We start from the raw sequence: 57,075 nt of genomic DNA, 5'->3' as shown, positions 1-57,075 counted from the left end.
GCTATCCTTTACCGAAATTGATCATTTCAACACTAAGTACAACGAAGTCTTAGGAAGAAGAATCTTAATAGAGCTAAACATAGCAGGCAGGTGGAAATTTATGAAAACGGTTTACGATGCGAAAAAACTGATATAACTACTTATAATCCAAGAGTTTTATGCCAACTATGCGTTTTTTATTACTCATAACAATATCGAGTTAAGTTTCATAAACACTAACAACCCCGCCAATGTGCGGGGTCTTTTTTTGGAAGATAGATATGCACCATTACCCAAAACCTACGGCGTGCATGACCTGCCGCCACGCCATTGCCGATTGTGGCCAGCTTCCCTTTTCCACCATGCCAACCATTAGCAAAAGCAAGCATCGCACCATCGTCAGCTGTACGGAGTACCAACATGCTCGACCAGCTCCCGAATGCCCAGCGAATCGCCGCGATAGTGCGCAAGCGGCGGCTTATTCCTGATACGCCGCAATAGCGATTATCGATACGACTTTTTAAAGACTACCGCCACCAATGAGTGGTTTTTTTGTGACTGAATGCAGGAGATTATCATGCAAGAGCAATACATAAGCACAAGCCAGCTATGTGAACGTTACAACAGAAGCCGTAACACCCTGCAGCGTTGGCAAAACACCAAGGGGTTTCCTAAACCCGTTATTCAGGGAGGCCATGGTGCTGAATCTCGCTGGCGAGAAAGCGATATCAAGGCGTGGGAAGATCGCCAGCTACAAGCCGCATAATGCGCTCATACCAAGCCTTGTAGGCTATCGCCTGCTCTTCCAAATAATCATGGCGGTCGTACACCTGCCAAACGCCTGGAAGAACGTGGCCGAGCATCAGTTCGCAAATATGAGGCTCGGCCAACGTTGACCAATTCGTCCTAGCTGTTTTCCGCAGGTCGTACATAGACCAATGCGCCATCGGGTAGTTAAGCTGCTTTTCGGCCACCTTCATGATGTTGCGGGGGTAGCTCAATGTTGAGCTTTGGTGCATAGGCTTATCAGACAGTTCAGCACTAAAGAGCAAATCGCGGCTGTGTGATAGGCTCATGGCTTCATGTATTAGTGGTGCCACTTCTTCAATAATTGGCCGCTTGAGCGCCCTTCCAGTCTTCCTTCCGGTTTTGTGCCGCTCTGGCGGTATAGCCCAAATCCCTTCCTTAAAATCAAACTCCTCTTTTGCAGCATGCATTAATTCTCCTGGGCGACACCCAAAAAAGAGAACCAGCTTAACGAAAATCTGTGATCGTCTAGGCATACGAGACCTAGCCATGGCGTGCCACACCACCTTCAACTCTTCGTCACTTAGCGCCCTTCCCGACTCCCTCATGCGATTAACGTAGAGATCTGTCTTTGCACTGATAGCGGCAAGGGGCTGGCTTTCAGTCAGTCCGCGTCTTGCGCCCCACTTGTGAACTTGCTTCATATTTGCCAGTAGGCGCTCGGCGATCCTGGGTTTATGTTCCGCTAAGCGCTCCAATAGATCCATCCATTGCCGTAAGCCGGTGTCATCCACAGGCAATGCACCGAGTGTGGGGAAAACGTGAAGCTCGAACGACCGCAAAATTTCGCGCGCTCCAACCTTATTAGGCTCGCAATAGCGAACATACCAATCACGTACCAGCGTTTCATTTGTGTGTGCATCTGCTATCGCACTCAGCTCCACACGCTTTTGCACGCGGGGATCGAAGCCTTGCTCTAATTGTCCACGTCGCTTCAGGGCTTCGTCGCGAGCTTCTTTAAGCGACATAGCAGGATAGCTGCCTAGATCCATGCGCGCAGCTTTTCCCTGGTAACGAAACCGCAATTGAAAAACCACCTTACCTGCAGGCGTCACCCTAGCGCCCATGCCATCCCTGTCAGCTTTCTCTAAAGATCGTTCTCTTGGCTTTCGATGGACGGACTTAAGCCAAGCGTCGGTTAGCGCCATGTGTACATGCTCCCCAGCAAAGATTGAACAAGGGTCATAGTATGTACACGGACAAGTACATATTTCTAGCGGTTCGTAGTGTTTTTTAGCAATGCGCTGTGGTGCACAGAGTGTCGAAAATGCTAATAAAGGCGGGGCTATAGAGGGGTGCAGTGAGGGGCAGTGTTAGCTTGTGGTGCGTGGTTAATCGTCGATGTGGGCGATAATAGAGAAATTGCGTATGTGCTTAAGCTTTCCGTTGGGAACGTCTTGGGACATCGAGTCTGTTCTGCCTTAGTGGTACGCAAGCGGCCGCATAAACAGGCCGCTTCGAGAGTTCAAAGCTCGAAAACAGCTGCCGTTTAAAAATAAGGGCCATTTCCGACAAAAAGATATCCGCTATTGTAGCGATATGCGCAGGCTAGGAACAGCGGTCCGGCGAGAACCGCCGGACCAGGAGTGAAAATAGGCGGGTTATTCCAGACGCAGCGCTACAAACAGGGAACGTCCGTCGCGGAACAGACGAACTGGAATAGCGCGATCAGTCGGCAACGCCTCGACAATCTCTACCAGCTCAGCTGAGGAGGAAACGCTGCGGTGATCAATACTCACTAACACATCGCCTGGGCGAATGCCGGCCTCAGCAGCCACGCTGCCAGACTCAACCTGACGAACGATCACACCGCCGGGAACATTCAGTTGCTCGCGCATGGTGTCATCAATTTCAGCGACCATTACGCCAAGACGCGCTTGGTTATTGCTGCCTGCCTGTGCCGACTGCTGCTCAGTGTCTGGCCAACTACCTAACTCGACAGACTCGGTCAGTTCTTCACCGTCACGCATCAAGGTGAGCTCCACCTCGGTGCCTGGCGCGCCTTTACCGATCAGTCGCGGCAGCGAGCTTGAGCGCTCAACCTCTTCACCATTGACCTCAAGAATGACATCGCCCGCCTGGAGTCCACCCTGGGCCGCTGGGCCTTCTGGATCAAGATCGGCAATCAAGGCGCCAATCGCATTCTCCATACCGAACGACTCGGCCAGATCATCAGACACAGGCTGAATCATGACGCCCAACCAACCACGGTCTACCCGACCGCCTTCACGCAGTTGCTCGGCCACATCCATGGCAACGTTAATGGGAATGGCAAACGAGACGCCCATAAAGCCGCCGCTACGGGTAAATATTTGCGAGTTGATTCCCACAACTTCGCCGTCTAAGTTGAACAGCGGGCCACCGGAGTTGCCGGGATTGATTGCCACATCGGTTTGAATAAAGGGAACATATGCATCCCGCGGCAAGGTGCGATTAATCGCACTGACGATACCCGCAGTGACCGAGTGGTCGAAACCGAAAGGAGAGCCAATCGCGGCAACCCACTCACCTACTTTTAGCTCGTCAGAGTCACCTAGATTGAGCGTAGGCAGATCATTGGCATCAATTTTGAGTACTGCCACGTCGGTTTGTGGGTCGCTACCAACCACTTCTGCTCTCAATTCGCGGCGATCATTGAGCCGCACAAGGATCTCATCGGCATCTTGCACCACGTGCGCGTTGGTCATTACATAACCATCTTCACTGATGACGAACCCCGAGCCTAGAGACTGTCGCTCTTCTGTACGTCCCTGACCATTACTGGGGGGCGCTGGAAAGCTATCCCCAAAGAAATGGCGGAAAATCTCGGGGATTTCCTGACCACCGAACCCGCCAAAATCGGGCGCGCTGCTGCGCTGAACCGTTCGACTGGTTGAGATGTTCACCACCCCTGGGGCAGCGTCTTCAACTAATGCGGTGAAATCAGGCAAATTCTGAGCGCTGGCGGCTTGGCCAAACGTCAGCAATGCCACCACACAAACCCAAAGCGTGGAAGGGAGAATCAAGCGCTTCATGCAAGAGCTCCTACTTAATGTGATAGTAAGCGAAGGTATATCAACAACTCACGGCGAGATACCGGAGAACTCATTAACAAACTAATTGACCAAGCGTGGGCGAAAGCGTTCCCCACGCCCGCGCATTAGACATTTAATACTTAGCGCACCGGCCATCAAAGCAATAAAAAAGCCCAGGGGCGCCAGCCAAATCGTAGTACTAACGAGCGCGACCAGCCCGGATAGCAACAGCGCAAGCAGTAGCGGCAGCCCATAAACACAAAAAGCCAGCAACGTGACAGAGGCACGCGGCAGGCTGATAATGACTTGGCTTCCTAACGGATAGTTGCGCTCGGCGTTATCTGTTTTGGAGGGAACCGCTACGGCAATGCGTTGGCTGCGCTGGCGCGCCAGCAATCCGACCCCGCACCCTCTCCCTTGAGCACACTGCTCGCAGTTCTGCTGGGCGGCAATTTCAACGATTACTCCCTGGGAGGTGTAATCGACAACCGTGCCAGTACGAAGCAGAGAAGTGCCAAGTAAAGAGCCACAGGGCGCGGAGGTCGTCATTTTATCTACTCACCTCATCGACGCTTTCTTGAGATTGGTCTTCTAGCAGGTCGAAAGTGATTGAGCGAACAATACGCTGCAGCGTTGCTACGGGCAGCTCACCAATGGCCACCAACTGCCAGCGCCCTTCAGCGGTGATGGTGTGCTCAATGGCGACGGCCGAGACACCCAACTGCTGCACACCTTCCTGCAAGGCAATGGTTGCTTCAGATGCAAGAGGCTCTACAAAGATACTCACGGTGGCCAAACCATCACTGTAAACACGCTGATGCACATCGTCGCCGGCAAAAGTAACCGGTTGCGCAACAAAGCCGTCGGGTAACCAAGTGGTATGCCAAGGCGTGTTGAGGATAACGGTGGGCGAGCCCACTCGTACGCGGCCGGTATATTTTTGGGGCGATTGGAGCTGGGTAATTTGGAAGGTTTCAATGATCCTACCTTGCTGATCACTGAGTACATGCTTAAGGAGTAGGCCGGTATCTCGATCTAACCACCACTGATGGGAAAAACGCCATTGATCCCGAGGCTCGAAAATAAGTTTAACGGCATCGCGACCGGCTACCCGAGCATCATCCTCAAGCTCAATAGCGTAATATTTCTCAAGATGAGCCGCCCACCCTGCAGGAGTAGGCATCTCCCCATTACTATGCTCTTCAGTCCAAGCCAGTCGACCCACCGGCGAGCGCCGCTCAATACTCACGGAAGGACCGTCTAGGTACTGAACCACCTGCTGCCGAATGCCATTCTGGATGCGATGCGACAGCGCCAGCGTGCGAACATCAATAGCATCAATCGCCACCGCCCTGGCTTGGAAGGCATAACAGTGGCTAGCCCACAAACCACGTTCAAGCCACTGCGTGGCATTACTGGGCTGCTCTTCGGATTCCGCCGCGCACTCGTAGCCAGCATGACGAACCGGTTGGCTAACGTCGGACGAGCTATTGGCGTTTTCTGCATGCACTTGAAAAGAGAGCGTACCAACTACTGCTGCCAGTACCCAGGCACGCTTTAATCGCCAGGGCACGATCATGTTGCGCACTCCCATCCCGCGCACTCCCTACTCACTTAACAGGCTTCGTCAAAAAGAACGTCATTCAGCTTAGCGCTGACCTAATGGTTCAGTCACTGCAGATGAACGCATTAATGGCATCCAACTATCACCACTGCCGTAAGCAGCGCTCTGAGTATGCTGCTCTAAATAAGATTGCAGCAAGCCAATCTGATCTACATCAATATTGGTTCCCTGGGAAGCAGTCACTCCCTGAGGCGTCTGCGCTGAAAACCCAGTTTCACTAATATTCATCAGACCGCCCTGACCCGACTGACCGCTAAGCCGAAACGGCGTAGGCTCAAACATGGGCATATCAGCACGTGAGGCTACTGCCGACTGAGAGGCCAAATTGACGGGCTGTACCTGATTAGCGCCAGGTGCGGTCGTTGCCATGTCACCACTGCCCTGGCCAACGGGTGAGTCGTTGCCAAAGAACTGAACGCCGGTGATCACCATCAGTGACACTGCAGCAGCAACGCCAGCGCCGCGGGCGAACGAAATACCACCCGTACGGTGAGCTACAGGCTCGGCACCTTGTGTCATTGGAGCAGGCTCTTCGCGCAGTCTGGCCATAATGCCAGCGGAGAGATCAACGCTTACATCAACGCCCTGCTCCCGCTGCATCATGCTGCGGGCAAGGTGATATCGGCGCCATGTATCTGCGGCATCGTCATCATTAGGCAGTGCCTTCAACACTCGGCGAAGCTCAAGCTCATCACTCTCGCCATCCATTAACACCGAAAGTGATTCCCGTGTGTTTTGACTCATACTTCACACCCTCACACTGTTTAAAAGAAGTACTGGGGTGATGGCTTGCGTTATACGCACCACCGCTCCGACGACTTCCAAGGCCAAGACTCAGTTCAGGCTAATTAAATGAGCAAAACTCATTAGCCTGCGACGCTAAGCTCATGACACTTTGCACATTGATATATCAGCGATTGACACACCAGCGTGCTCATCAAGATAGTCAGGCTTTATGACGCCTTACATGCCAGACAGTTCACAAAAAATAAAACCTTTATTTTTAAGGCTGACATCCTATAACGCTCATATCGCCTCCCCCACTACGACCACTACCCTTCGCGACTGTTCCGCGCGGTCGATACTAATGGGCGGATATGTTCATCAACCGCCTCGCGGGCGCGGAAAATTCGTGAACGCACGGTTCCCACAGGGCACTGCATGACCTGAGCAATATCTTCATAAGCAAGACCATCCAGTTCACGCAGGGTGATCGCCGTGCGCAGATCATCCGGCAAATTTTCGATTGCCTGATAAACCGCGGCTTCGAGCTGATCTCTGGCAATCGCCGCTTCCGGCGACTCGGAATCTGCCAGTCGACCGCTTTGATCAATGATTTCAGCGTCGACAATATCCATATCACTTCCCGGCGGGCGCCTTCCCCGCGAGACCAGATAGTTTTTCGCCGTGTTAATCGCGATGCGATACATCCAGGTGTAAAACGCACTTTCTGAGCGAAATTTACCCAAGGCGCGATACGCCTTAATAAATGCCTCCTGGGCTACATCCTGAACTTCAGAGTGATCATGAACATAACGACCAATCAGGCCGATAATTTTGTGCTGGTACTTCTTCACCAGCAGATCGAAAGCGCGCGTATCACCTTTTTGGGCACGTTCAACAAGCTGTTGGTCTGTTTCCCGAGTGCCCATTCACACGCTCCTCCAGCTCGTACGGCATGCGCCGAGCCCAATTCCTATTAGCCCTGACAAATGGGCGTTCACAGCAAGCAGCATAGCGTCCCTTGGGCATTGATTAATAATAGAGTGAATAAAAGAGCGAATACGTCGCCCGAGTAAATTGCTGCATTATTATAACGGTACTAAATTTTAACGACAGGGCTCCCAGTGTTGCGCGTTCCGCGCAACGCATCAAGCGCTTACCGCCTTTCGCAAAAACCGTGCGGCTGACACTTTTAATGCCGCTATAGTTCCGCAGCAATTGATTTTTACCTGCTCGGCGAGCGATAGTATGTGCCACTTTTATCGCCCCCTTACTTTTTCAGTCATTACGCAAAGCACAGGTAGCAAGATGCCAGAACAGCAGGTTAATAACCTTAACGTCCTCGCTCAAGACGTTCTCACCACGCCAGAAGCGCTCAAGAATGCCGTGCCGTTAACGGAGGCGGCAGAGCGCACCGTGATCGAAGGTCGCCAAACCATTCAGAATATCCTGGATGGCAATGACCCGCGACTGTTGGTAGTGGTCGGTCCATGCTCAATCCACGATGTGGAAGCCGCCCTCGACTACGCCCGCCGCCTTCGTGAGCTGGCTGACCAGGTCAGCGATAGCCTGTATATCGTGATGCGTGTCTATTTTGAAAAACCGCGCACAACGGTCGGCTGGAAAGGCCTGATCAACGACCCGCACCTCAACGACTCCTTTGAGATCGATGAGGGTCTGCATATCGCCCGTAAATTGCTGGTCGATCTGGCCGAAATGGGCTTACCGCTAGCCACAGAAGCACTGGATCCCATTTCTCCCCAATACCTGCAGGACTGCATCAGCTGGTCAGCGATTGGCGCCCGTACCACCGAGTCCCAGACCCACCGGGAAATGGCTTCCGGCCTTTCCTGCCCGGTCGGCTTTAAAAACGGTACCGACGGCAGCCTGGACGTGGCGATTAACGCGCTTCAGTCCGTGGCCAGCCCGCACAATTTCCTGGGCATTAACCAAGCGGGCCAGGTAGCCATTATTCGCACCCGCGGCAACGCCTACGGCCACGTCGTTCTACGCGGTGGCAACGGCAAGCCCAACTACGACAGTGTAAGCGTTGCCCTGGCGGAGAAAGAGCTCGAAAAAGCCAAGCTCTCACCCAACATAATGATCGACTGCTCCCACGCCAACTCCAACAAAGACGCTGCGCTACAGCCATTGGTGCTGGAGAACGTCACCAACCAGATTTTGGAAGGCAACACTTCCATTATCGGCCTGATGGTTGAATCCAACATTGGCTGGGGTAATCAAAAACTTACCCAAGACCTTAGCCAACTGCAGTATGGTGTCTCCATTACCGATGCCTGCATCGACTGGGATACCACGGTGGAGACCTTCAGCCGCATGAACGATAAACTTGCCGCCACACTGGCCAAGCGCATCGTCAAGTAAGTCAACAACCCCGCTACGGCGGGGTTGTTCATGACGTTCTAGCGACTAATCTCACGCCGAAATGGCGGCAGTGCATCCAGCAGTGCTTGTCCGTAGCGGCGGGTAATCACCCGCTTATCCAGCAAGGTGATCGTCCCACGATCGCTCTCTTTGCGAATCAAGCGCCCACAGGCTTGCACCAGCTTAATAGACGCATCGGGCACGCTAATGCGCATAAACGCATTACCGCCCTGGCTTTCTATCCACTCCGCTAACGTAGCACCCACTGGGTCGTCGGGTACCGCAAAGGGTAACCGCGTAATCACCACGTGCGTCAAATAGTCGCCGGGAAGATCGATACCCTCAGCAAAGCTCGCCAAGCCAAAGATGATACTGCCCTCGCCCCTATCCACCGCTGCCCGATGGCGCTCGATAAGCTCTCGCTTAGGCAGCGCATCCTGAGCGAGCACGCGCTCCTTCACACTCGCTGGCAACGCTTTATCCACCGCACGCAGCTGGGCGCGGGAAGAGAACAGCACCAGCGCCGCCTCTTGGTCGGCCAACTGCGAGACAAACGTCACAATCGCCCGTTCATGGGCCTCCCTATCGCCAGGGTCAGTGGCCTCTTTAGGCACTCGCAGCACGGCATTGGCGTAATCAAAGGGGCTCGGCAGCGCCTGATAGCGGTAGCGATTCGCCAAGCCTGCACGCTCTTGCAGGCGTTCAAAGCGCCCCAGCGCAGTCAACGTTGCCGAGGTGACCACCGCCCCATGGCAACGCCCCCATAAATGCTTGGCCAGGGTATGTGCGGCTGAAACGGGGCTAGCCGAAAACTCAACTTCCGGCTCCCCCGCTACACGGCTTAGGGTAATCCAGCGAGCGCTGGGCGCCTCATTAGCAACATCCTGCTCACTGAATGCCTGCCACAATGCATGCGCCTCTAACGCCCGCCCATGAAGCAACGCAACGAGCGGCAGCCAGGTTTCTGCCTGCTCACGATCAAGGCCGGTCTGTTTATCGGGATCAAGGCTTTCGCGCAGAATATCGCTGATACTCTCGAGGCAGCGCGACAGTGAAGCAAACATCACCAATAGCTGCTGCGCCTGTTCCCGCAGGGCATCGGGCACTTGGCCCTTCTCAAAACGCGATTGATGAGTGGCCTCTTCGTCAGCCAAACCGTTTGGCCGCTCCGCCAACTGATGCCCCATACTAAACACGTCGCCCAGTGCGGGCTCCAGGTTATGAATCAGCTCCGGCAAGCTAACTAAAAGCCGCGACACCGTTGGCTGAATAGCCAACGCCTGGTGAAGGTCGGTCAAACTGCTTCTCAGCGTTTTCAGCCAGCGCAAGCAGCCATGCACCGCAAAGCGGTGGGCAAAGTGGGAAAGCGCTTTCTCGGGCAGGTGGTGGCCTTCGTCGAAGACAAAGATGCAGTCCGCTGGGTCGGGCAGAATAGCGCCGCCGCCCAAGGCCAAGTCAGCCAGCACGAGGTCGTGGTTGGCGACAATAACGTCAGCGTTCTCAAGCTCTCGACGGGAACGAAAAAACGCGCAGGCACCGAAGTGCCCACAGCGCCTACCCGTGCACTGGCGATGGTCAACCGTCAGCCGCCGCCAGTGGGCATCCTCAATCGCCTCAGGCCAATTATCACGATCCCCTTCCCATTCGCCCTGACCGTAAGCTTGCGCCATATCACTGGCAATCACGGTGAAGTCGCTACTTTGTGTTTGCAGCGACTGCTCAAACAGCGATAGCGTCGGGTTGGGTTCAGTACCTTCGAGCGCCTGATCCAGACGTGCCACGCACACATAGCGGCCACGCCCTTTGGCTAATGCGTAGCGAAACGCAATGCCGCTATGACTGGCCAACGAGGGTAGATCCTGATTCAGCACCTGCTCCTGAAGAGCAACCGTGGCCGTGGAAATAATCAGCCGCTTGCCCCGCGCTTTCGCGATCGGTAAGGCGGCGATCAGATAGGCCAGTGTTTTACCGGTACCGGTACCCGCTTCAAGCACACAGACATGGGTATCGCTGGTGCGCTTACCCTCGTCGTCGCTCTCTATATTGCCCAGCGTCCGGGCGATTTCGGCGATCATCATGCGCTGACCGTAGCGTGGGGTCAGCTCAAGGGTGTCCACCACGCGACGGTAAGCGTCTTGAATCTCGCTTTTGAGGGCTGTATCGAGCATGCGGCTTAGAGCATACCTTCCGGCGGATGCACGCAGGGCAGCTTGTCGTTGATATAGCGTTCGATCTCCGGCAGCGAGAAGGCATCCTCTTCGCCGACGAAGCTAATCGACACACCCTTAGCACCAGCGCGACCGGTACGACCGATACGGTGTACGTAGTCTTCCGGATCTTCCGGCAGGGTGTAGTTGATGACGTGACTAACGTCTTCAATATGGATCCCACGGCCTGCAACGTCAGTGGCGACCAACACCTGAATCTCGCCTTCGCGGAAGCTTTCCAGGGTTTTGATACGCTGATTCTGAAGCACATCGCCCGACAGCATCGCCGCACTGACACCGGCTTTTTTGAGCAGGTCGTCAAGTTTGCGAACTAAATCGCGACGGTTACCAAAGACCATCACACGCTCGAAGCTCTCTTGCTGAAGCAAATTAACCAGCAAGCGCTGCTTGTCGTCATCAGACACCAAATACACACGCTGATCTATATCCGCCTGATTCTCAACGGTGACTTCGATCTCAACGTGGGCAGGATCAAGCGTCCATTGACTGGCGAGATTCAAGATGTCGTCGGTAAAGGTGGCCGAGAAGAGGAAGGTCTGGCGCTCCTCTTTTTTCGGCGTGTAGCGAATAATCCGCTTCACATCGGGGATAAAGCCCATCGACAACATGCGGTCGGCTTCATCTAACACCAAAACTTCGACTTCATTGAGGTCGATATCGCGCTTCTGATGGAAATCCAACAGACGCCCAGGTGTTGCCACCAGGATATCGATCTTGCTGCCCAGGCTGTCACGCTGTTTTTGGTAGTCCATACCGCCGACCACACTCGCCACATTGAGCTGCGTGAAACGCGCTAACGCTTTAGCATCCTTTTCGATCTGCAGCGCCAGCTCGCGGGTGGGCGCAATAATCAAGGCACGCGGTGCACCTGGCTTTTGACCGTTGGGTGTTGGCTCTTCCAGGAAGTAGGCCATCACAGAGATCAAAAAGGCTGCGGTTTTACCGGTTCCCGTTTGCGCTTTGCCGACAATGTCGCCACCTAATAGCGTCTGGCGCAGGGCCTCCGCTTGAATAGGTGTGCAGTACTCAAACCCTTGAGCATGAATAGCGCGCATTAAGGGCAGCGGCAGATCAAAGTCATGAAAGCGCCACTTACCGGCCACGGCGGGCACCTGAAACTGACGAAGATCCCAGTTCGACTGGCGACGACGCGGTTTACGGCGGCGACGTTTTGGCTTGCGATTCTGGGCCGGGGCTGTGGTCTGTTCCGACTCGCTCATAGGCTGTCTATCTGTCCATTGCTGTGGAAGTTGGCATCACGAAGTGCGCATTGTACCAGGGCTTGGCGATAAGAGCGCGTCCTGCTGTCGAAGGAGTCCCCAGGCCTGTTAGAATAGCCGTCAAATCGACGTAAGGAGCGCGACATGACGCGTAAGAAAAAAACTCGTTCACTGGCCGATAAGGTGACAATTCGTACCGGCCGGCGGAAAGATTATAAAAAATGGCGCCACGACAATCCCGACCAAGTGGCCCCTTCGCGCCGTTTTGTAGCGAAAAAGCAGCAGCAGCGCAAACTGCAGGCGGTGAGAAAACTCGCTCGCCAGCAGAGCGGGCAGGATATTGCTATACACCCTGACAAATCGAGCAGCGACGCTAACAAACCTAAGGGGGACGACTCGTAATGCGCTTGGTCTCGTTCAACATTAATGGCATTCGAGCACGGCTTCACCAGTTACAGGCGTTGATCGACACTCAGCAGCCGGACGTAATTGGGCTGCAGGAAACCAAGGTGCAGGACAGCGAGTTCCCGCTTGCCGACGTGGAAGCCATGGGCTACCACGTTTTTTATCACGGCCAAAAAGGCCATTACGGCGTCGCTTTAATGTGCCGCCAGGCACCCGAAGAGATTTTTTACGGTTTCCCCGATGATGAGGAAGACGCTCAGCGCCGCATGATCGGCGTTCGTCTGATCGCAGAGGATGGAGAAGCCGTGACGGTATGGAACGGCTATTTTCCTCAGGGCGAAAACGTTACTCACCCGACCAAATTCCCCCATAAAGAGCGCTTTTATGGCCAGCTAGCGCGATTGCTCAACGAACAGCACCGTCCCGACGAGCGGCTGGCGATCATGGGCGACTTTAATATCTCGCCGGAAGATCAGGACATTGGCATTGGCGACGCTAACCGCAAGCGCTGGCTGCGCGAAGGCAAAACCAGCTTTCAACCCATTGAGCGCGAATGGCTCGAAGGCATTAAAGCCTGGGGACTTACCGACAGCTATCGCCTCTGCTATCCACAAAGCGATGATCGTTTTAGCTGGTTTGATTACCGCTCAAAAGGGTTTAACCAGGAGCCCAAGCGCGGCCTGCGTATCGACTATATTCTAGTCACCAAGGCGCTAGCCGATCAGGTTACTGCCGCTGGCATCGACTATGACCTGCGTGGTATGGAACGCCCCTCTGATCACGCGCCTACCTGGAGTGACTTCGCTCTCACGCTTAAGGCGTAGTTTTCTACGCAGTCTTTTCTAGTCAAAGCTGGCCAGCCATTGCTCCGCCTCATCGTCACCTAGCGACGAGGCGCGGGCAAAAGCTTGTTTCGCTTGCCCATCCTCACCCCAGGCGTAAGCGAGTTGACCATAGGCTCGCCAGTCGGCGGCAGCTTGCGTATGCAGCGCTAAGGTGTGCCAGGCATTCAGGGCCTTCTCAACGTCTTTAGCCTGCCGCCAAGCGTTGGCAAGCAAACGCAGATGGGACTCATCGCGAACTATATCGCCCTCATTCAACGCCCGCTCTAGGTGCTCTGCCGCTCTAGCGGGGGTTCCGCCGGCGAGATGAAGTTGAATCAACAGCCAGAAATCTTCCTGCTCGGTCAACTTACCTAATTGCCATGCCGTCTCCCACAGGGCAGCGGCTACCCCTGACTGACCAGCCTGTTGAGCAAGCCCGGCGGCTTGGCGCCAATCGGCGGCGTCGCTTTGCGCATTCAAGCCATCCAGCAGCCAGCCCAATGCCTGATCGCCTTGCCCTGCATTGCGATACACAGCAAGCGCCAGAGTCTGCTGTGCTCCGCTTAACTCTGGCGTCTCATTAAGCGCCTGCTCTAGCCAGTCGGCGGCGTCTTGCCAACGCTCCTGTTGCGCCAGCAGGCGGATTAACTGCCAGGTAGTATCAATATCCTGCTGATTGGCTAGCCACTCACTGAGTAACTCAATGGCCTGATCACGCTGACCGGCAGCACGGCGCAGTGAGGCCTCCTCACGTAGCCAACGGGCTGCTTGGACACTATCCACACCGTTTAAGCCACGGGCAATCGCCAGCCGATCCGCTGCCGCAGCGTGCTGATCCTGACGCGCCAAGGCACCTGCCGCCAACTGCTGATAGAGCGCACTGGCCCACTGATCCGATTGGTTGCCGGATGCCAACCGCTCAGCCTGGGCCGTTGCCCGCTCAACGACCTGAGGCAACGCGCCCTCTTTTAACTGGCTTTGCAGCGCATTGAGGTCAGCAATCACATCACCTTGTAGCGCAGGGCTGGCCTGTGATGAGAGAGGCCAAACGCTGAGTAATAGAATGCATAAAAGACGCTTCATACGGCTACCTCAACTCAAACTCGATCCGCTGGGTGGCATTGCGTAACCGATCACTGGGTTCAAATTGCCACTTGGCAATCGCCTCCCGCGCGGCATCATCAAACACCCGACGCGGCTGCGCGCTGGTAACCCGTATAGAAGAGCTGTCGACACTGCCATCACGCCGAATCGTAAAAGCCACCTCTACAAAGCCTTCCATACCTCGGCGCTGGGCACGGGGTGGGTAATTTGGACCAACTTGGTTCGTCGGTGTCACTTGGCCCACATTCACCGGCTCATTAGAGGGCGCTGGTTGAGCTTCCGGGGCAGCTTCGCGCACGGCGGGTGCAGAATCCACTGACGCAGGGGCTGCTCTAGGAGCTGCCTCGACAGGTTGCTGTTGCGGGGTCGGCTCTGGTCTCGGCTCAGGAGTAGGTTCGGGCCGGGGTTCCGGTTTAACTTCCGTTAGCTCCGGGAGTTCGCTGTCCATTTCAACCGGCTCGACGGGCTCATCTGGCAGCTCCACTTCAGGCAGACTAATAGTGCTTTCCGTTACCGGGGGCGGCTCGGGTGCAGGCATGGGCGGCGGCGTTTGCTGGGGTGCCGCTTCAACAGGCTGAGGCGTGGGCGCCTCCTGCTCAGGGGCCACCTCCGGCGCTTCAATCATGGTCATCGCCATGCTCATGGTCAGCTCTTCGGGCTCCCGCTCAGGGGGAGCCACTAGCTGGGCAAGTAGCCAGAACAAGCCCACCGCCAGCACGACGCCTCCCAATAACGACAGCAAGTGGCGCATCATGGCCCACTCCGACTCGCCGCCACCGCCACTTGGTCAACGCCCGCCTCACGTAGGCGATCCATCACCTCGATCAGCAAGCCCGTGGTGGATTCGCGATCCGCCTGAATAACCACCGAGCCATCATCACTTAGCATATCGGCTACCTGCTGGCCGACCCGGTGGGCATCCACGGGACTGCCATCTACCCACACTGCACCCTCGGGTGAAATCGCCACGAGCACTTGGGCATCCGGGCGCGGGGTGGCGGCGCTGGATTCCGGCCGCTCAATCTCGACACCGCTCTCTTTGACAAAGCTGGTAGTCACAATAAAGAAAATCAGCATGATAAATACCACGTCAAGCATCGGGGTAAGATTCACCTCGTTGCTCTCAGCAGTCGCATCTATGGAACGACGTCTACGCATCACTCTCCTCCAGTGCCCGCGCCAGGCGATCATGCAGCCGCTGGTCTTCGCGACGGATGACGTGCTCTAAACGACTAATAAATAGCAGCCCTACTACGGCAATGGCCATGCCGGTCAAGGTCGGCAGCGTCGCCCGGGCGACCCCGTCTGCCATAGCGCGGGCTTGATGGGTCTCGCTCAACGAAAGGCTATCGAAGACGCTAATCATGCCCGTCACGGTGCCTAGCAACCCCAGTAACGGACATAGCGCGACTAACAGCTTTAACCACGGCAAGGGTTTGCGCAGTCTGGCGACCAGCGCCTCGGCCCACACATGACGCAGTGTCCGGGCACTCCAACTGGAGTGGTCGCTACGTGCTGCCCAGCGGCGTAACAGTTGACGCCGTGCTATACGCCAAGTAATCCGGTAGTACCACCAGCGCTCCATAGCCATGGCAAACACCAGTACGGCCACGACGGCCAAAACTACCAGTACCGCGCCACCCGCCTCTACTAAGCGCTCAACGGGTTCGAGCCAGAGAGGAAGAGTGGACATGTTAATTCACCACGGGCGTGTGAGATTCCAGATGATCTGCCAGTGTCGCGCTCGCCTGCCCTTCAATCACGTGGGTCAAGTAACGGCTGCGGCCTGCCAGAGCGGTCTGTACAAACAACAGCGGCACGGCGGTAATCAGACCTAGTACGGTGGTCACTAGTGCCTGACTGATGCCGCCCGCCATAAGTTGCGGGTCGCCGGTGCCAAACACGGTAATCGCTTGGAAAGTTACGATCATGCCGGTTACCGTGCCCAGCAGGCCGAGCAACGGTGCTATCGCGGCAAGCAGCTTCACCATCGGCTGGCTGCGTTCCAACCTGGGCAACTCGGCCAACACCGCTTCATCCAACCGCGCTTCCAGCGCCTCCGGAGTTTGATGTTTATCCATGCCTTCAAAGCGCAGTAGCACCCGCCCCAACGGGTTATTGTCCCGCAACTGATCGAGGGATTGCCGCTGACGCTTTACGCGCAGGCTAACCAGCACTAGATAGAGATACTGCCCCAGACCGATGATCATACCCAGAATACCCAGCGCCACGACAACGTAGCCGACATAGCCGCCCTGCTGGAAACGCTCCCATAGACTGGGTTGCTGGGCCAAGGCCTCCAGCACGCTGCCCTGGGTAGGATCAATGGCAAAGACGCTGCTCTCGCCTTGGTAGTAATCCGCCAGTACCCCGCCAATGGCATCGGGGGTACGCGGCAGAACCACTAGGTTGCCGTCATTTTCACCGCGCTCTAAAAGCTCGTTCTCGGTAAAGGCCGCAAAATCGCCCAACCGCACCAACTCGCGGGCGGCCACCTCGCCGTTAGCATCGGCTACTGGCATTGAAAGCCGTTCGGCACGGCCGGTGCGCGCGGTTAGCGTTGCCAAGCGATCCACCACGTTTTCCAACTGATGGCGCTCAAGCACTTCCACTTCATCCAACCGCGGCGGCAGCGAGCCCTCCTCAAGGGTTAGCAGACTCTGTTCGCCAAGCGTGTTGCGAATCTCTGAGCTATGTCGGGCAAGATTGGCCAGCAGACCCGAGAGCGCTTCGCCCTGCTCTGCCTGGCGCTCGCTCAGCTCGCTGGCTTGATCTGTTTGCTCTGCCTGCTGCGCCTGTAGTGCTTCATGCTGCTGCTGGACATCTTCGTGCTCCGCGCGCGCCTGCTCCAGCGCGGACTCTAGCGCCTGCTGGTCATCCAGAAAGCTCATTAGCCGCTGCTGGTCTCGCGCTTCAGCAGCCTCACGGGCTTCACGCAGAGAAGTAGCGCTTTCGGTTTGCGCCATTGATATACCACTTACCGCTACCAGTCCCAATACAACACAGACATAGCCAAGTTGACGGAGTGTTAGTCGACTCATGGTTGCTCTCCCTGCAGGTCATTGGCACTGATCGAGAGCGGCAAGGTTAATAGATCAGGGGCGCGCTGATCTTCCGCCATACGCAGCCCACTGCGCACTTCACGCAGGTACTCGTCATCCAGCGGCTGCCATGCGCCGTTCTCAGCACTCCAAACACCCCCCTCACGGCCATCGGGGGTTAGGTAATAAAAGCCGATACGCCCGATGCGCAAGAAATCCACTTCGCGTTCGCGACCATCCTGACTTAAACGCCCCCGCCAGCTGTCCATCTCCTGACCATAATCGAGCTCAACGCGCCAGGCCTCTAACAGTCCATTAATACGCTCGATAGTGTTTTGACCTTGCTCGTCTGGCTGACGCTCAACCCGCGCCAACCGCTCTTCACGTAGAAACGGCAGGTCACGCTCAATCCAGCCGCTCAGTTGCTCGGCCATATTCTGTTCGATCACGGGCAGCGCTGCGCGGGTCTCTTCCAGCGTATCCAGCGCCTTCGCCAAACGCTGCTGACGCTCGGCCTCTTCCGCCAAGCGCCCGGACAGAGAGGCGTTATCAGCCTTCAACTGGCGGGTTTCGCGCTCCAAACGGCGCAACTCCTCCAACTGCTCCCGGGTCTGTTCATCGGCAGCATCAATCTGCTCCTGAAGCGCTGCCTGGGTTTGCTGGGCTTCGACACTTTCGGCCGCTTGAGCCACTGCTTGTTCACTTGCCATCAGCGTGCCACTGGCCAGCACTCCCGCTAGCCACCATCCACGCAAGGCAAAGAAAGGCCTGTTCAGCACGTCGACTCTCCGTCACTGAGTAGCGGGCGGCGAGCACCGCCCAACTAGAAACTAATTAGGTATTAGAACGATTTGCGTTTATCTTTTACGGGTCATAGCCTACCACTAATAGAATAAATGACAATATTTATCATTAACAATCAGTCGATTTCGTTGCCGCTGGAAGCACTCTCCTCCATCATGACCGGCGTCCTACTGACCACCTTGCGAGGGTCTCTGAATGGGGATAGCACCATTAGATAGTTACTCGGAAATGCCCTATGACTGCCGAAACACTAGGGTCTGTTGACGCTTCACTCACGGCCGCGCTGGTGCCCGTTTTTATTCACGGCAAGGCAGAACGTTAACAGACCCTAAATCAGCTACGCTCCCAGATTTCGCCACTTTCAGGATCGGAGCGAGCAGCACTGGCTCATGAGCTTATTATGAGCCTGAACGACCCACGCGATAATTCCGTTGAACAAGCCTGGAACGAAGAAATCAGTCAGCGCGCCTTCAAAGCCAGAAGCGGCAATGCCACCTTGCTGAGCCGTGAAGAGTCCCGAAAGCAGATTCGCGAGAGGCTAGGTTAGTAACAGTGCGGGCAGTGAGAATACTGGAAGAAGCATCACAGGAAGCGATAGAAGCCGCAGCGTGGTCATCACGTTATTACCACCTAGATGAATAGTCGTATCACGACGTCGTACATTAATATCGGCGCGCTCTCGCTCGCAGTAGGTCACTTAGCGGTCGATGATCCGCCTCTGCCGTTCCTCATCCATTACGTTTCGTAAAGTATCCCTGGCCAAATCTTCATTATTCATAATCATTGGATCTCACTAGCCTTTCCTTGGTAACAAACCCACTAAGGAGAGATTCCAATGACATCAAATACAACCACAATCCCTCGTTTTCGCCCAGGCGTGACCGCCCTAGGGCTGCCTTTGCTTTTCATCGTTATGTGGAGCTCTGGCTACGTGGCTGGCAAAGCAGCCCTGCCCTTTGTCGGCCCGTACACCATGATCTTTCTGCGCTTCGCTAGTGCCGCCCTGGTTCTACTTATGGTCGCCGTTGCAACACGCGCACCGTGGCCAAAAACGTGGAAGGAGGTTGGCCACATTGCGGTTGTCGGGCTGCTGATTCAAGCAATGCAATTTTCGGGGCTCTATACCGGCATCAATCTCGGTGTGAGCGCGGGAGTTTCGGCACTCATTGTCGGCACAATGCCCATCTTCGTTGCACTTGGCGCCAGTGTTTTTCTTTCTGAACGCATCAAGCAACATCAATGGGTGGGCCTTCTGATTGGTCTAGCAGGTGTTGTGTTGGTCGTTTCGGAAAAGTTCTCTTTTGGGGAGGCAACGGTCGGGGGCTATATCGCAATTCTCTTCGCCCTACTTGGTATCACGCTGGGCACGCTTTACCAGAAGAAATTTTGTACAAGCATGGATCTACGTACGGGTGGATTCATTCAACTGAGTGTCGCAGCAACCTTTGCATTTGTTGCAGCCCATATACTTGAAGACCTGTACTTCCAAGTCACGCCTACTTTCTTATTCGCGACAAGCTGGATGAGCCTTGTGAACTCGATTGGAGCCATCAGCGTGCTATACGTCATGATTCGTCGCGGCGAGGCAAGCAAAGTGGCCAGCCTCTTCTACCTAATACCCGGCATGACCGCCCTTATGGCCTTTGTGATTCTTGGCGAAACACTTCACCCGTTAGCCATGATTGGCTTTGCAGTCACCGCTTGCGGGGTTTATCTGAATAACCGCTAGCCGTTTCGCCTTGCCCCAATCACATAGCGCATGGCACTTGGAGAGGCGCAGCTCCTGCTTTCTGTTGTTCAGGAGAGTCCCAGCAGCGACGAATAAGCTGAATCAGCCACTCTACTTGGTGGGACTCGACGTTGGCAGCGATTTTAATGCTGATTCGAATATCCGGCAGCAAAGGGAGTTGTTGCTCATTTATCGGGGAGGCGAGCCCATACAGTGACGGGATAAAAGGGAGAGCGCTCACACCCAGGCCCGCTTTGACCGCTGCTAGTAAATCGCCTAAATCACGCGCCTCATAAGCTATGCGCCATTGCAGCTGACTGTGCTTGAGCCTGTTGATTTGCAGGTCTCGTAGTATGCACGGGGGAGAAAAAGCAACAAGTGGAATCTCATTACAGGATGCTAGTAAAGAGTGTTGGGCTCCTACCCAGGAAAGGCGCCGGTCTGCCACATGTATGCTTTCTAGCACACTCGGACGCGATGTTTCGGGAATGTCGACAGCGATGACCATATCAAGCTGTCCATCATTGAGCTTATGTTGCAGTACCGTTGAGCGCCCTAGCTGAGGAATAATGCGAATTCCCTTTTGCTCAAGAGGCAAGGAGGCCAGCATGATCGGCAGGTAGTCTTGAGCAAAGTATTCCGACACTCCCAAGCGAATCTCTTTTGCAACTCCACGATACTGCCCGAGCTTATCGAAAGCTTCGTCGTTGAGGGCAAGAATTTGCCGCGCGTACCATAGAAAGAGTTCACCTGACTCTGTAAGGCGCCTTCGCCGCCCATGGGTCGCGAACAAAGTATTACCAAGCTGTTCCTCAAGACGACGCACATGGTGAGAAACAGCCGATTGAGTTAGATGCAAGACCTGCGCCGCTTCGGAAAACCCACCGCAATCGCTTATGGATACCAGCGTACGCAATAGTGTTGTATCTAAGTTGGCCTTACGTGCAGTCTTTATTATGTCTGCCATGCCCCCACTCTCCACAAATGCATGTTCTTTTATACGCTTGCGGGAGAATTAAACGCAACCAGACAATTGGTTTTCCAGAAGAGATCGCCAAGCGATGCTAATGGAATCGAAGCATTACTCAATACGTTTAAAGTTATCGGACATCAATGACGCTTAGCGCATACCTAGCCTGGATTAAACGCTGTTGCCTTACTGAGAAATCAACACTAATTTACCACTACGTACTCTTTCGTCAGCGGCGCTAGAGGAAGCAGCCAAGCCTCTTCACGGGTCACCCATCTTGCCTCGGCAATTTCAGCTGCCGCCTCGACAGGCTCATCAATAACAAGGCTAAACAGGTGCGCTTCGAGCATCATGCCCGGCTCATTGGCAGCGGGAGCGGAGTGTATGCCTAACGGCGAAAGCTGATCGCTATTCACGTTCAAGCCTAACTCCTCTTTCAGCTCACGGCACAGTGCCTCTAGCTCGGTTTCACCCGCATCGATCTTGCCGCCGGGCTGCATAAAGAAGGACGTATTGTGCTTACGCACGAGTAGCAAACGACCATCTGGATCGCTCACCATTGCTGCGGCAATTTTCAATACGTTAGCGGGGTTGTCTGGCATACCTCCTCCTTTATGCGCCTTTATCTATACCACCAGCTTATCTACTACCCACTCATACGGCCATTAAAACGCCCAGTCGTCGTCTTCGGTGGCGACGGCTTTGCCGATCACATAGGAGGAGCCGGAGCCGGAGAAGAAATCGTGGTTCTCGTCGGCGTTGGGTGACAGCGCCGCCATGATGGTTGGATCTACATCGGTGACGCTGCTGGGGAATAGGGGCTCAAAGCCAAGATTCATCAGCGCTTTATTGGCGTTGTAGTGAAGGAATTTTTTCACATCTTCGCTTAGACCTACCTCGTCATACAGTGACTCGGTGTAGCGCACTTCGTTGTCGTAGAGCTCCAGCAGCAGCTCGTAGGCGTAATCTTTGACTTCCTGCTGACGCGCTGGCGTCGCTTCCGCCATTGCCTGCTGGAATTTATAGCCGATGTAGTAGCCGTGTACCGCTTCGTCGCGAATGATTAGACGAATAAGGTCGGCGGTGTTGGTCAACTTGGCATGGCTTGACCAGTACATCGGCAGGTAGAAGCCGGAGTAGAACAGAAATGACTCCAGGAACACGCTGGCGACTTTGCGCATCAGCGGATCATCCGAGCGGTAGCGCTCTAAAATCAGCTCAGATTTCGCCTGCAGCGTGGGATTCTCTTCACTCCAGCGAAAGGCATCGTCCACATCACGAGTGGTGCAGAGCGTCGAGAAAATCGAGCTGTAGGAGCGCGCATGCACTGATTCCATGAAGGCGATATTGGTATAAACCGCCTCTTCATGGGGAGTGCGAGCATCTTCCATTAATACCGGCGCACCCACGCTGCTTTGGATGGTGTCCAGCAGTGTCAGGCCCGTGAAAACGCGGATCGTCAGCTGCTTTTCTTTCTCGGTCAGCGTATTCCACGACTGAATATCGTTCGACAGTGGCACCTTCTCGGGCAGCCAAAAATTACTGGTCAAGCGGTTCCACACTTCCAGGTCTTTATCGTCTTGAAGCCGGTTCCAGTTAATCGCATCAACCCGCGATAAACGTTGCATGGTATTCATATCACTCTCTCGAAGCCCGGCTGTGACAGCCGGGCTAGCAAAGCTTATTTATAAAAATTGGTTATAAAAAGCTTGTTTTAAAAACGAATGCTCAATAACAGATACAAGGCGTATCGACAGAAATCAGTACCATTACAGCGTGCAGGAAACGCAGCCTTCTACCTCGGTACCTTCTAACGCACTCTGGCGCAGGCGAATGTAGTAAAGCGTTTTGATGCCTTTGCGCCAGGCGTAAATCTGCGCCTTATTGATATCGCGCGTGCTTGCGGTGTCCGGGAAGAACAGCGTTAGCGATAAGCCCTGATCGACGTGCTGCGAGGCTTCCGCGTAGGTATCGATGATCTTTTCCGGGCCGATTTCGTAGGCGTCCTGGAAGTAGTCAAAATTAGCTTCATCCAGGAAAGGCGCCGGGTAATAAACGCGTCCCAACTTGCCCTCTTTACGAATCTCGATTCTCGCCGCCACCGGGTGAATACTGGAGGTGGAGTTATTGATATAGGAGATCGACCCCGTGGGCGGTACTGCCTGCAGGTTACGGTTATACAAACCGTGGGCCATGACCGAGGCTTTCAGCTCCTGCCAATCGTCTTGGGTCGGCAGCGCGATACCGCTGCGCTCAAATAGCCCACGTACTTTATCGGTGCGCGGCAGCCACGCCTGGTCGGTGTACTTATCGAAGAAAGTACCCGAGGCGTAGGTAGAGTCTGCAAAGCCCGCAAACGACTCTTTGTGCTCAATCGCCAAACGGTTCGACGCCCGGATCGCATGGAAGGCAACGCAGTAGAAGTAGAGGTTGGTAAAATCCAAACCTTCGTCAGAGCCGTAGTAAATGTGCTCCCGCGCCAGATAGCCGTGCAGGTTCATCTGGCCCAAGCCAATCGCCCGCGACTTGGCATTACCTTCGGCAATAGAGGGCACGCTGCGCAGGTTACTCATCTCTGATACGGCGGTGAGGCCACGAATGGCGATTTCCACACTGGTACCGATATCGCCTGCGTCCATCACCTTGGCAATGTTCATGGAGCCCAGGTTACAGGAGATGTCCTGACCGATTTGGCGATAACCCAGGTCATCGTCATACTCGGTAGGCGTATTGACCTGAAGAATTTCCGAGCAAAGGTTGCTCATGTTGATACGGCCAGCAATCGGGTTGGCGCGATTAACCGTGTCTTCGAACATGATGTACGGGTAGCCCGACTCGAACTGCAGCTCGGCTAGAGTTTGGAAGAAGGCCCGTGCATTGATCTTATGCTTACGAATGCGCGCATCCGCAACCATCTCTTGGTACTTCTCGGTAACGCTGATGTCGCCAAAGGGCACGCCGTAAACACGCTCTACATCGTAGGGCGAGAACAGGTACATGTCGTCGTTGCGCTTGGCAAGTTCAAAGGTAATATCCGGAATCGTCACGCCCAGGGAGAGCGTTTTGATACGAATTTTCTCGTCGGCATTTTCCCGCTTGGTATCCAAAAAGCGCAGGATATCCGGGTGGTGAGCGTTAAGATACACCGCCCCTGCCCCCTGACGAGCCCCCAGCTGGTTAGCATAGGAGAAGGCGTCTTCCAGCAGTTTCATAATCGGGATGATGCCCGATGACTGGTTTTCAATACGCTTGATGGGCGCACCCGACTCACGAATATTACTGAGCAGAAACGCCACGCCGCCGCCGCGTTTGGAGAGCTGAAGGGCCGAGTTAATCGAACGGCCAATCGACTCCATATTGTCTTCGATACGCAGTAGGAAGCATGACACCAGCTCGCCGCGCTGCTGCTTGCCACAGTTCAAAAAGGTGGGGGTCGCCGGCTGAAAGCGGCCGCTAATGATTTCATCCACCAGCGACTTCGCCAGCGTTTCGTCGCCCCGCGCCAGGGTTAGCGCGACCATGCAGACGCGGTCTTCGTAACGCTCTAGATAGCGCTTGCCGTCGAACGTCTTCAGCGTGTAGCTGGTGTAGTACTTAAAGGCGCCCAAAAAGCTAGGGAAGCGAAACTTATATGCATAGGCCTGCTCGAACAGCGCCTTGATAAAGGCGAAGCTGTACTGGGCCAGCATCTCGGCTTCGTAATACTGCTCTTCGACCAGGTAATCGAGTTTCTCCTCTAACGAGTGGAAAAACACCGTGTTCTGGTTAACGTGCTGCAAAAAGTACTGGCGTGCCGCTTCGCGATCTTTATCCAGCTGCAGCTCGCCATTGGCACCGTACAGGTTGAGCATGGCGTTAAGAGCGTGATAGTCCAGCGTGCGAGCTTCTGTCTTCGCCGCTGGCCGCTTGGCCTCACCGTTTTTAGTGGATACGTCGTTCGAGACTGAGTCTTTCGGCGCTGAGTCTTTCAGGGCTAGGTTTGTCGTTTCCAAAACTCTTCTACTCCTTGACGGACATTGGCCACGTCATCGTCGGTGCCAAATAATTCGAATCGATACAGCAGCGGCACTTGGCATTTTTTCGCAATAATGCGGCCAGCAAGGCCATACGCTTCGCCAAAATTTGTATTTCCCGCTGCAATCACCCCCCGCAGGAGGCTTCGATTATGTGTGTCGTTAAGAAAATGGATCACCTGCTTGGGCACCACACCCTGCTCGCTTCCCCCACCATAAGTGGGGGTAATTAAAATATACGGCTGGGTGACTCGTGGAACAGGCTCATCTCGATTCAACGGCAGTCGCTTTGCGGCAAAACCAAGTTTTTCTACAAATCGATGGGTATTGCCTGATTTTGTAGAGAAGTAAACCAAACTGCCGGCGATAGGTGAAGGTGAGCAACTTGCCAGCATTGGGATGACTTAAGCCAGCGCTTGAATGCGGTCTGGGCGGAAACCCGACCAGTGATCCTCGCCGACGACTACGACAGGAAGCTGGCGATAGCCGAGAGCTTCGACTTCTTCTTGGGCACCGGATTCGGCGGTAATATCGATAACAGTGTAATCAAGCCCCTGCTTGTCGAGCGCGCGGTAAGTCGCGGTGCATTGAACACAAGCGGGCTTGCTATAAATTTGGATTTCCATGGCTATTTTCCTTTTCATAGCGGCATTTTTCGGGTAGGGCACATCTAGTGCCTGCCCTCTCTAAAAGATACGACGCATACTATATATAGACCAATGAAAAATCAATTCAAGCATATGTGGTATTTTTCATCCACAGGATATTGACAGCTAATGCCCAACCCTGCCCCTAAAACACTGTCCCAGGCAATAAAAAACCGCCCACTAAAAAGTGGACGGTTTTTAACAGCGCCGTGAACCGGCGCAGTTAGCGGCTCATAGCAATATTAGCTAATCGCAGCTTGATAACGACGCTCAACGTCTTCCCAGTTAACTACGTTAAAGAACGCAGCAATGTAGTCAGGACGCTTGTTTTGATACTTCAGGTAGTAGGCATGCTCCCAAACATCCAGACCGAGCAGCGGCGTGTTGCCGTGCATCAACGGGCTGTCTTGGTTCAGGGTATTCTCTACCACCAATTTCTTTTCAGGAGTAATGGAGAGCCAGGCCCAACCACTACCGAAACGGCCAAGGGCGGCTTTTTTGAATTCTTCTTTAAAGGCTTCCAGGCCACCCAGCTCAGCGTCAATCGCTTTTGCGACATCACCCTGGGGATTACCACCACCGTTAGGCGACATCATTTGCCAAAACATGGAGTGGTTGGCATGACCGCCACCGTTATTGATAACGGCTTGACGCTTGGCTTCTGGAACGCGATCCAGATTAGCGACCAGCTCTTCGACAGGTACATCTTCAAGACCTGTGCCTTCCAGCGTGGCGTTCAGGTTGTTGATGTAGGTTTGATGGTGACGAGAATGGTGAATTTCCATCGTCATCGCATCGATGTTTGGTTCGAGAGCGTCATATGCGTACGGCAATTCGGGTAGTGTATGTGCCATATCATCATCTCCTTGAGTGGCTTTCGTTGCTTTCAATTACCTATGTGCGGTCAGCCCGCAGCTTTTTCAACCACCGGGGTGGTTTTTCTTACCTTTTGCCCCAGTACTTTAGTCAACTATTGCCAGTTTACCTAATACACCGGCCAAAAAAAAAGCCGACTTCTGGCGAAGTCGGCCCACCGCTATTGAATCACGGTACTGCTTACAGCTTGCTCTCAAGTTCCGGCAGGATCTCAAACAGATCCCCCACCAGGCCGTAATCCGCCACCTGGAAAATCGGTGCTTCGTCGTCTTTATTGATCGCGACGATCACCTTGGAGTCTTTCATGCCCGCCAGGTGCTGAATGGCACCGGAAATACCCACGGCGATATACAGATCTGGGGCAACGATCTTGCCGGTCTGGCCAACCTGCATATCGTTGGGCACAAAGCCTGCGTCGACGGCGGCGCGAGAAGCACCAATGGCAGCGCCCAGCTTGTCGGCAATGCCGTCGAGCAGCTTGAAGTTTTCGCCGTTGCCCATACCGCGGCCACCGGAGATCACTACCTTGGCACCGCCCAGTTCCGGGCGATCTGACTGCGCCAGTTCCTCTTTCACAAAGCTGGACTGGTTGTTGTCCACCACTACGTCGACGGCTTCCACCGTCGCGCTGCCGCTGGTGCCGACCGCATCAAAGCCGGTGGAACGCACGGTGATGACTTTGAGGGCATCGTCGCTTTTCACCGTCGCAATGGCGTTACCGGCGTAGATAGGACGCTTGAAGGTATCGGCACTGTCCACGGCGATAACGTCCGACAGCTGGCTGACGTCTTTAAGCGCCGCTAAACGCGGCAGTACGTTTTTGCCGGTGGTGGAGGCGCTGGCCAGCACGTGGGTGTAGCCATCGGCCAATTCGACCAGCAGCGCGCCCATGGGCTCGGCCAGTTGGTGGGCGTAAACGGCGTTATCCGCGACGCGGACTTTGCTTACGCCGTCGAGCTTGGCGGCGGCCTCGGCGGCGGCTTGAACGCCTTCACCGGCCACCAGAACGTCAATATCACCACCGATAGCTTGGGCGGCCGCCACGACGTGGGCGGTGGCGCCGGCCAGTTGGCCTTCGTGTAGATCCGCAAGTACCAGAATGCTCATGGCATCAACTCCTTTCAAAGCTCTTTTCTTAAAGTACGGTTTTCAAAGCACTTATCTTAAAGAGCTTATCTCAAAGAACTTTGGCTTCGTTTTTCAGTTTGTCGATCAGCTCGTCTACCGAGGCGACTTTGACGCCGCCTTTGCGCTCGGCGGGCGACTCTACTTTGAGCAGACTGACCTTGGAGGCGACCTCGATGCCGTAGTCGGCGGGGGTTTTCACATCCAGCGGTTTTTTCTTGGCCTTCATGATGTCGGGCAGCTTGGCGTAGCGCGGCTCGTTGAGGCGCAGGTCGGTGGTGACAATCGCTGGCAGCGTCAGCGCAATAGTCTGCAGGCCGCCGTCGATTTCACGGGTCACATGCACCTTGTCACCGTCCACTGCAACTTCCGAGGCAAAGGTGCCTTGCGGCAGGCCGGTCAGCGCGGCGAGCATTTGGCCGGTCTGGTTGTTGTCGGTGTCGATGGCCTGCTTGCCCAGCACCACCAACCCCGGCTGCTCCTCTTCGACCACTTTGGCCAACAGCTTGGCCACGGCCAGAGATTCGGCGCGCTCGTCGGTTTCGATATGGATGGCGCGGTCTGCCCCCAGCGCCAATGCCGTACGCAGTTGCTCTTGGGCGGCTTTGGGCCCTACCGTGACGGCGACGACTTCTGTCGCCACGCCCTTCTCTTTCAGGCGTACCGCCTCTTCCACGGCAATTTCGCAGAAGGGGTTCATGGCCATTTTGACGTTGGTAAGATCGACGTCCGAATGATCCGCCTTAACGCGGATTTTGACGTTATAGTCGATGACGCGTTTCACCGCGACGAGTACTTTCATAGGTTCCTCGCTTGGCTTGTCGTAAAGCCGTTACCCTGAGACGGCACCCGCCCAGCGGATACCCCTTTTTAAGATGTGTGGTGTATTGAAGACTTACCGGCAATCGCTCAACAGCGATTCGCCTGCCCCAATACAGGCGCTGCCAACAAAAAATGGCGGCGCTTTTAAATTCAATGCATAAAATTCAATCGAGCGTTTGATAGGTGCGCAATTGAAAAACCCTCCCAATTTGCCATAGCCTGCCACAAAGCGACAATACCTAATGCTTAATCATCCACTACGGCCTTAGTCGTAGCACTGAACGAGGGTTAACAAAGCATACCGTCAATAAATGCTCCTTTCACCATCGTAGGCGTGACCTGACACAGGTATTATGCCTATCATGGGGCATAACCAGAAGCAAACGACCGTTTTAAATTAAGGCCGACTTTTTATAAGCTAGTTCCCTGGAGTTAACCTTAGATTAGCTTTGTAAACGCTGGCACTTAAAGAGAATAAGGAGAAACCGGGTGGAAACTGTTGAACGCGATGTAATGGATTTTGATGTCGTCATTGTCGGCGCGGGCCCATCCGGGCTTTCCGCCGCATGCCGACTAATGCAGCAAGCCAACGAGGCTGAGCAAGAGCTCACGGTTTGCGTCGTTGAGAAAGGCTCAGAAGTTGGCGCACATATTTTATCGGGCGCGGTCTTTGAACCTCGCGCACTGGCGGAACTGTTTCCAGATTGGGAAGAGCGCGGCGCACCGCTCAATACCCCGGCGATTCGCGATGACGTTTTCTTGCTCAAAGACGCCGAAAAAGCGCAGAAAGTGCCCAACGCCTTGGTACCTAAAAGCATGCATAACACCGGCGGCGAGCTTACCCGCTATGTAATCAGTGCAGGCAATCTGTGCCGCTGGCTGGCGGAACAGGCAGAGGGCCTCGGCGTAGAAATCTTCCCAGGCTTTGCCGCCCAAGAGGTCATTATTGAAGAAGGCGCCGTGCGCGGCATTCTGATTGGCGACATGGGTGTTGCCGCAGATGGCACCCCTAAAGATGGCCATATGCCGGGCATGGAACTACGCGCCAAATACACGCTGTTTGCCGAAGGCTCGCGGGGGCATTTGGGCAAGCGCTTAATCAAAGACTTCTCACTGGATGCAGGACGCGACCCGCAACACTACGGCATCGGCCTTAAAGAGCTGTGGGATGTGCCTGCCGACAAGCATGAGCCTGGGCTTGTGTTGCATGGTTCTGGCTGGCCATTAGATAAAAACGCTCACGGCGGCTGGTTTCTTTACCATGCGGAAAACCAGCAGGTGGTGGTGGGTTTGATTATGGATCTGGGCTACCAGAACCCGTGGCTCTCGCCCTTCGACGAATTTCAGCGTATGAAGCATCATCCGGTACTTAGTCAGTATCTGGAGGGGGGCAAGCGCGTGGCTTATGGCGCCCGGGCGATTACCAAGGGGGGCTTTAACAGCCTACCCAAAATGACCTTCCCCGGCGGGCTATTGATTGGCTGCGATGCGGGCACTCTCAACTTTTCCAAGATCAAAGGCCTGCACACCGCCATGAAGTCTGGTTTGGTTGCCGCGGAGAGCGTATTTGAGGCGATCAAAGGTGGTGATGAAGGCGCCCAGGAGCTAACGAGCTTTACCCAGAAATGGGAAGCCAGCTGGGCCTACCAAGAGCTTAAAGAGAGCGCCAGCTTCGGCCCCGCGATCCATAAATATGGCACCGTGGGCGGTGGAGCATATAATTTTGCTCACCAGTTGCTGGGCAACAAGCTGCCTAACGTCCACGACACCACCACAGACTATGGCGCCCTCAAGCCTGCAGCCGAGTTTGAAAAGATTAACTATCCCAAACCGGACGGCAAACTCTCCTTCGACAAGCCTACCTCTGTGTTTCTGTCGAACACCAACCATGAAGAGGATCAGCCGTGTCATTTGCGCCTGGACGATCCTGAGCTACCGATCCGCGAAAACCTGCCCAAATACGCAGAACCGGCGCAGCGCTACTGCCCGGCCGGTGTTTACGAAGTGGTAGAGGATAGCGCGGGCCAGCCACGCTTTCAGATCAATTTCCAAAACTGCGTGCACTGCAAAACTTGCGACATCAAAGACCCAGCGCAAAATATTACCTGGGTAGCACCAGAAGGCGGTGGCGGACCCAACTACCCTAATATGTAAAGTAGTCGGCTAAACCTGTGCACTGCTTGCCCTACATTGGCTGTAAAAGGGTAAGCGGTGTCTGTCTGGGCTATTTCTCCCTTTGACAGCTCTCCTCTGCTGATAACGGTCTATTACTATAAAAGCCGTGAAAAGGGAGACTGGAGTGGCTGCCTATGAAATGGGACTGCTCATGAGAAGCGACCCCTTTCGCGAACACCTGCATCCCTAGACGTTTACCCAACTCAATGACCGATGACGATAACTGCTGGTCGCGACGAGTGCCTGATAAGCGCTTAACCAAAGAAGAACTTACTTTTAACGTATCGACAGGCAAAGCGTTTAAGTCAGATAAAGAAGAATACCCTGTACCAAAATCGTCAATGACTATCTTAACCCCGAGTTTTTTAATCTCGGCAAAGAGACTCGCCGTACGCTGAACATCCTGCAGCAGCATGCTCTCTGTCATTTCCAACTCAAGTAGCCAGGGATCCATTCCAGTAGTGGCTAATGCCTCCTTGATACTCTCCACAAAGCTGTTGTCGTAAAATTGGCGTGCAGAAATCTTGACCGCCATCGTTAATGCGGGAAACCCTTCTTGTTGCCACAGCATGCTTTGCCTACAGGCATTTTCGAGCACCCATTGAGCGATAGGCATGGCCAAACCGCTCTCTTCAGCCAGGGGCATGAATTGGGCGGGTTCCAGCAATCCAAGCGTTGGATGCTGCCAACGAAGCAATGCCTCCATGCCAAGCGTGCTACCTACTTCGACGTCATGCTTTGACTGGAAGAACAACCTAAACTCATGACTCACAAGCGCACGATGCAGGCCAGACTCCAAGGTTAAACGCACATCCATCTCCGCACTTAATTCATCGGTATAGAACTGGACAGTGTTTTTGCCCAGCAGCTTCGCCTGATACATCGCCATATCAGCGCTTTTCATTAATGTTTGCTCGTCAAGCCCGTCAAACGGATACAGCGAGACACCAATACTTACCGAGACATGGCACTCCTGGCCCGCTAGCATAAAGGGCTCTCTGATGGCTGAAAGAATTTTTTGGGCGATGGGCTCAATCTGGTCTCGTCGACTAACCTTACTCAAAAGGATGACAAATTCATCGCCCCCTAACCGAGCGACGACATCACTTTCACGCACCGAAGTGGTCAGTCGACTTGCTGCTTCTTGCAGGAGATGGTCTCCGGCATCGTGACCCAAGGTGTCATTGATTAACTTAAAGCGGTCAAGATCCAAGAAAAGCAGCGCGAAGGATTCACTATGGCGACCGCCAAGCTTCACGGCCTGAGTAATCAAGTGGCTCAAAAAGGCTCGATTAGGCAAATCGGTTAGCGTGTCATGGAAAGCTAAGTGTTCGACCTGCTGAGCATGTGATACACGCTCTTCCATTACCCGCCGCCGCGCCCACTGAAGTTGCCAGCTCAAACGACCGAGTATAGCCAGAATGATGAGTAGCAGGCCGCTAGTCCAACCGGCCCGCTGCCAATAGTTTCGCGCAAGCTGGTGAGCTGCGGCCAACTGCTCCTGGGCAGAGAGCCCTACCACGATCGAGAGTGGAAAATCATACAGCTCGCGCACCAGTGTGTAACGCTCAACCCCTTGCCAGTGGGTCATAAAGGGCGCACTAACAGCATCCAGTGTGCTACTTTTCCAGGCTCCTATATCCATTAACTCGCCTGAATGGATCACATCTCCAGAACGCCTGACCCGTACGATGCCATCCGCACCGACGAGTGCCAGCATGCCCTGCTGGCCCAAAGATCGAACTTCATAACTGCTCACAAAGTAATTGGCATCAATAGCGATGATGACCCAGCCTGAGCCTCCCCCTTGCGCAGATTCTTGCTCAGGCCTTAATGGCCGAGTAAAGGTAATCTGGTTAGCATCCTTTTCTCCCACGGCTAAGTAATCATCGTCCAGCATTGCTTGCGCAGGAGGCGTTAGGCGCTGCCCAAGCAGCCCAGGATCAGTGGTCTCAACAACCATGCCCTGCGAATCAACAATACTGATGGTAAAAAGCAGTGCGGGAGGCAGCAGCCGCTGCTCATTTAACACACTGAGCACGCTCGAGTGATTGCTGTTATTGGCGGTAAAACGTACTAACTTCAGTGTCGTGTCAATTTCCCTGAGGGCCCTTACAACCCTTGCTTCGTAGGTGTCGGTGATTTCACCCACGGACAGCTCTGCCTGACGCTCAATGGACATACGCTCTTTATTGACTAAAAAATAAGTACTTCCCCATATAACCAATAACATCATAAAAGCCACGATGCTGAAGAGTACCAGTGGCTCTACAAGATGATGTGACCATCGATGAATAAAGGCTCTGGATGAGCTGACCCGGCTCGGGCCTCTTGGGTCATTGAGACTACTCAATTGTCACCACTCTCAAACGCTCATCAAGAAAGGAAGGGTCTATATAGCCCAGTGCTTTTGCATCACTGACTAATCGCTCTACCACTGCGCGACTATTAGCCAGCGCTTGGGGCGGCTGCCCTCGCCCGGTAAATATCTGCCTGGCCCAGTGTGCCTTGATCTGCGCAGGGGTTTGCCCCGTGTAGCGGGTGTAGAACTCACTTCTCGCTGCCGTACCTTCAGTCAGATCCAAGGGCACCACCTGTGCTCCGTTAACTATTAGCGTGCGGCGCCCTAAATAAACATCCCTTAAATCGCTGCTGGTAAGGCGAGTAAAAGGCGCCTCGGCTGATACCACCACCAATACTTCGGCTGAAGCAGGATGATAAGTCATGCTCAACATCGCCCCCAATAAGAGGCTGATTCCGGATCCAGTTAGACGTTTAAGCATGGCCACTCTCCTTAAAACACAAAGTCGAGCGAAAGGCTGAACAGGTTAATACGTCCACCTGGGGTAAACTCGGGCTGTTGATTAATCAGCCCCCCTGATGTCCCTGAGCGCATATCGATGTGATCATATTGGGCCGTAAGAGCCATACCCGGTCTGAAATCCCAGCGTGCACCAACCGTTATGCTTTCTTGCTGTATTCCGCTGGATAGTAGCTCATTCAACATCCCGTTAAGGAGCTGGGCACCTTCTGCAAAGGGCGATGGATACAGGGCAGCATTTAGCCCAGGCTCTGACGTATTGCTGGTGACTTTTGCTCGCGCCACACCTACATACGGTGTCCACTCGGCGACACGGTAACCTAACGTCATGTAGGCTCCTTCGCTCTCCCCTAACAGAGAAGGCGACGAAGAGCGTGCCCACTCGCCCATAACAAACCATGACCCGGGGTCATAACCTAACCCTAAGCTCAGCAGGCTCGTACGCTTACCATCAACTTCGTAGCGGCTAGCAAGCTGTTCACCGGGTAGACCAAAGAGGCGGTAAACATCGAAGAATTGTGAGAGTTCATCTGCGCTTACTTTCAGTTCGCCGTAGCTGGCAAACAGGGTGGCATCCCCCCAATGAGTATGGTGAGAAACACCCCAGGAATCGCTGGCGTCGATACTACCCGTTGAGTAATCAACGCTGCCACCACCAAAATTCAACTGCAATTCATTGGTAGTCTCCCCTACTGGGTATCGATAGCGCATATCAACACCGTCAAAATTAGCCACCGGAATTAGACGATAAACTTCTTGCGGAGGCCGCACCCATGGAGTGGCGTAATTAACTTTACGATGTTCAGAAGCCATGAATGAGCTCTGCACCATACGCCCAACGCGGAAACTAAGATTAGGGGTAATGTCATATTGAACATTCGCCCATTCAATCTCAGGTGCGTAAGAACCGTCATACCGCTTCTCGCTGATTACTTGAACAACCGAGGAAACGTTAGGCGTGATATGCAGAGTAGCTTGAAGCCCTAAGCGGCTATCAACTTCTGCGCTCCAATCATGGCTGTATCCAGCACCTTGTGAAGCAAAAGGGTCATTAACGAAGTCGGCATCTTGCTCGTTAGAGTGAACGACTCCCAGCGTGCCAAAACCATTGAATTCAAGATTAGGTAGGGAGTTATCAGCAAGCAAGGCACCACTTTGGGTAACGATCAAAATGGCACAAAGCCAAGTGACTTGCCTTACCATGCTCGTTCCCTATTTCATTAGTTATATACTATGAGCTGCTGAGTATTAACTCGGTAGAAGTGTGGGTATTAAATCGGCAGGGCGATGCTAAGTCAAACAGCTCTAAAGCTTAATTTGAATTCAAATGTGAAAGAGTGTGTACTATTGACAAATCAATGAGTTACCCAGCAAGCGTTGAGCCATTTTCGAGTAGTTCAATGGGTGCGCGGCGGGCAATGAGTCGCCTTCGCCCTGCCTGATCAAAACGCACATCAATGACCGGGTCGCTGGCGCTTCCCTCCACCGCCGCCACTTCGCCTACGCCAAATACCGCGTGATGAAGCCGTTGACCAGGGTAGAAATTCGCCTCTGCTGAATAACCCGCTTTGACCTCATCAACCTGTGCCGGCGCAAGCGCAATATCGTCTCGCCCCAGCCGCATCAGATAGCGTTCAACCAGGCCCACCGATGTCACTTGCAGGGTCGCCGCGGGCGCGCTGGTACTGGCCAAGCAGGAGGCAACCCGCATGCTATCCTGCCAGGCGCTTTCGGCAATAAAGCGACTCGGCCGGTGCACGCCCCCATCATGAAGCACTAATAGCTGCTCCTGGGCGCGGGTAATTGCCACGTAGAAGAGCCGCCGCTCCTCCTCAAGCCGCTCATCGCTGAGCGGGTTATCGCGGCTATAGTGAGGAAAGTCTTCTTCGTTAACACCGGCTACCGCTACCAGTGGCCACTCCAGCCCTTTGGCCCCGTGCACAGTGCTAATCAGCACACCACCCGCCTGATTTTCTACCGGGCGCTCAAGAAGTTCGATAAAGGCATCCGGGTCTTGCACGCTTTGCGCTTGTTCGATCAGCACGTCAAGTAGGCGCACATCCTCTTCGCCTTTATCCCGCCGCGCTGCCGCACGCTTAAGCGTTTTTTCAGCATCAATGCTTTCCACCACATGGCGTAGCAACTTCGCGGGTGGCCATGCACTCAGCTGTGGCAACTCACAAAGCAGCAGCCAGCGCTTTTTCAGCGTGCGCCTCTGGATCGGCTTTAACGCCGTTAACATGGCGTCATGCCGCTCGGGCCACTGCTGAGTAGTCGCCAGTTGGTGCGCCAAGCGCTGAAGCCGCTCACGGGCAACGAAGGGGGTCGGCTGTGAAAGCAGCAGTAACAGTTGCTGCGGGTCGCGAAGAAGATCTGGACGACGCGACAGCTTTAAATAGCCCGCCAAGGCCTGCACCAGCGGCAGACGAAACACAAAACGATCCTCGCGCTGAAGCCGAAATGGAATCCCTGCTTGTAGCAGCGCCAGTTGAAACGGCACCGAAAGCGCCCAACTGCGTACCAGCAAACTAGCTTCGTTAAACGCTCGTCCCTGGGCCTGCCAGTCCATCAACGCATCAAGTAGCAAACGGCTCCCCTGCCCGACTGAGACGCGGGTCTCCGGGTTATTAGCCGCTGCAAGGCATAGCTGATTAGGACGCCGCTGGTTAGCGGCAATGGCATGGTTAGCAGCCAGCGCCAACGCATGACCGTGCCGGAAGGTGGTTGATAGTGGGTAATCGGTCGCTTCGCCAAAGGTGGCGGCGAAATTTTCCAGCATGGTGTCGGGCTTGGCACCGCGCCACTCGTAAATACACTGGTTGGCATCGCCAACTGCCATTACCTCGGCACGAGTGCCCACCAACACAGATAAAAGTCGCTGCTGTGCGGCGTTAATATCCTGATACTCATCAATAATGACATGGTCGAGGAACCCTTCGACGCGACCACGTAAAGCACTATCTGCTTCTAGCGCCAACAGCGGACGATAAAGCAGATCGGCATAAGTCATCACGCCTTCCGCTTCCAATAGCCTCTCTGCTTCGGCAAACGCCGCTGGGAAATAGTCGGTGTCTGGATCAAAATTCAGCCGCTCATAGAGCGCCTCTGGGGTGATCATTTCTGCTTTAACCAAGCCGCAAAAGTGGGCTAAGGTTTCTAGCCGATCCCCTTCCAGAGCAGCATCTCGGCGCTCAACGGCATCACGCAGTACATTAATACTTGCCTGACGAAGCAGCCTCTCTAATTGCCAATCGGCGGATAATAGCTGGCGCGGCGCTAGCGCCCCCCAGCGGCATAAGCTTTGAGTCAAGCGGTGCCCCAGGGAGTGGAAGGTGCGGACATCGGGCAATGCCTGCCCGGCAGGTGCCATTGCGGCTAAACGACGCTGAAAATCATCCTTTGCTGAGCGGTTAAACATCAGCACTAAAATACGTTTTGGCGGTACACCGCTGGCCAATAGATGCAGCACCCGAGCGGCCATGGTGGTGGTTTTGCCTGCCCCGGCCACCGCTGCCACGCGCGCATGCCCGGCCTGATGATTAACAACAGCTTGCTGTTCAGCAGTTAACTTCACGGCGCCTCGCCAAGTAATTCATCATCCACCTGACCCAGCGCAAACCACTGACCGGCACTCGTTAGCCCCAGTTCACTCTTGCCACCGGCCACATCACGGCTTTCAGCCGCCTCAACCAACTGGTAATAGACATTGCGGTGCAAGCGGGCAGCTAGCCCAAAACGCACTGGCAGCTGTGGCACCGCCTCACCTTGGGGGGTTGGGGTTGAGGTGACGGTGAGCGGATGCTCGGCATCTAAGCGAACAACGTCGTCAAACTGGGTGGTAAACCACCAGGCACCGTCACGGAAGTCAGCCTCTACCGCCACCAATGGCAGGTCTTCGACCTTTATTCGCCAGCGCTCTACCGGCGTAACCAGGCAGTAACCCTCGTCATCCAGGCGCAGCAGCGTTGCCAATAGGCGTGTCACCTTGGGGCGGGCAAACGGCTGGCCTTCGTGCGACCAACTACCATCGGCGTGAATGATGATGTTCATATCGCCAGAGAGCGCAGGCTGCCACTCATCGAGTGGAGGAATAGCGCCAGTGCGCCCTTCATCTCCATTACCTTGCTGCAGCAATCGATCAATATTCATCTCACCCACCTCGCTTGAGCGTATTCAAGGCACTTCAGGCTATAGAAGCCCTGAGTGGGCCAACGCCTCTTTAACGTGTTCCGGGGCATCGGGAGCGGCGGCACGAAAAAGCTGATAAAAGTTAGCGGTCGTCTGCATGGCCACTTCATCGACACTGATACCTCGCTCCTTGGCGATGCACTCAGCTACTTGCACCACCCACGCGGGCTCATTGGGCTTGCCGCGATGAGGAACGGGTGCTAGATAAGGGCTATCGGTCTCAATCAGCAGGCGATCCAGCGGCAGTTGACGGGCAAGTTCACGCAGCGGAGCGGCGTTTCGAAAAGTAATAATGCCCGACAGCGAGATATAAAAACCCAGCCGCACCGCTTCACGGGCCATCGCCAAGTCTTCAGTAAAACAGTGTAATACACCGCCCACTCGCGGGTCGCTATATTCACGTAGCAAGGCCAAGGTTTCCTCTTTGGCTTCGCGGGTATGAATAATCACCGGCAGTTCTAACTCACGCGCGGCGATTAAGTGACGCTTGAAGCGCTCGTGCTGAATCTCGATAGGTACGCTGTCGCGATAGTGGTAATCCAGGCCAGTTTCGCCGATTGCCACCGCACCATACTGCTCAGCAGTGTCTTTTATATCGGCAACGCTGGGTTCATTCTCACTGTGGTGCAGGGGGTGCAAACCAGCGGAAATCGCCACATCGTGATGTTCGCGTGAAATGGCCGCAAGCTGCGGCATGTCTTCTAGGGTAACCGCTACAGCAAGAAATTGGCTGACATGGGCAGCGCGGGCGGCGGCCAAAGTGGCGGCAATATCGCCCCCATGGGTCTGGTCGGATAAACGATCTAAGTGACAGTGTGAATCAACAAACATACGGTTCTCAACAAATAGGTCAAAACAGATAGGCCATAACGACTGGATCAGAAAAATGGCATTCAGAGCGTGAACGATGGAGCTGCTTTATCTAATTGACCGGCAAGCAGCGCCTCAATGCGGTCACGCACGGGATAGTCCTGCTGGCTGAAGTGAAGGCCAATGCCTGGCATACGGCGGCCACTCACCCCCTCTGGAGATACCCACACCACCTGGCCGGTAATTGAAAGGCGCTCGCTTTCACCCGGCAGCGTAAGCAGCAAAAACACTTGCTGGCCAAGTGCGTAAGGGGTTTGAGTAGGTACAAAAATCCCCCCGCGATCCAGAAAAGGCATATACGCGGAAAGCAGTGTCGGAACATCCGGAACGGTAAGAGAGAGCGCTTTCTGAGCTGCCATGACGACCTCGCTGCACTGTTTTGAACAGCCGTGGGGGATTGAATAAACACCACTATGAACGCAGCAGCGCCGCCCAGCGCACCAGCCATGCTTCAAGCACTAGCTGAGGATTGGGGTTTGCCCCCACCGCCAACAACCGTCGCTGCTCGCGGGCATAATCGAGCAGGCGAAACCAATCCTGAACACGACCATTTTTCACCGCCTGGCGGTAGAGCGGTTCTAAATCAGGGTTATGCAACACCGCCGCCTCCCCAGACAAACCTAGACGAATCAGGTCTTCCAGCCAGGCGATACCGTACCACAAGATGGCATCAATCGCCTGGCGATCCAGACGGGCCGCCTCTGAAACGGGCTCGGCCCCGCGCACCAGCTGTTCGAAACTGTCGTGAATTTGATGGCGTAAAGCGCGCTCTTCGGGCGCTGCCAGCTCCACGGCGAGCAGTGGTAGCCCACCCGCTACCTGCCACCAGAAGTAGGCTTCGTCAGTGCTGCCCAATTGCTCAATCAACCAACCACGACACGCCTCAAAGGCAACGCTGGGTAGTGACCACTGCTGACAGCGCGAACGGATCGTCGCCAGCATCCGCGACGGCACGTCGGAAAGCAGAATAAACAGGGTTTTGTCACCGGGCTCTTCAAGGCTTTTGAGCAGCGCATTGGCGGCGGCAACGTTCATTGCCTCGGCGGGGGAAACCACAATCACTCGATAACCGCCCTGCTGAGCCGTTTGCGACACAAAGCGATTAACCTCGCGGATAGGGTCAATGCGGATTTGGCGCTTTCCCTCTTCTGGTGAAACCCGCAGCAGATCCGGGTGATAGCCCGATTCCAGCATCGAGCAGCTATGGCAATGGCCACAGGCTTGATCAGCGGGCGAGGCGCATAGCGTTCGGGCAATTAACGCCTCCGCTAACTGCTGCTTACCCACGCCGTGGGCGCCGTGAATTAACAACGCGTGGGGCATCCGTCCACCATCAGCCAAGCGGGTCAAATGCTGCCAGGTGGCTTGGTGCCACGGCATTACGCCGGTTAACGCCATGCCGCGACCTTTGTTAATAGGACTTGCCGGATTTGGCTTTGTACCTTATCCAGTGTGTATTGTGCATCGATCACCGCAAAGCGCTCGGGCGCTTCTTCCGCTCGTGCCAAATAGCCATCCCGCACAGCCTGGAAAAAGTCAGCCTGCTCCTGTTCAAAACGATCAAGCTGCTCATGGCGATCACGCAGGCGCGACTCTAAGCGTTGTCTTGCAGCCTCTTTGGGCATATCGAGCAGTAGGGTTAAATCGGGAGAGAGCCCCTGCTGAACAAAATTCTCCAGCACGGCGATACGCTCCTTGGGAATGCCCCGCCCCCCGCCCTGATAGGCAAAGGTGGCATCGGTAAAGCGATCACACACTACCCACGCCCCTCTTGCCAAGGCGGGGAGTATTTTTTCCGCCAAGTGCTGCGCTCGCGCGGCGAACATTAGCAGCAGCTCAGCGTCGACATGTAGCGGCTCTTGGGGGACAGGATCCAGTAACAGTGCGCGAATAGCTTCACCACGAACGGTGCCGCCCGGCTCGCGGGTACGCACCACTTCCAACCCCTGGGCCTCCAAACACTCGGCCACAAAGCCCACATTGGTGGATTTACCCACACCTTCGCCGCCTTCCAGCGTAATGAAGCGTCCACGCTTACTCATCATGCTCCCTTACAGTGGTCATCAATCATGGGTGATGTGTCATGGCGATTAGCGATTGCGGATATAGCGATTAACGGCATTGTTATGCTCCCGCAGCGTACGCGAGAAATGGTGCGTGCCATCGCCACGGGAAACGAAATAGAGCGTTTCGCCAGGCAGTGGATTCACCGCTGCCTCCAAGGAGGCACGCCCAGGCATGGCAATCGGCGTGGGCGGTATGCCGTCAATGACGTAAGTGTTATAGGGCGTGGCCTCGCGAATATCGGCGCGGGTAATTCGCCCTTCATAACGCTCCCCCATACCGTAAATAATCGTCGGGTCGGTTTGCAGGCGCATGCCCTGCTCCATGCGGCGCTTGAACACACCGGCAATTTCGCGCCGCTCCTCGGGCGCACCGGTTTCCCGCTCGATCAAGGAGGCCATAATCAGCGCTTCGTAGGGGGAGTCAATGGTTAGGTCGTCCGCGCGCTCCTCCCACACCTCTTCCAAAATGCGCTCCATCCGCTCCAATGACTGGCGCAGGATATCGACATCGCTCATACCCAGATGATAGCGATAGGTATCGGGAAAGAACCAGCCCTCGGGAAAGGTGCCTTCTCGATCGAGTAACGTCATCACCTCTGCATCGCTCAACTCCGCCGTGCGGTGGTCGAGTTTCGGCGCCGCATTGAGTAATTCGCGCATCTGCCGAAAAGACCACCCCTCAGGAATGGTCAGCGAGTAGGTAACCACCTTATTGCTACCCAGCAGTGCCATCATTTCCAGACCGCTCATATTCGGCAATAGCTGATACTCGCCGGTACGCAGTTGCGGCACGCGTTCCGGCTCGACCCGCGCTAGCAAGCGAAACGCCCAAGCATCCTCCAGCACGCCCTGCTCTTCCAATTGCGCCACGACCTGATTAAAGCCCGCACCAGAGGGCACTTGGTAAAGCATTGGCTCATCGAGCGCTAGCGGTGCCTCTAATCGGCTCTGCCAATAGAAATAACCGCCTGCTGCACTTGCAGCCCCAACCACTACTAACACCAATAAAGCGGTTAATAACCGTTTCACCATGACACCTCTAGAAAATTGCAGAGCGATATCTAAACACTGGCGTTTAAACAACGCCCAATAGCTGATGTGCCAAGCGCTGGAACGGGTCAGGCTGACTCAGAGGCCAGCGCTGCAGCAGTGAACCATCCGCGGCAAGCAAGGTGGTAACAGGCCATACACCCTGGACAGAGTTGGCCACCCATAGCCGCTCGACACCTGCGAGTTGATGGAGCGTCAGCAACGCCTGAGCGACTGCACCTTGGTCAAGCAATGCAGCACGCAACGTGCCAGCCACGCCGCACTGGTCAAGGAGAGGCGTTAACACTTCCCCCGCCTGTTGCCAAAAAACATTCATACTGGTGGCTTCTACCACAAGGCCTTCACTGTCGGCGAGCAATCCTTCGGCAATAGTGGCATCGACCCACTCTTGGCGGGCCAGTACGTTTTCCAGTCGATTTAGGTGCTTGATACCTGCCAACCGAGGCTGACGGGCCAGCCGCAAATCGCAAAGCCGCACTGTCACGCCTTCCTGCCAGCGCTTAACCGACGGTTGAAACGGCGTTCGACGACTGAGCAGCCGCGGCGTGATCTGATCGGGCTGGGCATAGCCACGCCCGCCGCTGCCTCGGGTCAGTATCAGCTTAAGCACTTCGAACTCAGCAGTGGGATCGCCTTGCCAAGTGGCGTCAAGGGCCTCCTGGCAAGGTAACGGTAGCCCCAGGCGATGACAACCTTGTGCCAGACGCTCCCTGTGATAGCGCCATAGCACCGGCTTTCCCGTACGTAATAGCACCGTTTCAAACAGACCATCACCATACGCCAGCCCACGATCATCAAACGGCACAGATTGATCATCACATAACGTAGGCGTCAGCATCGCTAACTACACCTTCTTAAATAGCAGCGAGCCGTTGGTACCACCAAAACCGAAGGAATTTGAAAGCGCCATATCAATGCGCATATCCCTCGCAGTATGCGGCACATAGTCCAGATTGCAGCCTTCCTGCGGGTTATCCAGATTAATCGTGGGCGGCGCGACCTGATCACGAATAGCCAGAATACTAAACACCGCCTCTACCGCACCGGCGGCGCCCAACAGGTGGCCAATCATCGATTTGGTGGAGCTCACTGCCACGCTGCTTGCAGCGCCACCCAAGACGTTCTCAATGGCACGACTTTCGGCCAGATCGCCTGCCGCAGTGGAGGTACCATGGGCGTTGATGTAGTGAACCGAAGAAACGTCAACCTGGGCATCTTTAATCGCATTGCGCATGGAGAGCGCTGCACCACGTCCATCTTCCGGCGGTGAAGTCATGTGATAAGCATCATCGCTCATACCAAAGCCCACCAGCTCGGCGTAGATATTGGCACCCCGCGCCTTGGCGTGCTCATACTCCTCAAGCACCAGCACACCGGCACCATCGGATAACACGAAACCATCACGGTCGGTATCCCAAGGGCGGCTTGCCGCTTGTGGATCGTCATTACGCGTAGAGAGCGCGCGAGCCGCAGAAAAACCACCCAGGCCCAGCGGCGTGGTGGCCATTTCAGCCCCACCACAGATCATCACGTCCGCATCGCCATAGGCGATGGTGCGTGCGCTATAACCAATATTATGAGTACCGGTGGTGCAGGCAGTCGTAATGGCAATGTTCGGGCCTCTGAAGCCGTGCTGAATCGCCATATTGCCCGAAATCATATTGATGATAGAGCCCGGCACGAAGAATGGCGATATCTTGCGAGCGCCACCTTTGTTGAGTGCGTTGTGGTTATGCTCAATCATGGGTAGGCCACCAATGCCTGAGCCGATAGCCACACCGATGCGATCGGCATTCTCTTCGCTGCACTCAATCCCCGAATCTTCTACCGCTTGGGCGCCCGCCGCCATGCCGTACTGAATAAACAGATCCATCTTGCGGGCATCTTTAGGATTCAGATACGGGCTAATATCAAAGTTTTTGATCGATCCACCAAAACGAGTGTTAAAACCGCTGGTGTCGAAATGCTCAATAGGCGTAATACCGCTTTTACCGGCCACAATGTTGGCCCACGACTCATCAACGCTATTACCCACTGGGGTCACCAGGCCTAACCCAGTTACCACTACCCTTTTCCGTGCCATCAGCTTTCCTCCAGGCATCCATGGTGACGCGACCCACTTGGGTCATTTGCTGCTTAAATTTGGTCAACAGTATAACGGAGATTGAACGTTATAAGCATTGTGGCAGCAAAGCAAAAAAGCCGTCCTGGAAAAGGACGGCTTTTAAGGCGGGTGGCTAGCACCCCACCCTGGTTCGATGCATCGACGCAGCCCTTACTGGTGGGCGTTCACGTAATCGATGGCTTCTTGAACCGTGGTGATCTTCTCAGCTTCTTCATCGGGAATTTCAGTATCGAATTCCTCTTCCAAAGCCATGACCAGCTCAACGGTGTCGAGCGAATCAGCACCCAAGTCTTCTGTAAAAGAAGAGCTGTTTTGGATGTCTTCTTCTTTAACGTTCAGGCGCTCTGCTACAACTTTCTTAACGCGCTCTTCAATAGTACTCATTAACGTACTCCAGTCGTTCACATTAGCCGTTTTTGATAACCAGCTATTTGGAAACCGCAAGCCAAAAGCTGCGGGGTAGTTTATAGACGCCCTTGGGTAGACGCAACCGCCAAGCCCAAGGCCATCAACGCATATTCATGCCGCCATTCACGTGAAGCGTCTCGCCAGTGATATAACCGGCTGCATCACTGGTCAAAAAACCCACTGCTGCGGCGATCTCTTCCGGCGCCCCTAAACGGGCCAGCGGAATTTGCTTAAGCAGCATTTCGTGCTGTGCTTCAGGTAGCGCTTCGGTCATATCAGTCGCAATAAAGCCCGGTGCCACTGCGTTAACCGTAATCGCACGAGAGGAGACCTCACGCGCTAGCGCGCGGCTAAAACCTTCCATACCGGCCTTAGCTGCAGCATAGTTAGTTTGGCCCAGGTTGCCCATGGTTGCCACTACAGAACTAATCGACACAATACGCCCAAACCGAGCCTTGGTCATACCCCGTAAACACGCCTTGCTAACACGATAGACAGATTTCAGATTGGTATCCATGACGGAATCCCACTCATCTTCTTTCATGCGCATCAGCAGATTATCACGCGTGATACCCGCGTTGTTGACCAAAATAGTCGGCGCACCAAAGCGCTCAGTAATCGTTTTCAATACGCTATCGATACTGGCCTGGTCGGTCACGTTAAGACATAGACCTGCCCCTTCAATGCCGTGCTCTTTCAAATCGGCATCAATTTTTTCAGCGCCAGACTCACTGGTCGCGGTGCCAATGACGATACGGCCCTGGCGACCTAGCTCGCGAGCAATGGCCTGACCAATACCACGACTCGCCCCTGTTACCAGGGCAACTCTACTCTCTTGTGTCATAACGTTCTGCCTCTAACCGTGTAATCAAGCAAGGATAGTGGATTGCAATCTCTCTTGGTCACGCCTTATCAGCCAAGGTTTCACGCGCCAGCTCAAGCGCGGCTTCCAGACTGTCAGGATCATTCACCGCCAATCCCTTGCTACCCTTCACGATACGCTTATTGAGGCCAGTCAACACCTTTCCTGGCCCGCACTCAATGAACACCTCCACGCCTTGATCCGCCATGGCTTCAACACAGGCGCTCCAACGCACCGGCTGATAGAGCTGCTCGACTAGCCGCGTGCTCAATGTCGCGGTATCGGCATGGGCCTGGGCATCGACGTTTTGGATGACACTGTAGCGCGGCGCCCGCAGCTCGATAGTTTGTATCGCCTCTGCCAGGCGCTCGGCCGCAGGGCGCATCAATGCACAGTGCGAAGGCACGGAAACCGGCAATGCCATGGCACGCCTGGCACCGGCTTCCTGGCAAGCAACAATAGCTCGCTCAACGGCTACTTTAGAGCCCGCTATCACCACTTGCCCTGGGGAATTGTAGTTGACCGCTGAAACAACGTCGCCCTGGGCAGCCTTTTCACAGGCGGCTTCAACCGCATCGTCTGCCAAGCCCAGGATCGCCGCCATGCCGCCTTCGCCAGCAGGCACTGCCGCCTGCATGGCTTCTCCGCGCAGACGTACCAAGTTGACGCCTTCGGCAAAGCTCATGACGCCTGCGCACACCATAGCGCTGTATTCGCCTAGGCTATGGCCCGCCATCACTGTCGGCCGCGGCCCTTCCAGCTCTTGCCACACACGCCAAATGGCGACGCTGGCAGAAAGCAGCGCAGGCTGGGTGCAAGCGGTTGCATTAAGCGACTCTTCGGGACCTTCTTGGACGACTTTCCACAAATCGTAGCCCAAAGCATCCGACGCTTCCTCAAATGTCGTTCCCACCACACTATAGCGCTCGGCAAGCTCTCGCAGCATTCCAAGCTGCTGAGAGCCTTGCCCGGGAAAAATGAGGGCAAGGGGTTGAGACATGTCGTTCACCTTTGCTCTTGTAGGCATTTGCTCATATGAGCGATAGGCGAGGTTATTGGCACATCCTGATGCCACCTATAAACCCGCAAAAAAGTTAAATCGTTATTATCTGATCATGGCTGGCCTGTGCCATCGTTTTCACTTGATGGCGCTTGCCAGCGGCCTGCGATCCGCGCAGGTAAGTTATGTTCTACTTCCTGCAGGGCGCGATGAATAGCGTAGTAAAACCCATCGGCATGAGTACTGCCGTGACTTTTCACTACGATACCGCGCAACCCCAATAAACTGGCCCCGTTGTAGCGCACGGGATCAAGCTCTTGCTTTAAGCGCTTTAACACAGGCTTGGCCAGTAGGCTTGCCAAACGACCACTTAGGCGCGACTCAAACGCCATCTGCACGCGTTCAACCAACATACTCGTCAAACCTTCGCTCGCCTTGAGGACAGCGTTGCCCACAAAGCCATCACACACCACCACATCAAGCTGGCCTTTAAACAGGTCGCCACCCTCAGCATAGCCTTGATAGTCGAAACCACTACCACTGGCATACTCGCGCAGCAGACGATCAGCCTCACGTACGCTCACACTCCCCTTGGTGGCTTCAGCGCCAACGTTGAGTAGCGCCACGCGCGGCACCGCAGTGCCATCGATACACTGCGCCATCGCCGCCCCCATCAGTGCAAAATCGACCAGTCGATGGGCAGGGGAATCCACGTTGGCGCCTAAGTCCAGCAAATAGCAGCGGCGCCCTTGGCGGGCTGGGATCGCGGTACTGATTGCCGGACGAGAAATCCCCTCGACCATCCCCAGTTCGCGCCTTGCCAAGGCAACAAGCGCTGCCGTATTGCCTGCGCTTACACCAGCCACAGCTTCACCCTGGGCGACGCACTGCAGCATGCGCACCATGCTCGTTGCCTCGCCTCTGCGCAACGCCCAGGCCGCTGTTGCCCCCGGCATTACGCTATCGGGCGAATCACGCGCCACCAAACGTGAAGTTGCCGCAGCCAGAGGCTGCGGCAAGCGCGAAAGCTCAGCAATAATCTGCTGACGCGGGCCAAACAGAACCAGCTCAAGACCGGGGTGTTCTAACACCGCCCTTGCGGAGCCTGCGATAATCGCATGAGGGCCTTGGTCACCCCCCATCACATCAATCGCTAAGCGCATACCGCACTGAGTCCGTTTAGCCGCTTAGTAATGCAATTGAGGCTTATACCTCAACCACTTTACGACCACGGTAGAAACCGTCTGGAGAAACGTGGTGACGCAGGTGAGTCGTACCGGTTTCTTTGTCCTGAGACAGCGTCGGAGCGGTCAGCGCATCGTGGCTGCGACGCATGCCGCGCTTGGAACGAGTTTTACGGTTCTGTTGAACTGCCATGGGGGTTTACTCCAAGGTATTTAAGGTAAAGGGTGCTTATTTTTTGCCTTTCAAGACATTCAGCACCGCGAAAGGGTTCGTCGCTGGCGCTGTATCTGACGCCGCGCCTTCTGTTTTGCTGACCAGCTGCTCCGCCGAGACATGACATTCGGCTTCATCGTGATAGACCACCTGGGGCAGGCTGAGAATCAATTCATCCTCAACTACCGTCAGAAGATCCAGCTGTTCCTTTTCCACCAGCACCGGTTCATGACTAGCAGGCAACTCGGCCGCCAAGGCTTCATCAGTGACCATTCCAAGCAGAAAGTCACTACTCACCTCTTGAGGCAGCGGCACTAGGCAGCGTCGGCAGGCAAGCGCCAACGTCGCTTGCAAGTGGCCACGAATTTCACGACGGCCTTGAGCATCGACACCAAACTCAAGCACGACATGACAGTCGCCGGTTTGGTCACCCGCTTCTTCGGCAAGACGTGGCAGCTTATCCAGCGCTACCAGGCCTTCGATTCGTTCGTGGCGGGCTGCGAGCTTATAAGGCTCCACCCGACTGGGGAGTTGTGAGGTCAACATAGGCGCGCAATGATAGGCACTCCCCCTGCTGGTGTCAAAGCTGTCGGTGTATTTCTTCATCGCTTCCTCAATAAATAACCAACATAGGCCTCAATAAACAGCCGACATGGGCACAATTCGCAGCTTTCGCTACACTCTACTGCTTTGCCGTCCCACTAGCGCAACCACATTAGCCAGGAGTTATACTGTGACCTCACCCGCCATGACCGAGCCATCAAGCACTCAGTCATCAACTGCGCAGTCCTTAAGTACAGAAAATACAGAGCTAGTGCTTGCCTCAAGCTCACGCTGGCGGCGTGAGCTGCTGGATCGCCTACAACTCCCCTACCGGTGCCATTCACCGGATATTGATGAAACGCCGCATAATGGCGAAACACCACACGCACTGGTACATCGCCTAGCACTTAGCAAAGCCAACGCCGTGTCGGCTCACTTCCCCCACCACTGCATTATAGGCTCCGACCAGGTTGCGGTATTTGAAGGCGATATTCTTGGCAAACCACATACCACAGAAAAGGCCTGCGCTAACCTTGCCCGCTTTTCTGGCCAGCGCGTCACCTTCCTGACCGGTTTAGCGCTACTGGATACTCGCCACCAACGCCATCAAGCCCATGTCGAGCCCTTTGAGGTCGTGTTTCGCACTCTTAGCACGCAAGAGATTGAAAACTATGTGACCAAAGAGCAGCCCCTAGATAGCGCTGGCAGCTTTCGTATGGAAGGCCTTGGCATTGCGCTGTTTGAAAGACTGGAAGGCCGTGACCCCAGCGCCCTGATTGGGCTACCGCTGATCGCGCTCTGCGATATGTTGCGCCAAGCGGACCTGGATCCGCTTGGCGCGCCCTAGGGCCCAGGACGTAAATTGGCGATCAGAAACGAAGCGGGGTGTTAGGCGCCTTAATGCCTAGCACTTCAGCGGCAACCTCGGTAAAACGCCGAGTAAAGCGCTCAAATGGATCAAGACTCGGCGTATAGTCCACCCAGTCGATGTTACCTACTTGATCGCGAGACAGCTGTTCGAGACTACCCAACTGATCGACCAACCCTAGCTCGATGCTCTGCTCGCCACTCCATATCAGGCCTGAGAAAATGTCCGAGCTATCACTGAGCCGTTCGCCGCGACCTGCGCGGACGTCATCGATAAATTGGCGATGGGTTTGGCTCAGCACACCTTGCCAAAACGTCTCTGCATCATCGTCCAGCGGCTGGAATGGATCTAAGAAGGCCTTATTCTCTCCTGCCGTAAGCACGCGGCGCTCAACGCCAAGGCGCTCTATCGCCTCCTCAAAGCCAAAACCAGCGTAAATCACACCAATCGAGCCCACTAAGCTCACCGGCGAGGCAATAATCTCATCTGCCGCTGCAGCAATGTAATAAGCGCCGCTGGCACCGATATCCTCAATCACCGCGATAATCGGCTTATCACCCTGCTCGCGCAGGCGCATGATTTCCGCATAGATACGCTGAGACTGAACGGGGCTACCACCGGGACTATTAATGTGCAGCACCACAGCAGCAGCGCTTTCGGCATCCCAGGCTCGGTTTAACCCTTGGATGATGCGCTCCGCATTGGCTGGCGAATCGCTGGCGATTACGCCATTAACCTCAACAATGCCCAAGTGGCGTTGGGTGGGCGTTGCGACACTCGGCGAATCCCAGAACAGGCTATAAAGTGCGGCAGACAGCGCCACCAGCACAACAGCGAGAAACATCAGCCGGAAAAACAGCTTCCAGCGGCGGGTACGCCGTTGCTCGGTCAAGACACCGCCTATCCAGTGATCCATCATTTCCAGCTGCGCTAATCGCTGGCGTTCGCGCAGGGTTTCGGCATCATCACCTGGCGCTCCTGAGGTCTGCTTAGCCCCCTTACCAGGCGGAACCTCGGGCCCTTCAGTCCAGGGATCCTCCTTGAACTCGTTGGTCTGGTCACTATTAACCGGGCCATCATGACCCTCTTGCGTACCCTCTTGGCGGGTTGGATCGTCACTCATAAAATGTCCTTATAACCGATCAAAAAGCTCGTCTACGCTATGGGCAATCCACTTGGGTTCGCTCATTGCCAGGCGCTCAGGCGCATGCACCCCATAGCTTACCCCCACCCGATCCATGCCCATCGCCCTAGCCATTTCCATATCATACTCAGTATCGCCGACCATCACCGCCCGCTCGACCGGCACCGCAAGCTCAGCCAGTAACTCTGAAAGCATCTGCGGGTGCGGTTTGGAGCGGGTTTCATCCGCGGTACGGCTGGCATGAAACCACGCGCCGCTGCCGGTCTCAGTAAAAATACGGTCAAGCCCGCGACGGCTTTTACCTGTTGCCACTGCTAAACGCTGTTGCTCATGCCCGCGCAAACGGGCGATATGCGCTTCGACACCGCTAAAAAACGCCATTGGCGTGGTATCAGCCTGCACAAAATGGTGCGCGTAACGCTCGCGAAGCCGCTCGGCCTGAGCAGGCAATATACCTGGGCAGAGCTTGGCAATTGCTTCGGGCAGCCCCAGGCCAATAATATCTTCAACCTCCGCCGCTGAAAGCGCACCCCACTCGGCCTCCAAAGCAGCCGCCTGCATACACGACACAATCCGCGGCACTGAGTCCATCAAGGTGCCGTCCCAATCAAATATAATTAGCTCGTACTGCATGGCAGCTCCCTGTAAAAGGCAACGCGGTGAAAAAGAAGTTATTGACGGGCGCGTTTGAGCGCTTCTTCCAGAGCTTCTGGCAGCGGCGCTTTGACGGTAACCGGGCGGCCGTTAGTGGGCTCAGGAAAGGTCAGCGCTCGCGCATGAAGGAACAGACGTCCCAGCCCTAACTGCTTGGTGAGCAGACCACTTTCACGGGTAGCATACTTATCGTCACCTAATAACGCATGGCCTGCGTGGGCGGCATGTACGCGAATCTGGTGGGTACGGCCCGTGACCGGCTCAGCCTCTATAAGGGTTACTTTTTCGAAGGTTTCAACCACCGAAAAATGGGTGCGCGACACTTTCCCGTTGGGATCTACCCTTACCCTCCGCTCGCCGTTACCGGCATCAAAGCGGTCTAACCGAGCACTCTCATAGGTTTTCCGCGCTGGCCAGCGCCCACTGACCAGGGCCAGATAACGCTTATCCATACCGTGCTTTTTCAGCGACTCGTTCAGCGTCACCAGCGCATCGCGCGACTTGGCCAGCAGCAAACAGCCAGACGTATCGCGATCCAAGCGGTGAACCAATTCCAGAAAGCTCAGATCATCGCGCACTTGACGCAGCGCTTCTATTAAACCAATTTTAACCCCGCTGCCACCATGCACTGCTAAACCAGAAGGTTTATTAAGCACCATCCAATCGGGGCCTTCCATAATAACGCTGCCTACCAGGAGGTCGCGCAAATTATCACTGACTTCCTTCACTGCTTCGCGAGGCGCCAAACGCAGCGGCGGAACGCGTACTAAATCCCCCGCTTGCAAACGGTAATCCACCTTCACGCGTTTTTTATTAACGCGCACCTCGCCTTTACGTACGATGCGATAAATAAGCGCGCGAGGCGCCCCTTTGAGCCGCGTCATGAGAAAATTATCAATTCGCTGCCCTGCTTGCTCCGGGGCGATATCCACCCACTGCACTTCACGCCCTTCGGACATTACTGCTTACTCCTGCTTAAAAACGGCATTCTAGCGTAGACCCAAGGGCATTGCGTCAATTGCTGGTCGTAGTCTTTACTGTTATATTCGAAATCGTTCACCAGCTAAGCGCAGAAAGCTGTCTTGTCTAGCGCTAGTGACTAGCTGTTCGATAGCTAATTGATTAAATTTGTTAGCAGAGAGCATCACCGCTGAGCTTGGTTAATGCGCCTGCCCGACTAACACGCAGGCCTGAACGCAAAAACGGCACCAGTGTACGCATTGCCCGTTTTCCAGTATTAAAACTGATCTTAAAAATGCAGTAACTCTGCCGCCCGTTTTTTATGCCGGCAGAGGAAAATAAGCCTTGCCCTCAACGGCAGGCAGCAACTAAACAACGCCACGTCCTGAGCAGCTCCGCCTTATTCGTCACAAGGCGATGACTGACTCCGGGCGAAAAGTTCAACGCTGTGCCGGTGGCCGGCGTTGGTGAATCGATGAATGCCAGGTGTTGGCGGTGTCAGCAGGGCCGGATGGACGTGACAGCCACCGGAACACGTCCTGCCTCCGCCACGTACTCAACGCCCTATCGGCCGGGTTGGCGATGATGCCTTCCCGGCTTGACGCGTCAGCATTGCAATGCGCCGAGCACAAGCACGCAGCACCCAGCGATTCGCCTACGTCACCCAATAGGCAGTTCGCCGGCACGCAACGCTATGCGAGACACTATGAAACGGATGCTTATCAATGCGACCCAGCCCGAAGAGCTGCGTGTCGCTTTAGTTGATGGACAACGCCTATACGATTTAGATATCGAATCCGGCGCAAGAGAACAGAAAAAAGCCAATATCTATCGCGGTAAAATCACCCGCGTAGAGCCCTCCCTGGAAGCTGCCTTCGTTGACTACGGCGCCGACCGTCACGGCTTTTTGCCCCTCAAGGAGATCTCTCGCGAGTACTTTGTCAAAGACGTTTCCGGACGTCCGAGCATTAAAGAAGTGCTTAAAGAGGGTCAAGAGGTCATCGTCCAGGTCGATAAAGAGGAGCGTGGCAATAAAGGTGCCGCGCTAACCACCTTTGTCAGCCTGGCTGGTCGCTTTTTGGTATTGATGCCCAATAACCCGCGTGCAGGTGGCATTTCTCGCCGTATCGAAGGCGACGAGCGCAGTCAGCTTAAAGACGCCATGGGTCAGTTGACCGTGCCGGATAAAATGGGCCTGATCGTGCGCACTGCAGGCATTGGTCGCAATCCGGAAGAGCTCCAGTGGGACTTGGACTACTTGGTTCAGGTGTGGGAATCGATCACCACTGAAGCTGCCAAGCGCCCTGCCCCGTTCCTGATCTACCGTGAATCCAACGTCATCATTCGCGCCATGCGCGACTACCTACGCCAGGACATCGGCGAAGTATTGATCGACAGCCCCGAGATTCACGCCGAAGCGCTGAGCTTTATTCGCCAGGTAATGCCCTCGTACCAGCAGAAGATCAAGCTCTACGCGGACGAAGTACCGCTATTCTCGCGCTTCCAGATCGAATCACAAATCGAAACCGCCTATCAGCGCGAAGTGAAGCTGCCTTCTGGCGGCTCGATTGTGATCGATCACACCGAAGCGCTAGTCTCCATCGATATCAACTCCGCACGCGCCACCCGCGGCAGCGATATCGAAGAGACCGCCCTACAGACCAACTCTGAAGCCGCCGATGAAATCGCCCGCCAGCTGCGCCTGCGTGATATCGGCGGTTTGGTGGTTATTGACTTTATCGACATGGGGCCTGCACGCAACCAGCGTGAAGTTGAAAACCGCATGCGCGATGCCCTCAAGCTGGATCGCGCACGGGTACAGATTGGGCGTATTTCACGCTTTGGCCTGATGGAAATGTCCCGCCAGCGCCTGCGTCCCTCACTGGGGGAAACCAGCGGCGTGGTCTGCCCGCGCTGTAATGGCCAGGGCACCATTCGCGATGTTCGCTCGCTCTCCCTCTCTATCATGCGCCTGATTGAAGAAGAGGCGATGAAAGAGAATAGCGCGCAGATTCGCGCCATTCTACCGGTACCCGTGGCGACTTACCTGCTCAACGAAAAACGCAGCGTGCTGGCAGATCTAGAGTCTCGCCAGAATGTTCGCGTAGTACTGCTGCCCAATCCTGATATGGATACGCCCCACTACGACGTGCAACGCCTGCGTGATGATCACCTGGACGAGGATGACACTCAAAGCCTATCGAGCTTTGAGCTCTCCACCGACACCGAAGTAGGCAAAGAGCCGACACCGAGCTTCGTGCCGCCCGCTCAACGCGCCGAAGCCGCCGTCAAGAGTGTCACCCACAACGCTCCCGCCCCGGCATCGCTGCAAACGGAAGAGAAAGCGCCCGCTGCAGCTCCAGCGGCCAAAGCAGCACCGGTGACCAGCGAGCAACCCAGCGTTATTGGGCGCTTTATCCGCGGCTTCGCCAAACTGCTCGGTAGCGACGAAAGCAATACCGAAGCCACGCCAGAGCCCAAGGTTGAAACACCGGCTCCGCGCAAGCCAAGCGAGCGCAAAACCAATCAGCGCAGCAGCGAGTCGCGGCAAAAATCGTCGCGAGGCGACAACGCCAGCCGTAACGAGTCGCGCAGCGACAGCAGCGCCCGCCCCGAGCCAAAAGCAGAACAGAAAGCTGACCAAAAAGCCGAGCAGCGCAGTAACACGCCGCGCCCTGCCAGTGACGACAGTAGCGATAAGCGTAGCGGCCCCAGCCGTACCCGCAACCGCCGTCGTCACCCCCAGCAGGACGATGCTAACGGTCAAGAATCAGCCAAAGCACCTCGTAAAGAGAACCAGGCTGATAGCTCTTCCAAAGACAGCCCTAGCAAAGACAGCTCCACGAAAGAGGGCTCTAAAGAGAGCACCAGCGGCAAAAGTGCAGCGCAGAAAGAGTCGCGTCGTGATGGTGGTGACAAAAACCGCGACAGCCAGCGCGATGCAACGGCCAAGAGCTCAGAGTCCAAGAACTTAGAGACAAAGCAGGATGACGGCAAGCCGAAGCGTACGCGTAACAACCCGCGTAACCGCACGCGCACCCAGGCGATCAATCCTCAGGCAGAAGCTGAGCAGTTAAAACTGCAGGCCGAGGCTCAGAATGAAGCGTCAGCAGTAACACCAGAGCCGGCCGAAGACCCTGCGGCAGAAGAACAGGTGGGTAAAGCAGCGACAAATGACACAACGATTGCATTAGGATCGGACGCGGGGAATACCGCTGAGCCAGAAGCGGCAGCAGCCGATGCGCCTGAGTCCGACGCCGAGCAAGCGGACGACGCAACGACCGCCGACCGCCCCGTGGCAGAAAACGCTAAAGCGCGCAAGTCGACGCACCAGCGCCGCCAGCCTAAAGCGGCTTCACCGGCGGAGCAAACGTCAACTGCCAGCACCGTTGAGCAGGATGAGGCCGCCGCCAAACCAGGCGAACCGGAGGCCACAGCCAGCGATGAGCAGGCAGCACCATCGGAGGTGACCTCAGCAACAGCCAAGGCGAACGCAGAGCCAGCTGTAAGTGAGAAAACCGACGATAGTCAGCAGCCCAGTGCTAGCGAACAGGCAGCGCCTGAAGCCGTCGAGCCGCCTGCGGCCAACGCGATTGATCCAGCCGCACCTATTGAAGAGGCGGCCTCCCCTGCACCTTTCAATAGTGCGGATACGGATCAAAGCAGCGACGAGCGTCAGCCCGAAGAAGTTTCAGCTAAGACCCAAACTCGCCAGGAAGCGGCAAACCCAGAGGTTGCTGAAAGCACTTCTGACAGCGTTGCCGCAGCCTCTTCAAGCGAAGAGCCTGCCAGCAGCGAGCCAAAGCAAGACAGCGCAGAAAAAGGTGTTGAGCCTAAGAGTGTTAAAGACACAAACTCTGAAGACAGAAGCGTTGAAGAAAAAAGCGCTGAAGAGAGTAGCGCTGAACCTAAGAGTTCTGATGATAGCTCTGACGGCGGTTCTGACAATAGCTCTGAAAAGAGCAGTGACGAACTAGCAGCGACTGAAACACCTGCGACTGAAGCCACTGCAACTGAAGCAGACGCTCAACCGGTCACCAGTGAAGCACCCGCTGAAGCCGCAGTAACTGAAGAAGCGCCTAAACCCCGCCGCCGTCGCACACGGGCCCACAATGACCCGCGTGAGAAGCGCAAACAGGCGCAGCAAGACACACGCTCCGAATAGATCGATTCGGGCGTATTGTAATAACAAAAATCCCCGCTTCGGCGGGGATTTTTGCGTTATGTGCACCTTAGAGGCAGGGCATAGAAATTAACTAATAGAGATTAACTAACAGGGATTAATTAACCGCGGCTCGGGCTCTAAACGCACCCCAAAGCGTGCCTCGACCTGGTCAGCGATATAGCTAGCTGTTTTCATTAGCCCCTGACGATCACCGCCGCCAAAGTGCACCAGCACCAGCGCTTGATGCTGGTGTACTCCGAAGGCACCATCACGCATCCCTTTCAAGCCACACTGGTCGATTAACCACCCCGCCGCCAGCTTTGTTTGCCCTCCTTCCTGGGGGAAATGGGGCATAGTAGGATACTGCTGCAACAACTGCGCTGCCATCACATCAGCTACCAGCGGATTTTTGAAGAAACTCCCCGCGTTGGCCAGCACCTGTGGGTCGGGCAGCTTCTCGCGTCGAATACCACATACCGCTTCGGCTACCGCGAGCGGTGTGGGAGGGCTTGCTAAGCGTGCAGCGAGATCGCCATACCCTAGCCGGGGTGCTGGCGTGCGTGACAAACGCAAGACTAGCTGAGTGATCACAATGCTACCTGCCAACTCGCCTTTAAAAATACTCTCACGGTAACCAAAGGCGCACTCTTGCGCGCTTAGCCAATTCACCCGCCCGGTGGCAAGCTCCATTACCTGCACCGCTTGCAGCGTATCGGCAAGCTCAACACCGTAGGCACCAATGTTCTGCACCGGCGCAGCACCACAACTGCCAGGGATCAGCGCCAGATTTTCAATGCCCCACAAGCCGCGTGCAGCAGTCGCCATCACCAGCGTATGCCAATTAACCCCCGCCCCTACATGGGCAAGCACCTGCCCTTGACGCTGACTGAGCCAGTGCTGTTGCAAATCAGGCCGCACCACCAAACCTGGTAGTGCCTCGGGAAGCAGAACATTGCTGCCGCCACCTAGCAGCGTGACGGGCCAGCCGTCATGGCGTGCCTCTGCTAGTGTTTGGCGTAGAGCTGTTAATGTCTTTGGTGACGCGAAGCGCTCTGCTTGGCAGGGGAGCCTAAGTGTATTAGCGGCGGACAAATCCACATTGCTGAGAATATTCATCTGTGCAGCCACACCATTAGCCCCATTACAGCTCTCGCTTAAGGTGTCGAATCAGCCCTTCTGATGCAGCTTCAATCATATCCAGAGCCTTCTCAAATCCCTCATCCCCGCCAAAATAGGGGTCTGGGACTTCAGCACCGGGGGTACCAGCAAAATCTAAAAACAGCCCAACATGCGCCTGGCTATTGGCAGGCTTCAGCTCGCGCATGGCGCGTAAATTGTCCTGATCCATGCCTAGCACGTAGTCGAATTGGGTAAAATCGTGTTCGCTTAGCTGGCGGGCATGCAGGTCGCTTATATCGATACCGCGCAGTAGTGCCGC

At 55.1% G+C, this 57,075-nt stretch carries 55 protein-coding genes (1 of these 55 cut by a window edge); 9 read left to right on the top strand and 46 right to left on the bottom strand.

Translation table 11 applies throughout. From position 1 onward, the window contains the following. Positions 1-556 precede the first annotated feature (556 nt). Complete coding sequence (locus tag ACW17M_RS03905) at positions 557-745, top strand: helix-turn-helix transcriptional regulator (RefSeq protein ID WP_457546928.1); 189 nt, start codon at positions 557-559, stop codon at positions 743-745. Here ACW17M_RS03905 and ACW17M_RS03900 read toward each other — a convergent pair. The 6 genes from ACW17M_RS03900 to rpoE form a co-directional block, all read right to left on the bottom strand. Continuing rightward, positions 708-1,934: a tyrosine-type recombinase/integrase gene (locus ACW17M_RS03900; protein ID WP_457546927.1), complete on the bottom strand. Its 1,227-nt coding sequence runs from the start codon at positions 1,932-1,934 to the stop codon at positions 708-710. The two genes, ACW17M_RS03905 and ACW17M_RS03900, sit on opposite strands and share 38 nt — an antisense overlap. 453 nt (positions 1,935-2,387) lie before the next feature. Next, positions 2,388-3,800, bottom strand: coding sequence for a DegQ family serine endoprotease (locus ACW17M_RS03895; protein ID WP_141441243.1), 1,413 nt, complete (start codon positions 3,798-3,800; stop codon positions 2,388-2,390). Positions 3,801-3,881: 81 nt separating this feature from the next. Beyond that, positions 3,882-4,349, bottom strand: a complete 468-nt coding sequence (locus ACW17M_RS03890) for a SoxR reducing system RseC family protein (protein WP_022523842.1) — start codon at positions 4,347-4,349, stop codon at positions 3,882-3,884. 1 nt (position 4,350) lies between these two features. Continuing rightward, positions 4,351-5,394, bottom strand: a complete 1,044-nt coding sequence (locus ACW17M_RS03885) for a MucB/RseB C-terminal domain-containing protein (RefSeq protein WP_022523843.1) — start codon at positions 5,392-5,394, stop codon at positions 4,351-4,353. 54 nt (positions 5,395-5,448) lie between these two features. Further along, positions 5,449-6,168: a sigma-E factor negative regulatory protein gene (locus ACW17M_RS03880; RefSeq protein WP_022523844.1), complete on the bottom strand. Its 720-nt coding sequence runs from the start codon at positions 6,166-6,168 to the stop codon at positions 5,449-5,451. Positions 6,169-6,476: 308 nt separating this feature from the next. Next, positions 6,477-7,076 (bottom strand): RNA polymerase sigma factor RpoE, encoded by a 600-nt coding sequence (gene rpoE, locus ACW17M_RS03875; protein ID WP_009286436.1) that lies wholly within the window; start codon positions 7,074-7,076, stop codon positions 6,477-6,479. 379 nt (positions 7,077-7,455) lie between these two features. Between rpoE and ACW17M_RS03870 the strand changes: the two genes are divergently transcribed. Continuing rightward, positions 7,456-8,532 carry a 3-deoxy-7-phosphoheptulonate synthase gene (locus tag ACW17M_RS03870; RefSeq protein WP_022523845.1) on the top strand — a complete coding sequence of 359 codons (1,077 nt, stop codon included), beginning with the start codon at positions 7,456-7,458 and terminating at the stop codon, positions 8,530-8,532. Positions 8,533-8,570: 38 nt separating this feature from the next. On the opposite strand, the gene dinG is transcribed toward ACW17M_RS03870, so the two are convergent. Both dinG and rhlB read right to left on the bottom strand, forming a co-directional pair. After that, a complete protein-coding gene (dinG, locus tag ACW17M_RS03865) occupies positions 8,571-10,700 on the bottom strand; it encodes an ATP-dependent DNA helicase DinG (RefSeq protein WP_022523846.1) in 2,130 nt (709 codons plus the stop codon). A 5-nt stretch (positions 10,701-10,705) separates the two neighbouring features. Further along, positions 10,706-11,980, bottom strand: a complete 1,275-nt coding sequence (rhlB, locus tag ACW17M_RS03860) for an ATP-dependent RNA helicase RhlB (RefSeq protein ID WP_457546926.1) — start codon at positions 11,978-11,980, stop codon at positions 10,706-10,708. Between the two features lie 144 nt (positions 11,981-12,124). Here rhlB and ACW17M_RS03855 point away from each other — a divergent pair, with 144 nt between their 5' ends. Both ACW17M_RS03855 and xthA read left to right on the top strand, forming a co-directional pair. Then, complete coding sequence (locus ACW17M_RS03855) at positions 12,125-12,382, top strand: hypothetical protein (protein ID WP_342585158.1); 258 nt, start codon at positions 12,125-12,127, stop codon at positions 12,380-12,382. Beyond that, positions 12,382-13,209, top strand: a complete 828-nt coding sequence (xthA, locus tag ACW17M_RS03850; protein ID WP_041158331.1) for an exodeoxyribonuclease III — start codon at positions 12,382-12,384, stop codon at positions 13,207-13,209. The genes ACW17M_RS03855 and xthA overlap by 1 nt, the downstream gene beginning before the upstream one ends. Before the next feature lie 18 nt (positions 13,210-13,227). Here xthA and ACW17M_RS03845 read toward each other — a convergent pair whose 3' ends face one another. From ACW17M_RS03845 to ACW17M_RS03820, 6 genes are read right to left on the bottom strand one after another with little or no spacing between them, the layout of a single operon-like run. Beyond that, positions 13,228-14,292 (bottom strand): tetratricopeptide repeat protein, encoded by a 1,065-nt coding sequence (locus ACW17M_RS03845; RefSeq protein WP_342585156.1) that lies wholly within the window; start codon positions 14,290-14,292, stop codon positions 13,228-13,230. 4 nt (positions 14,293-14,296) lie between these two features. Next, on the bottom strand, positions 14,297-15,067 hold the full coding sequence (locus ACW17M_RS03840) for an energy transducer TonB (protein WP_138801514.1): 771 nt from the start codon (positions 15,065-15,067) through the stop codon (positions 14,297-14,299). After that, complete coding sequence (locus ACW17M_RS03835; protein ID WP_342585155.1) at positions 15,064-15,471, bottom strand: ExbD/TolR family protein; 408 nt, start codon at positions 15,469-15,471, stop codon at positions 15,064-15,066. The genes ACW17M_RS03840 and ACW17M_RS03835 overlap by 4 nt, the downstream gene beginning before the upstream one ends. Beyond that, entirely contained in the window at positions 15,464-16,006 is a 543-nt protein-coding gene (locus tag ACW17M_RS03830; RefSeq protein ID WP_342585154.1) for a MotA/TolQ/ExbB proton channel family protein, read from the bottom strand. Before ACW17M_RS03830 ends, ACW17M_RS03835 begins: the two co-directional genes overlap by 8 nt. Position 16,007: 1 nt before the next feature. Beyond that, the gene (locus tag ACW17M_RS03825; protein WP_022523854.1) at positions 16,008-17,354 is read right to left on the bottom strand and encodes a MotA/TolQ/ExbB proton channel family protein; all 1,347 of its coding nucleotides are present in this window, start codon (positions 17,352-17,354) and stop codon (positions 16,008-16,010) included. Continuing rightward, a complete protein-coding gene (locus ACW17M_RS03820; protein WP_457546925.1) occupies positions 17,351-18,133 on the bottom strand; it encodes a DUF3450 domain-containing protein in 783 nt (260 codons plus the stop codon). The genes ACW17M_RS03825 and ACW17M_RS03820 overlap by 4 nt, the downstream gene beginning before the upstream one ends. Before the next feature lie 374 nt (positions 18,134-18,507). On the opposite strand from ACW17M_RS03820, the gene ACW17M_RS03815 reads away from it, so the two are divergent. Both ACW17M_RS03815 and ACW17M_RS03810 read left to right on the top strand, forming a co-directional pair. Continuing rightward, on the top strand, positions 18,508-18,705 hold the full coding sequence (locus tag ACW17M_RS03815) for an addiction module protein (protein WP_457546983.1): 198 nt from the start codon (positions 18,508-18,510) through the stop codon (positions 18,703-18,705). A 288-nt stretch (positions 18,706-18,993) separates the two neighbouring features. Then, positions 18,994-19,887 (top strand): DMT family transporter, encoded by an 894-nt coding sequence (locus ACW17M_RS03810; protein ID WP_009286431.1) that lies wholly within the window; start codon positions 18,994-18,996, stop codon positions 19,885-19,887. A 19-nt stretch (positions 19,888-19,906) separates the two neighbouring features. Here ACW17M_RS03810 and ACW17M_RS03805 read toward each other — a convergent pair whose 3' ends face one another. From ACW17M_RS03805 to ACW17M_RS03765, 9 genes are all read right to left on the bottom strand, one after another. Continuing rightward, on the bottom strand, positions 19,907-20,854 hold the full coding sequence (locus ACW17M_RS03805; RefSeq protein WP_039858192.1) for a LysR substrate-binding domain-containing protein: 948 nt from the start codon (positions 20,852-20,854) through the stop codon (positions 19,907-19,909). A 206-nt stretch (positions 20,855-21,060) separates the two neighbouring features. Further along, positions 21,061-21,459: an NUDIX hydrolase gene (locus tag ACW17M_RS03800; protein WP_039858189.1), complete on the bottom strand. Its 399-nt coding sequence runs from the start codon at positions 21,457-21,459 to the stop codon at positions 21,061-21,063. 63 nt (positions 21,460-21,522) lie between these two features. Beyond that, on the bottom strand, positions 21,523-22,494 hold the full coding sequence (gene nrdF, locus ACW17M_RS03795) for a class 1b ribonucleoside-diphosphate reductase subunit beta (protein WP_009286429.1): 972 nt from the start codon (positions 22,492-22,494) through the stop codon (positions 21,523-21,525). 132 nt (positions 22,495-22,626) lie between these two features. Beyond that, a complete protein-coding gene (gene nrdE, locus ACW17M_RS03790; protein ID WP_022523858.1) occupies positions 22,627-24,849 on the bottom strand; it encodes a class 1b ribonucleoside-diphosphate reductase subunit alpha in 2,223 nt (740 codons plus the stop codon). Further along, positions 24,831-25,265 carry a class Ib ribonucleoside-diphosphate reductase assembly flavoprotein NrdI gene (nrdI, locus tag ACW17M_RS03785; RefSeq protein WP_457546924.1) on the bottom strand — a complete coding sequence of 145 codons (435 nt, stop codon included), beginning with the start codon at positions 25,263-25,265 and terminating at the stop codon, positions 24,831-24,833. Before nrdI ends, nrdE begins: the two co-directional genes overlap by 19 nt. Positions 25,266-25,274: 9 nt before the next feature. Continuing rightward, the gene (nrdH, locus tag ACW17M_RS03780) at positions 25,275-25,496 is read right to left on the bottom strand and encodes a glutaredoxin-like protein NrdH (RefSeq protein WP_008956787.1); all 222 of its coding nucleotides are present in this window, start codon (positions 25,494-25,496) and stop codon (positions 25,275-25,277) included. 263 nt (positions 25,497-25,759) lie between these two features. Then, a complete protein-coding gene (locus ACW17M_RS03775) occupies positions 25,760-26,371 on the bottom strand; it encodes a superoxide dismutase (RefSeq protein WP_022523859.1) in 612 nt (203 codons plus the stop codon). Between the two features lie 202 nt (positions 26,372-26,573). After that, the gene (locus ACW17M_RS03770; RefSeq protein WP_155705798.1) at positions 26,574-27,500 is read right to left on the bottom strand and encodes an electron transfer flavoprotein subunit alpha/FixB family protein; all 927 of its coding nucleotides are present in this window, start codon (positions 27,498-27,500) and stop codon (positions 26,574-26,576) included. Between the two features lie 70 nt (positions 27,501-27,570). Continuing rightward, positions 27,571-28,320: an electron transfer flavoprotein subunit beta/FixA family protein gene (locus tag ACW17M_RS03765; protein WP_089690685.1), complete on the bottom strand. Its 750-nt coding sequence runs from the start codon at positions 28,318-28,320 to the stop codon at positions 27,571-27,573. A 509-nt stretch (positions 28,321-28,829) separates the two neighbouring features. Between ACW17M_RS03765 and ACW17M_RS03760 the strand changes: the two genes are divergently transcribed. Then, positions 28,830-30,494, top strand: a complete 1,665-nt coding sequence (locus ACW17M_RS03760) for an electron transfer flavoprotein-ubiquinone oxidoreductase (RefSeq protein WP_009286425.1) — start codon at positions 28,830-28,832, stop codon at positions 30,492-30,494. Positions 30,495-30,564: 70 nt separating this feature from the next. Here the strand turns inward: ACW17M_RS03760 and ACW17M_RS03755 are convergent, their stop codons facing one another. The 18 genes from ACW17M_RS03755 to ACW17M_RS03670 all read right to left on the bottom strand — a co-directional run bounded on the left by ACW17M_RS03755 (position 30,565) and on the right by ACW17M_RS03670 (position 47,849). Then, a complete protein-coding gene (locus ACW17M_RS03755; RefSeq protein ID WP_457546923.1) occupies positions 30,565-32,751 on the bottom strand; it encodes a putative bifunctional diguanylate cyclase/phosphodiesterase in 2,187 nt (728 codons plus the stop codon). Between the two features lie 109 nt (positions 32,752-32,860). Then, a complete protein-coding gene (locus tag ACW17M_RS03750; RefSeq protein ID WP_022523865.1) occupies positions 32,861-33,298 on the bottom strand; it encodes a hypothetical protein in 438 nt (145 codons plus the stop codon). Between the two features lie 11 nt (positions 33,299-33,309). Next, positions 33,310-34,539 (bottom strand): porin, encoded by a 1,230-nt coding sequence (locus ACW17M_RS03745; protein ID WP_342584610.1) that lies wholly within the window; start codon positions 34,537-34,539, stop codon positions 33,310-33,312. A 160-nt stretch (positions 34,540-34,699) separates the two neighbouring features. After that, a complete protein-coding gene (locus tag ACW17M_RS03740; protein ID WP_174788133.1) occupies positions 34,700-36,910 on the bottom strand; it encodes an ATP-dependent helicase in 2,211 nt (736 codons plus the stop codon). Next, positions 36,907-37,485: a DUF1285 domain-containing protein gene (locus ACW17M_RS03735; protein WP_457546922.1), complete on the bottom strand. Its 579-nt coding sequence runs from the start codon at positions 37,483-37,485 to the stop codon at positions 36,907-36,909. Before ACW17M_RS03735 ends, ACW17M_RS03740 begins: the two co-directional genes overlap by 4 nt. Positions 37,486-37,524: 39 nt before the next feature. Further along, positions 37,525-38,355 carry a TatD family hydrolase gene (locus ACW17M_RS03730; RefSeq protein WP_009286419.1) on the bottom strand — a complete coding sequence of 277 codons (831 nt, stop codon included), beginning with the start codon at positions 38,353-38,355 and terminating at the stop codon, positions 37,525-37,527. A gap of 62 nt (positions 38,356-38,417) precedes the next feature. Continuing rightward, a complete protein-coding gene (locus ACW17M_RS03725; RefSeq protein WP_022523869.1) occupies positions 38,418-38,753 on the bottom strand; it encodes a PilZ domain-containing protein in 336 nt (111 codons plus the stop codon). A 52-nt stretch (positions 38,754-38,805) separates the two neighbouring features. Continuing rightward, a complete protein-coding gene (locus tag ACW17M_RS03720) occupies positions 38,806-39,792 on the bottom strand; it encodes a DNA polymerase III subunit delta' (protein ID WP_022523870.1) in 987 nt (328 codons plus the stop codon). Then, a complete protein-coding gene (gene tmk, locus ACW17M_RS03715) occupies positions 39,783-40,436 on the bottom strand; it encodes a dTMP kinase (protein ID WP_022523871.1) in 654 nt (217 codons plus the stop codon). The genes ACW17M_RS03720 and tmk overlap by 10 nt, the downstream gene beginning before the upstream one ends. A gap of 48 nt (positions 40,437-40,484) precedes the next feature. Beyond that, the gene (gene mltG / locus ACW17M_RS03710; protein ID WP_022523872.1) at positions 40,485-41,492 is read right to left on the bottom strand and encodes an endolytic transglycosylase MltG; all 1,008 of its coding nucleotides are present in this window, start codon (positions 41,490-41,492) and stop codon (positions 40,485-40,487) included. Positions 41,493-41,535: 43 nt separating this feature from the next. Beyond that, on the bottom strand, positions 41,536-42,348 hold the full coding sequence (gene pabC, locus ACW17M_RS03705) for an aminodeoxychorismate lyase (RefSeq protein ID WP_457546921.1): 813 nt from the start codon (positions 42,346-42,348) through the stop codon (positions 41,536-41,538). 6 nt (positions 42,349-42,354) lie between these two features. Beyond that, positions 42,355-43,593, bottom strand: a complete 1,239-nt coding sequence (fabF, locus tag ACW17M_RS03700) for a beta-ketoacyl-ACP synthase II (protein ID WP_041158069.1) — start codon at positions 43,591-43,593, stop codon at positions 42,355-42,357. A 192-nt stretch (positions 43,594-43,785) separates the two neighbouring features. Then, positions 43,786-44,019, bottom strand: coding sequence for an acyl carrier protein (gene acpP, locus ACW17M_RS03695; RefSeq protein ID WP_008956801.1), 234 nt, complete (start codon positions 44,017-44,019; stop codon positions 43,786-43,788). 124 nt (positions 44,020-44,143) lie between these two features. After that, positions 44,144-44,887 carry a 3-oxoacyl-ACP reductase FabG gene (gene fabG / locus ACW17M_RS03690; RefSeq protein WP_009286414.1) on the bottom strand — a complete coding sequence of 248 codons (744 nt, stop codon included), beginning with the start codon at positions 44,885-44,887 and terminating at the stop codon, positions 44,144-44,146. Between the two features lie 58 nt (positions 44,888-44,945). After that, positions 44,946-45,905 (bottom strand): ACP S-malonyltransferase, encoded by a 960-nt coding sequence (gene fabD, locus ACW17M_RS03685; RefSeq protein WP_022523876.1) that lies wholly within the window; start codon positions 45,903-45,905, stop codon positions 44,946-44,948. Between the two features lie 113 nt (positions 45,906-46,018). Next, positions 46,019-47,068 carry a phosphate acyltransferase PlsX gene (gene plsX / locus ACW17M_RS03680; protein WP_342584614.1) on the bottom strand — a complete coding sequence of 350 codons (1,050 nt, stop codon included), beginning with the start codon at positions 47,066-47,068 and terminating at the stop codon, positions 46,019-46,021. A gap of 43 nt (positions 47,069-47,111) precedes the next feature. Continuing rightward, on the bottom strand, positions 47,112-47,282 hold the full coding sequence (gene rpmF, locus ACW17M_RS03675; protein ID WP_007114757.1) for a 50S ribosomal protein L32: 171 nt from the start codon (positions 47,280-47,282) through the stop codon (positions 47,112-47,114). A 36-nt stretch (positions 47,283-47,318) separates the two neighbouring features. Beyond that, on the bottom strand, positions 47,319-47,849 hold the full coding sequence (locus ACW17M_RS03670; RefSeq protein WP_041158158.1) for a YceD family protein: 531 nt from the start codon (positions 47,847-47,849) through the stop codon (positions 47,319-47,321). A 202-nt stretch (positions 47,850-48,051) separates the two neighbouring features. Here ACW17M_RS03670 and ACW17M_RS03665 point away from each other — a divergent pair, with 202 nt between their 5' ends. Further along, positions 48,052-48,693 carry a Maf family protein gene (locus tag ACW17M_RS03665; RefSeq protein WP_457546982.1) on the top strand — a complete coding sequence of 214 codons (642 nt, stop codon included), beginning with the start codon at positions 48,052-48,054 and terminating at the stop codon, positions 48,691-48,693. Positions 48,694-48,715: 22 nt separating this feature from the next. Here the strand turns inward: ACW17M_RS03665 and sppA are convergent, their stop codons facing one another. The 3 genes from sppA to ACW17M_RS03650 are packed head-to-tail and all read right to left on the bottom strand — an operon-like array spanning position 48,716 to position 51,471. Then, positions 48,716-49,837: a signal peptide peptidase SppA gene (sppA, locus tag ACW17M_RS03660; RefSeq protein WP_141441266.1), complete on the bottom strand. Its 1,122-nt coding sequence runs from the start codon at positions 49,835-49,837 to the stop codon at positions 48,716-48,718. A gap of 9 nt (positions 49,838-49,846) precedes the next feature. Then, positions 49,847-50,491: an HAD family hydrolase gene (locus ACW17M_RS03655; RefSeq protein WP_027959108.1), complete on the bottom strand. Its 645-nt coding sequence runs from the start codon at positions 50,489-50,491 to the stop codon at positions 49,847-49,849. A gap of 38 nt (positions 50,492-50,529) precedes the next feature. Then, entirely contained in the window at positions 50,530-51,471 is a 942-nt protein-coding gene (locus ACW17M_RS03650; RefSeq protein ID WP_009286408.1) for an RluA family pseudouridine synthase, read from the bottom strand. A 707-nt stretch (positions 51,472-52,178) separates the two neighbouring features. Between ACW17M_RS03650 and rne the strand changes: the two genes are divergently transcribed. Next, on the top strand, positions 52,179-55,637 hold the full coding sequence (gene rne, locus ACW17M_RS03645; protein WP_041158066.1) for a ribonuclease E: 3,459 nt from the start codon (positions 52,179-52,181) through the stop codon (positions 55,635-55,637). A 105-nt stretch (positions 55,638-55,742) separates the two neighbouring features. Here rne and murB read toward each other — a convergent pair whose 3' ends face one another. Continuing rightward, on the bottom strand, positions 55,743-56,753 hold the full coding sequence (murB, locus tag ACW17M_RS03640) for a UDP-N-acetylmuramate dehydrogenase (protein WP_457546920.1): 1,011 nt from the start codon (positions 56,751-56,753) through the stop codon (positions 55,743-55,745). A gap of 25 nt (positions 56,754-56,778) precedes the next feature. Then, positions 56,779-57,075 carry the 3' portion of a low molecular weight protein-tyrosine-phosphatase gene (locus tag ACW17M_RS03635; RefSeq protein ID WP_041158064.1) on the bottom strand. The gene runs 168 nt beyond the window's last position, so only the last 297 of its 465 coding nucleotides appear in the window; its start codon lies off the right edge, out of view; its stop codon occupies positions 56,779-56,781.

The organism is Vreelandella sp. 2A-K22, from assembly GCF_054065485.1.
The sequence above is the reverse complement of the archived record's forward strand: the minus strand, read 5'-3'. Positions and strand labels throughout refer to the sequence as shown.

Excerpts from the sequence above, each read along its gene's own strand:
- ACW17M_RS03905 (WP_457546928.1), top strand. The coding sequence starts at position 557 with ATGCAAGAGCAATACATAAGCACAAGCCAGCTATGTGAACGTTACAAC.
- ACW17M_RS03900 (WP_457546927.1), bottom strand. The coding sequence starts at position 1,934 with ATGGCGCTAACCGACGCTTGGCTTAAGTCCGTCCATCGAAAGCCAAGA.
- ACW17M_RS03895 (WP_141441243.1), bottom strand. The coding sequence starts at position 3,800 with ATGAAGCGCTTGATTCTCCCTTCCACGCTTTGGGTTTGTGTGGTGGCA.
- ACW17M_RS03890 (WP_022523842.1), bottom strand. The coding sequence starts at position 4,349 with ATGACGACCTCCGCGCCCTGTGGCTCTTTACTTGGCACTTCTCTGCTT.
- ACW17M_RS03885 (WP_022523843.1), bottom strand. The coding sequence starts at position 5,394 with ATGGGAGTGCGCAACATGATCGTGCCCTGGCGATTAAAGCGTGCCTGG.
- ACW17M_RS03880 (WP_022523844.1), bottom strand. The coding sequence starts at position 6,168 with ATGAGTCAAAACACACGGGAATCACTTTCGGTGTTAATGGATGGCGAG.
- rpoE (WP_009286436.1), bottom strand. The coding sequence starts at position 7,076 with ATGGGCACTCGGGAAACAGACCAACAGCTTGTTGAACGTGCCCAAAAA.
- ACW17M_RS03870 (WP_022523845.1), top strand. The coding sequence starts at position 7,456 with ATGCCAGAACAGCAGGTTAATAACCTTAACGTCCTCGCTCAAGACGTT.
- dinG (WP_022523846.1), bottom strand. The coding sequence starts at position 10,700 with ATGCTCGATACAGCCCTCAAAAGCGAGATTCAAGACGCTTACCGTCGC.
- rhlB (WP_457546926.1), bottom strand. The coding sequence starts at position 11,980 with ATGAGCGAGTCGGAACAGACCACAGCCCCGGCCCAGAATCGCAAGCCA.
- ACW17M_RS03855 (WP_342585158.1), top strand. The coding sequence starts at position 12,125 with ATGACGCGTAAGAAAAAAACTCGTTCACTGGCCGATAAGGTGACAATT.
- xthA (WP_041158331.1), top strand. The coding sequence starts at position 12,382 with ATGCGCTTGGTCTCGTTCAACATTAATGGCATTCGAGCACGGCTTCAC.
- ACW17M_RS03845 (WP_342585156.1), bottom strand. The coding sequence starts at position 14,292 with ATGAAGCGTCTTTTATGCATTCTATTACTCAGCGTTTGGCCTCTCTCA.
- ACW17M_RS03840 (WP_138801514.1), bottom strand. The coding sequence starts at position 15,067 with ATGATGCGCCACTTGCTGTCGTTATTGGGAGGCGTCGTGCTGGCGGTG.
- ACW17M_RS03835 (WP_342585155.1), bottom strand. The coding sequence starts at position 15,471 with ATGCGTAGACGTCGTTCCATAGATGCGACTGCTGAGAGCAACGAGGTG.
- ACW17M_RS03830 (WP_342585154.1), bottom strand. The coding sequence starts at position 16,006 with ATGTCCACTCTTCCTCTCTGGCTCGAACCCGTTGAGCGCTTAGTAGAG.
- ACW17M_RS03825 (WP_022523854.1), bottom strand. The coding sequence starts at position 17,354 with ATGAGTCGACTAACACTCCGTCAACTTGGCTATGTCTGTGTTGTATTG.
- ACW17M_RS03810 (WP_009286431.1), top strand. The coding sequence starts at position 18,994 with ATGACATCAAATACAACCACAATCCCTCGTTTTCGCCCAGGCGTGACC.
- ACW17M_RS03805 (WP_039858192.1), bottom strand. The coding sequence starts at position 20,854 with ATGGCAGACATAATAAAGACTGCACGTAAGGCCAACTTAGATACAACA.
- ACW17M_RS03800 (WP_039858189.1), bottom strand. The coding sequence starts at position 21,459 with ATGCCAGACAACCCCGCTAACGTATTGAAAATTGCCGCAGCAATGGTG.
- nrdF (WP_009286429.1), bottom strand. The coding sequence starts at position 22,494 with ATGAATACCATGCAACGTTTATCGCGGGTTGATGCGATTAACTGGAAC.
- nrdI (WP_457546924.1), bottom strand. The coding sequence starts at position 25,265 with ATGCTGGCAAGTTGCTCACCTTCACCTATCGCCGGCAGTTTGGTTTAC.
- nrdH (WP_008956787.1), bottom strand. The coding sequence starts at position 25,496 with ATGGAAATCCAAATTTATAGCAAGCCCGCTTGTGTTCAATGCACCGCG.
- ACW17M_RS03775 (WP_022523859.1), bottom strand. The coding sequence starts at position 26,371 with ATGGCACATACACTACCCGAATTGCCGTACGCATATGACGCTCTCGAA.
- ACW17M_RS03770 (WP_155705798.1), bottom strand. The coding sequence starts at position 27,500 with ATGAGCATTCTGGTACTTGCGGATCTACACGAAGGCCAACTGGCCGGC.
- ACW17M_RS03765 (WP_089690685.1), bottom strand. The coding sequence starts at position 28,320 with ATGAAAGTACTCGTCGCGGTGAAACGCGTCATCGACTATAACGTCAAA.
- ACW17M_RS03755 (WP_457546923.1), bottom strand. The coding sequence starts at position 32,751 with ATGATGTTATTGGTTATATGGGGAAGTACTTATTTTTTAGTCAATAAA.
- ACW17M_RS03750 (WP_022523865.1), bottom strand. The coding sequence starts at position 33,298 with ATGCTTAAACGTCTAACTGGATCCGGAATCAGCCTCTTATTGGGGGCG.
- ACW17M_RS03745 (WP_342584610.1), bottom strand. The coding sequence starts at position 34,539 with ATGGTAAGGCAAGTCACTTGGCTTTGTGCCATTTTGATCGTTACCCAA.
- ACW17M_RS03735 (WP_457546922.1), bottom strand. The coding sequence starts at position 37,485 with ATGAATATTGATCGATTGCTGCAGCAAGGTAATGGAGATGAAGGGCGC.
- ACW17M_RS03730 (WP_009286419.1), bottom strand. The coding sequence starts at position 38,355 with ATGTTTGTTGATTCACACTGTCACTTAGATCGTTTATCCGACCAGACC.
- ACW17M_RS03725 (WP_022523869.1), bottom strand. The coding sequence starts at position 38,753 with ATGGCAGCTCAGAAAGCGCTCTCTCTTACCGTTCCGGATGTTCCGACA.
- ACW17M_RS03720 (WP_022523870.1), bottom strand. The coding sequence starts at position 39,792 with ATGGCGTTAACCGGCGTAATGCCGTGGCACCAAGCCACCTGGCAGCAT.
- tmk (WP_022523871.1), bottom strand. The coding sequence starts at position 40,436 with ATGAGTAAGCGTGGACGCTTCATTACGCTGGAAGGCGGCGAAGGTGTG.
- mltG (WP_022523872.1), bottom strand. The coding sequence starts at position 41,492 with ATGGTGAAACGGTTATTAACCGCTTTATTGGTGTTAGTAGTGGTTGGG.
- pabC (WP_457546921.1), bottom strand. The coding sequence starts at position 42,348 with ATGCTGACGCCTACGTTATGTGATGATCAATCTGTGCCGTTTGATGAT.
- fabF (WP_041158069.1), bottom strand. The coding sequence starts at position 43,593 with ATGGCACGGAAAAGGGTAGTGGTAACTGGGTTAGGCCTGGTGACCCCA.
- acpP (WP_008956801.1), bottom strand. The coding sequence starts at position 44,019 with ATGAGTACTATTGAAGAGCGCGTTAAGAAAGTTGTAGCAGAGCGCCTG.
- fabG (WP_009286414.1), bottom strand. The coding sequence starts at position 44,887 with ATGACACAAGAGAGTAGAGTTGCCCTGGTAACAGGGGCGAGTCGTGGT.
- fabD (WP_022523876.1), bottom strand. The coding sequence starts at position 45,905 with ATGTCTCAACCCCTTGCCCTCATTTTTCCCGGGCAAGGCTCTCAGCAG.
- plsX (WP_342584614.1), bottom strand. The coding sequence starts at position 47,068 with ATGCGCTTAGCGATTGATGTGATGGGGGGTGACCAAGGCCCTCATGCG.
- rpmF (WP_007114757.1), bottom strand. The coding sequence starts at position 47,282 with ATGGCAGTTCAACAGAACCGTAAAACTCGTTCCAAGCGCGGCATGCGT.
- ACW17M_RS03670 (WP_041158158.1), bottom strand. The coding sequence starts at position 47,849 with ATGTTGACCTCACAACTCCCCAGTCGGGTGGAGCCTTATAAGCTCGCA.
- ACW17M_RS03665 (WP_457546982.1), top strand. The coding sequence starts at position 48,052 with ATGACCGAGCCATCAAGCACTCAGTCATCAACTGCGCAGTCCTTAAGT.
- sppA (WP_141441266.1), bottom strand. The coding sequence starts at position 49,837 with ATGAGTGACGATCCAACCCGCCAAGAGGGTACGCAAGAGGGTCATGAT.
- ACW17M_RS03655 (WP_027959108.1), bottom strand. The coding sequence starts at position 50,491 with ATGCAGTACGAGCTAATTATATTTGATTGGGACGGCACCTTGATGGAC.
- ACW17M_RS03650 (WP_009286408.1), bottom strand. The coding sequence starts at position 51,471 with ATGTCCGAAGGGCGTGAAGTGCAGTGGGTGGATATCGCCCCGGAGCAA.
- rne (WP_041158066.1), top strand. The coding sequence starts at position 52,179 with ATGAAACGGATGCTTATCAATGCGACCCAGCCCGAAGAGCTGCGTGTC.
- murB (WP_457546920.1), bottom strand. The coding sequence starts at position 56,753 with ATGAATATTCTCAGCAATGTGGATTTGTCCGCCGCTAATACACTTAGG.